The organism is Wolbachia endosymbiont (group A) of Rhinocyllus conicus, from assembly GCF_947250775.1.
In the GTDB taxonomy this organism is placed as follows: domain Bacteria; phylum Pseudomonadota; class Alphaproteobacteria; order Rickettsiales; family Anaplasmataceae; genus Wolbachia.
In genome coordinates, this window is record NZ_OX366349.1 from 57,672 (window position 1) to 115,342 (window position 57,671).

Consider the following 57,671-nt stretch of genomic DNA (forward strand, 5'->3'; position numbering starts at 1 on the left):
TGGTCATCCAGATAAAGTAGCAGATCAAATTTCAGATGCAATACTTGATGAATACCTTTTCACTGATCCTTTTGCGCGAGCTGCAATAGAGACTTTAGTCACCAAAGATAACGTTATTATAGCTGGGGAAGTATTCGGACCTAACATCAAAAATAGCAGGATTGAAAGTATTGTACGGAATACAATAAAAGATATTGGTTATGAGCATGATGGTTTCCACTGGAGAAAAGTGAAGGTAAATATACTGTTGCATGAGCAATCAAATGACATTGCAATAGGGTTGGATCAAGGTGCTGGCGATCAGGGCATAATGTATGGCTATGCAACAACAGAGACAGAAAACCTTATGCCAGCACCCATTTTTTATGCACACTCGATTCTGAAAAATATCATGAGCGCAGTTAAAGAAGCAAAGCTTGGTCCGGATGCAAAATCACAAATCACTTTGGCATATGAGAATAACCTCCCGGTACGTGCTGAAAGTATCATTGTCTCAATACAGCACCCTGAGGATTTGGATCAATCAAAAGTAAAAGAAATAATTTATCCTTACATAGTTTCATCTTTACCTAAAGGGTGGATATGTCCTGAGGAAAATCTCTTAGTCAATCCAACTGGTAGATTTGTTATTGGTGGACCGGTTAGTGATTGTGGATTAACCGGACGAAAAATTATGGTTGATACCTATGGAGGTTATATTCCACACGGTGGAGGGGCATTTTCCGGAAAAGATGCAACCAAAGTTGATAGATCTGCAGCTTATATGGCAAGATACCTTGCTAAAAATATTGTCTTTGCAGGTTTAGCTGAACGTTGTCTTGTGCAGCTTTCTTATGCAATTGGTGTATCAAAACCTACTTCATTCTATATTGATACATTTGGTACGAATGCGGTGGAGGAAAGAGTAATTAAAGAGTTTATCGAGAATAGTATAGATTTATCAACAAAAGGCATAATCAAGCATTTATCGCTTAATCGCCCTATATATAAACGTACAGCCTGTTATGGACATTTTGGTAAAGAGTCAGAAAATGACGGTGGATTTTCTTGGGAAAGCATGAACTTGTCTGCTGATCTTTGTAGAGAATTCAATATAGAAGATAATAGTAAAATTTCTTTAGATTGCTAAAATTTTTGATTTACAGCCTCATATTTATATACTAGCTTATTGTTGAAGTATAATTGCTTTTTCATAATAATTATACTATATTGGTGATAATTATTATATTCAGTTTTTATTGTGAGGCTCATAAAATGTATAACGAAATAGAAGAAGAATTCTGTAGCATAGCTATAAAAGAATCATCTGATCTTATTGATAGAATAGAAGAACATCCTTTTTATGTTGAATTGATGAATGGCAAATTAAGTTATAAGAAGTTCAAGTTCTACGTTCAACAGACTTTTTTATGCTTAGTGGATTGCACTCGTGCTTTTTTAATTATTGCAGCTAGAGCTAATGATATTGAAACAATGGATAAATTAACCTTTATAGCTCGTAAAATATTCAGTATGCGAAGTCTATGCGAGGAGCAGTTTACAGAATGTAACTCATCCGATAATCACAAAAGATCGAAATCTAGTTCTGCCTTTATTGATTTCTTCATGCGTGCTGCATACCATAATTTAGTAGCTGAAGGCTTAGCAGCTTCTTATCCATGTTTTGGTATGTGTCAGATCACCTTTCAACATACGGTAAAAGATAGCATTCCTTCAAGCAATAAGTATAAAAAATGGATTAATCTCTATAATACTAATATAGTGGATAACACAGCTGATGCTATAACTGAGATTGTGAATAAGCTGTATAGAGAATCTAGTAATAAGGAGAAGAAAAAGATGCTCGAGTTTTTTCGTAACGGATTAGAACTTGAGGTAATATTCTGGGATGAGATGTATTACTCTAATATATCTAGCAAAGAATATTAGCAGCGGATTATTTACGTTGACTTGATCTTTATCGGTAACTACAGTGTTCAGTGGCATAATTAGGAGCTGTTACGGGTCAAATCTTTTAAAGGATATAATTGAGCATCCTTTTAATGTTAAGTTGGCGAATAACACCCTAAATATAGAGAACTTCAAATTCTATGCTCAACAAAAGACGTTGCTCTTAGGTGATTATATTCGTACCACCTTAATTACTGCATCCAGAATGGAAGATTATAGTAGTATTATCTCGCTTACTGAAGTAGCCCAAAGAGCAGTGACTGTTAATAGAGTGCTATATGACTACTACTTTACTATGTACAGTATAAGTCGTGGAAAGAAATCTCTTGAGTGTTTTAATTTCACTAATTTTCTTTTATCCATCTCGTATAGTAATACCTATGAGGCTATGACGGTTTTGTATTCTTGCATGTTTATATACAAGACTGTCGTTGATAGCATGAAAAATAGATTCAAAAAAAATAATAGATATAGGGATTGGTTTTATTTTTGTTACAGTGATTCAGTAAAGTCTGGATGCATTATTTTGGAAAATATTATTGATGGATATTGCAGCAGAGCAAGAGAAAATGAAAAGAGCAAAATGCTTGAGTTGTTTAGAATAACTGCACAATTTGTGTTAGATTTTTTGAATGGTGCATATAATTTTTCAAGATTCAATCAATTTCCTAAGGAACATTGACAATTTTAAGCTAATTTGTATCCTTAGTAAGTATTTTTTAAAATGCTATGAAAAGTAAAGAACATGATTTTCATTTAGTGGACCCAAGTCCTTGGCCAATTGCTATATCAGCAGCAATTCTTATTCTTGCACTTGGATTAGTTGGCGCGCTTCATAAACAAATTTTCGGAATGTTTTGTTTAGTTCTGGGAATCTCCGCAGTATCAGGGGTGCTGTTCTATTGGTGGAGAGATGTAATAAGGGAGGCCATTTATGACAAATGTCACACTGCCATTGTAAAACATGGACTCAAATTTGCAATGTACTTATTTATTCTCTCGGAGGTCGTGTTTTTTATAGTGTTCTTTTGTTCATTCTTTAAAGCCTGGCTTGATCCAGTTTTTTTATTTGAGGCGTTTTCTCCTGCAAAAAAAGTTGAATGGCCCCCTGAGGGGATTTTGCCGCCTGATCCATGGTCATTACCATTCATGAATACATTAATATTATTGCTTTCTGGTACAACAATTACTTGGGCAAATCACTCTTTACTTGAAAATGATAAAAAGAGCATGATTAAAATGCTGTCCATAACTATATTGCTTGGGTTTTTTTTTATAATAGTGCAAGCAATAGAGTATCATGAAGCGAGTTTTTCTCTACAAGAAACAGGAGAAAAGCTTATTTATACATCCAATTTTTATATGATTACCGGTTTTCACTGCGCACATGTTATAATAGGAATAATATTTTTATCAGTGTGTTTATTTAGAGCGCGGAAAGGCCAGTTTACACCTCAGGACCATTTGTGCTTTGAGTTTGCCTCCTGGTATTGGCACTTTGTAGATGTAGTCTGGATGTTTTTATTTTTGTTTGTCTATTGGTTAAGCGTTTATTAAGTGGTTAAAATAATAGGTCTAGATCCAGGGATAAGCAAGACTGGTTGGGCCATTATCAGCCTGAACGAGAAAAATAATATTGAATTTTTGGGCGGCGGTACCATATCAACTGATGGTAAATTGGGTACAGGTGAACGCTTACATATAATTTTTGAACAATTAAAGAAAGTAATATTTCAATATTCTCCGAATGAAGCTGCAGTAGAAAAAATTTTTGTTAATAAAAATCCTAAATCTTCACTAACTTTAGGATATGCAAGAGGGGTTGTAATTTTAGCGTTAAAAATAACAAAGCTAACTATGAATGAATATGATGCAAACTATGTAAAAAAAAGCATTACCGGAAATGGCCATGCTGATAAGGATCAGATTATATTTATGGTGAAGCAAATAGTTAAAAATTTGAGTATAAAATGTCACCATGCTGCTGATGCTCTTGCTGTAGCAATTTGTCATGCTTATACGAAAGGTTCTTGTTTTGTTGAGTAACTTTTATATGAGATTCAGTTTGAAGATTTCCAGATCTGAAAAAACTATTTGATTGTATTTATCTTGTCTAACGTTCGTTGCAAAATAATACATGCGGAGATTTTATCATCTATTTTTTTCGATTTTGTGATTGATATTCCAGTGATTTTTAGTGTATGAGTTGCGATAGATGTTGAGAAGCTTTCGTCTTGTAAGTATATATGTACTTTATATTTTTTTATTATTTTATTTGCGAATTGGATTATGGTTTTACACCATTTAGTTTCTTGCTCGTCCATTTTTAATGGTAGTCCTATTACCATTGATCCAGCTTCATTTTCTTTGAATATTCTATGCAGATAACCTAAATCTTTGCTCATATTTTTCCTATAATATACACTATGAGCTGTGGCTATAAGCTGTGTTTTATCGCTAAATGCTATGCCTATTTGCTTTTCTCCCATGTCAAGGCACATTATGCGCTTATCTTTTGGAATAGACTTTAGAAACTCATCTGGATTTCTATGTAGCATCTATTAGACTTCCTTTAAAGTGACCTTACCCAGAAAAAGTAGAGAGAAAGTCAAGAAAATTTTTTACAAAAAGAATAATGAATCAAATTGCTCAGGAATGCAATAATTAATAGCAGAATGTCTACGCTGTTTAATACACAGCTTCTAATTAAAACTCAACTGTATATTCTCTTCTTTTTGTCATTACTACTCCTTTTGAAAAAACATTTTTATTATAAAAAAACGCCTTTTCTTTCTCTTCACTCTTTCTGGGTAAGGTCATATTTTAATTACTATAGGTTAAAAAGTTAAGACAAAAAATAAAAATGTGGGTTTTGTTTTGACTTTTTGTGTTAATTTTGCAGAATATTAAGATTATCATTTAAATAAAATACATGACGAAAGAGGATTGGGAAGCGGTAATTGGGCTTGAGGTGCACGCTCAAGTTTCTTCTAATACGAAGCTATTTTCTAGCTCATCAACGGAGTTTGGTGCTGAGCATAACACTCAAGTTTCTCTAGTTGATGCGGCAATGCCAGGTACGCTGCCAATACTAAATTATTACTGCATAGAGCAAGCAATACGCACCGGTCTTGCACTTTCTGCAGAAATTAATAAGTATTCTTACTTTGATCGGAAAAATTATTTTTATCCTGATTTACCGCAAGGTTACCAGATAACCCAGTTTTTTGAGCCAATAGTTAAAAATGGTAGAGTATTTATCAACGACAATGAAAAGGAAATAAGAATTGCGAGAATTCATTTAGAGCAAGATGCAGGAAAGAGCGTTCATGAGGAAAGCAAAACTTATGTGGATTTAAATCGTGCAGGGGTTGCTTTAATGGAAATTGTTTCAGAACCAGATCTCCGTTCATCTGCGGAAGCTGCAGAATGCATGAAAAAATTGAGGCAGATTTTGCGTTACATTGGTTCATGTGATGGTGATATGGAAAAGGGATCACTTCGTTGTGATGCAAATGTTTCTGTCCGCCTAAAAGGCAGTAGCACATTTGGCACTCGTTGTGAGATAAAAAATCTGAACTCGATACGTTATATTGTGCAAGCTATAGACTATGAAATACAAAGACAAATTGAAATTTTAGAAGGTGGGGAAGAAATAAGTCAAGATACCTTATTGTTTGACGTTGCTTCGGGAAAAACAAAAGTGATGCGAAACAAAGAAGATGCAAGCGACTATAGATACTTCCCTGAGCCTGATTTATTACCTGTTGAGGTAAGCCAGGAGAAAATTGATTTAATTCAATCATCTTTGCCTGAGTTGCCAGAGCAGAAAAAGCAGCGATACATTGAAAAATTAGGTATCAACGAATACGATGCAAACGTCATTACTTCCGATAAGGCGATTGCTGATTACTTTGAGGAATTGATAAAAAAACATGATTCAAAGCTCGCGGTCACCTGGCTAACTGTAGAGCTTTTCGGTCGTTTAAATAAAGCAAATATTGATATTGTGAGCTCCCCAATCAAAGCAAATGCCTTGTTGGAACTCTTAGATTTTATCGTTGATGGAACAATCTCTGCTAAACTTGGCAAACAAGTATTCGATAGTATGTTTGAAACTGGCAAACCTGCATCTCTCATCATAGAAGAGCAGGACCTAAAGCAAATAACCGATAAAGGTCAAATATCAGAAGTTATCGACACAATCATCAATAACAACCAAGATAAAGTTCAAGAATACAAAAGCGGTAAAACAAAATTATACGGATTCTTTGTCGGCGAAGTTATGAAATCCACCAAGGGAAAAGCCAGCCCTGATATCGTGAATTCAATTTTGAGTGAAAGATTAAGTAATTAGTCACATTTTTTTATTTACATAACAGCACATCTCGTAGATATTCTCAGATTTACGCTACGATATCTTTAATCTCATGACATATAATTTTATTATTTTTTTACCATTTGTCGGCACCATCTTTAAAATTATGTGAGGTTGAGGATGCCTGTAAGATTATCCTGCTCGGCGGTTAAGCGCACCTTTCATGGTATTATGTATCAAGCGAGATGGCTAATGCTGTTTCCTAAACATGCAGTAGATAGAGAGTATTCTTTCCGCCTATTCACAGAGAAAAAATCAGCTAAGGATTTTGATGATATTGTTCTTCGGTATGAACAAGATGGGAAAATAGTACATAGATTCATACAAGTCAAGCACAGGCAGGGTAGGCACAAAAAGATCAGCATAGGTGACTTATTAACACCGGGAAAGAATGGTGCGTTTGGCTTAATAAAATATCTCATTGCTTATTTAAAGATCAAAAGTAGTGGAGAGTTTGAGGGTGAAACAGAGGATTTTGTCATTATTACAAATGATGATTTTGATTCCGCGGATTGGCTTTGTTGCATCGCTAGCTATGATGGATTAAAGATAAAAAAGATGGAGAATATCAGTAGCTTATTATTCTGGTATTTATAACAAGAACGGTCAGTGAATACCTAAATTTGAGTAAAAGAAATTTCACTACCACTCACTAATCCGGCTAAAATTCAAGAATTTCAATGCTTTAGCTATTTTCAATAGAATTAAGTTTATTAATATAAATAATAAATTACTATTCTTAAATTTGATCAGATTGATTGCAAAAAAACAAGATTTTCAATAGGTTGCTTATAATCCTAGCTATAGTTAGCCTTTCATAAGTAGCGATGCAACAAAGCCCCGCGGATTCGACATCGCATCCAGTAAGAAAGCTGAGAATGATGCCGAGTGGGAAGAATAAAGGAAAGGAAATTTCAGTCATAAGAATAGACACACAAGATGAGTTTCTGGATGTAGGTGATGGTGTAAGATATAAATTTGATAATAGTATTATCTCATACTTGCAGGAAAATAAGGATTTTGTAAAGCGTGAGGTAGGTAGAGAAGTCAGCGATAAAGAAATAGAAGACTTTTTAAATAAATTAGTATTTGCAGTCAATTTGCCAAGCGGAACTGAACTTAGTGAAATTATTAAGAGTGAATTGGGCAAGGAATTCAGCAATACTGATGCAAAGCACTTTTACAGCCGTTACCAGGAAGAAGTGCTGATTTTGCTGGAGAAAGAAGAAGAGGAGTTTCTATCATATGAGAAAGCAAAAGCTCTTCTTGAAGAAATAAGAGAGGAAATTTTAGGAGCGGTTTGGTTTGATGTAATAGAGCCAGTGGCATCTTTTACTGGCAGAGGCAGAGTGTTAACAGCTCTGCATAATGTGCTACAAAGAAGTGCAAAAAAACAAGCGGTGATATCGCAGGTTGCCTCTATTAGTGGTCTTGGAGGGGTAGGTAAGAGTGAGTTAGCTAGGAAATATGCTTACAAATATGGAAAGGATTATTACGGTAATGTTATATGGATAAGTGCTGAAAACTCTAAGACTATGGAAAGTTCTTTTCTGGACTTAGCTAAAGATGATAAACTAGGCATTTCTCCCCAGGATAAGTACGGAAATGACAAGATGATAGAAACTATTGTTAAAGAAACATATGCTTTCTTTGCAAGAAGGGGAAGGAAAAGCCTATTCATTTTTGATAATGCTGAAGGGTATAAAGATATTAGTAAGTTTTTACCGCTCTCCTTGGATAATAAGCCCTATATTTTAATTACCTCTCGTAATAAGGGTTGGGGAATATCAGAAGATGAAGGAGAGATAAAAACAATACAGTTAGGTGTATTCAAAGAAACGGAGGCTTTGAAGTTTGTTAAGAGGGCTTTAAATATAAGAAATAATTTACAAGATGAAGAAATAAAAAACCTAACAGAGGAATTACAATATTTCCCGTTAGCTTTAAAACAAGCAGCTGCATATATTAATGAAAAAAATGTTGTACTAAGTTATAGGGGTAAAGAAAAAATTGGTGTTAGTGACTATCTGAAAAGATATGAAGAAGAGGCAAAAAAGCTGCTTGATTTTGAACTCAAAAATAAAAGTGACCGTTATACTAAAACAACATTCATAACTTGGAAAATTACAATTGACGCTATAGCACAAAAAGAATGTGGTTTTGAAGCTTTGAGTATTCTGGAAATAATGGCCTACCTTGCTCCTGACAAGATTCGTATAGAAGAAATCTTTTCAAAATTAATAGCAGATGATGAAGAAAAGCTGTGGAATGCTGTTAAGTTACTCGATAGATATTCAATGATTGACTTAAAAGAGGGAGTGGCAAACATTCACAGACTAGTGCAGAAAGTAACTGAGTTGAATTTACAAAAGGCAGTCCGGGAAGAAGAAGTTCTTAGAAAAGCTCTGGAATTGATAAATAGTGGTGATATAGCAATCAGTCACATTGTGTCTATTTGGGAATATGCAAGTAAATATGGTAAGTTGATTGATGATTTTTACTTTAACTCATCTTGTATACATAGGAAACCATTTTTTATAAAGAAAAGTACTCCTTTGCACTTGCTTGCTGCAAGTGGTGATTTTAAAGCAATTAAGGCTATACTCACACATATATCAACACATTTCCCAGGTAAATTGATAATGGCTGTTAATGTTGAAAATAATTCTGGTCATGCTCCATTACACTTTGCTGTTTATAATGGAAGATTAGATGTAGTAAAGTACCTTGTTAGTAAAGGTGCTGACATTAGTGCTAAGAGCAAAGACGGCAGTACTCTGTTGCACTATGCTGCTCAGGGTGGAAGCTTGAATGTAGTAGAATACTTGATAGATGAAAAGGGTACAGACATTAACATAAAAGATAATGACGGTACAACTCCTCTACACTCGGTTGCTTATCTAGGCTACTTAGCTGTAGTGAAAAAGTTTATAGAGAAAGGAGCTGATATTAATTCTAGGGATATTTATTATAAAACACCTCTGCATTTAGCTGCTAGTAATAGTGATTTAGATGTAGTAGAACATCTTGTAAACAAAGGCGCTAATGTCAATGCTATGGATAAAGATGGCTTGACTCCATTACACTGTGCTGTTTTTCGTGAAAATTTGGAAATAGTAGAATACCTTGCCGAAAAAGGTGTTAATACCAAGAACAAAGATGACGATACGCCACTACACTTTGCTGCCGTAATGGGAAAAGTTGCTGTGGCAAAAGTACTACTAAAACACAACGCCGATGTTAACGCTAAAAATAATGAAGGAAAAACAGCATTGTATTATGCAGCTAATAATAATCACCAAGAGCTTGTGGAATTGCTTTTAGCTCATGGTGCATCCTTATAACTATTGAAATTTTGCATTTAATTTATAGCTCCGCTTCTATCAAGGCATAGAATGACGGAAGTGGGCTTTAATAGCTGTAGTACTATAGCTGTTATACTCCAAAAGTAAGTATTAGATATAACAAATAGAAGAAATTAGATAGAATGATTAAAGGGGCAAGGATATAAAGGTTTAACTTGAAATAACCTGATAAAATTTGAATCACACTTCCAAGTGCTGGCACCCATGAAAGTAATAAAGTTGCAAAAATTAGCAAATTTTTTGTAACTTTTGGCATTGTATATTCGTTTTCTAATTTGTGGTATGATTTTCGTATAGAGATTGTTATTCTACCTAAGTACCAATTAACTATTCCACCAAGGCTTGATCCTAGTACTCCAAAAAATAACATAAGTAGTAGATTGTGATGTGATCTAAAGTACAGCATAGCTTCAAACATAAAGCCTTGGTGTATAGGCAAGATTAACGATGATAATAGGCTATCTTTAAACAGCAGAAAGTAATCTTCCATATAAGTTTACCAAGTTGTTGTACCATCTTCATTGTCAGAAATTGTAACCCCCATTTGTTTCAACTGATCCCTTATTTTGTCTGCAGTATCGTAATTTTTACTTTTTTTTGCAATTTTTCTTAAGTCTATCAACCTTTCTATTTCTTGATGATTTACATCCACAGCAAACCACTCTTGATAACTTGACTCAAGAAGACCAATAAATCTGGCACTCTTAACAAAACTCTCAGTTAATTTAAGCTTTTCACTTTCATTACTCATTTTGTTAATTTTTGCAGCCATTTCATGCAGTATAGCTAGAGCTTCAGGAATGTTTAAGTCGTTTTTTAAAGCGTCTATAAAATCTTTAGAAATCTCTGCGTTACTTTCATCAATATTCGTTGTATCTAAGCCACGTAATAACCGATAAAATTTATTTAAGGTTTCCTGTGCATCAGAAATAACGTTTTCTGTCCAATCAAGTGGTTTTCTGTAGTGAGTTTTGAGCAGTGCATAGCGTATTACTTCACCCTTTATTCCACTATCTAGCAAATCTCTTACTTTGACTATATTAAATAAGGACTTGCTCATTTTTTCTTCATTTACTGTAAGAAAGCCGTTATGTATCCAGTATTTTGCAAACATTGATCCAGCAAATGCAGACTTACTCTGTGCAATTTCATTTTCATGGTGAGGAAATTGTAAATCTATGCCGCCACCATGAATATCAAAATCTTTGCCAAGATAAGCATATGACATTGCTGAGCATTCTATATGCCATCCAGGCCTGCCCTCTCCCCATGGGCTATCCCAATAACTTGAAAGTTTGTAGTCAATATCACTTGCAGGCTTCCACAGTACAAAATCTCCAGGGTGCTTTTTATTTTCATTAACTTCAACTCTGCTACCTGGAACCAATTCATCAGTTTTTTTTCCTGATAAAGCACCATATTCATGGTAAGATTCTATATTAAAATACACGTGTTTGTCAGATTCGTAAGCGTGGCCTGATTGCAGTAAATGTTCAATTAATTCTATAATATAATCTACGTTTTCCGTTGCTTTTGGTTCGTGTGTTGGCTCTTTACAATTTATGCTTTCCATATCATCATGAAAAGCTTTAATGTAATATGTGGTTATACTTTCTATGTTGCTATTTTTCTCACTTGCTGCATTGATTATCTTATCATCAATGTCGGTTATGTTACGCACATAGGTAACTTTGCCATAACAAAACTTAAGTAGCTGAAATAACACATCATACACAACAACAGACCGTGCATTGCCTATATGTGCTGTGTCATATACTGTTGGTCCGCAAACATACATTTTCACATGATCTTTATCGATTGGTGTAAAAAGTTCCTTTTTTTTTGTTAAGGTGTTGTAAAGCCTAACCATATACGAAGCTTTTGAGAAAAGAAAATGCCCCAATGATAAGTTGTGGCCCTTTGACTACTACAACAAGAGTAAGCAATAGTCCGCACAATGATATTAAAACTCCCAATATGGATAGAAACCCATCTTTACTCATAATACCAAGTGAAATAAGAGTCGTACCAATTGCAGGAATAAAGTTGGTAAGAGGTAATGGAAGAGCTATTGATAATGCACAAAGCAACATTACAAAAGCTAAAATTTTTTCGCCAGGCCCATAGAAAATAAAAGACATTCTTGGTTTCATGAACTTTTCTATTTTTTTTAATGCTGGAGAAGTTTTCTCCACCACAAGAGCTAGTGTTGAACGCTGAAAAGATCTTCTTTCTAGCCAACTGGGCATCCAAGGAGAATCAAATCCAAATAGAAGCTGCAGTGAGAATAAGATTAAAGGTATAGAAAGAATAGTTGTATAACCAGGTGGAACCGGTATAGGCACCGATAGTGGCAAGGAGAAGATGATTATTAAAATACCAAAACCGCGCTCATGCAAAGCTGTTTTAATATCGAACAAAGTTACTTTATCGCTATCATTGCTATTGGTATCTGCAACCTCTTTTAGAATATCAGAAGCTAGTTTATCACTTTTAGTCAACTTATCATTTTGTGACACGAAAAACCCTTGATAAAAGTAATTCTTAACACAATTATTGTTTTATTTCAATATGCATTATTCATTTCGCGCTAGTACTTCATTCTTTTGTTAAAGTGTTGTAAAGCTTTTAAGAAGAGAAAGTGCTCCGGTTATAAGTTGTGGTCCTTTGACTATTACAACAAGAGTAAGCAACAACGCACACAATGACACTAAAACTCCCAATATGGATAGAAACCCGTCTTTACTCATAATACCAAGTGAAATAAGAGTTGTGCCAATTGCAGGAAGGAAGTGAGTAAAAGGTAATGGAAGAGCTATTATTATTGCACAAAGCAACATCATAAAAGCCAGAATCTTCTCACCAGGCCCATAGAAAATGAAAGATAGTCTTGGCTTCATGAATTTTTCTATTTTTTCTAATACAGGGGAAGTTTTCTCTACCACAAGAGCTAGTGTTGAACGCTGAAAAGACCTTCTTTCTAGCCAACTGGGCATCCAAGGAGAATCAAATCCAAATAGAAGCTGCAGTGAGAATAAGATTAAAGGTATAGAAAGAATAGTTGTATAACCAGGTGGAACCGGTATAGGCACCGATAGTGGCAAGGAGAAGATGATTATTAAAATACCAAAACCGCGCTCATGCAAAGCCGTTTTAATATCGAACAAAGTTACTTTATCGCTATCATTGTTATTGGTATCTGCAACCTCTTTTAGAATATCAGAAGCTAGTTTTTTATCTTTAGTTAGTTTCTCACTTTTTTGCACAATTATCCTTTAATCAAACTATTCCTTTTAAACTAACGTAATTATTGCTGTATTTCAATATACATTTATTATTGTTAATTGTTAGAGTTAAAGTACAATCGTAATTTTGTCATTATACTTGCAGTTGGTGCAAATGAAGTTGTTTGTTACAGCATCAATGCAATACAGTTTTCCCTTGCGTGTTTTTTGGGCTACACGCAAGGGTTAAACTACCTATAAAAAAAAGTTATAGTATATCATTAGTATCTGACTGTGAATAATGACTTTCGTCACTTAATGGATCAGAATACAATGAACTCTGTGATAATTCGGTAGATTCACTTTCTTCTTCTGTGCCCCATATCCATGATATAAAACTTCTAAAAATAGATGCAATAGATGAAAATACACCAGGTTCACTCGTTTGTGTAGATTGACTTTCTTCTGTGTTATCATCTAGCTTAGCGGTTTCTTTTTGCACTTCTCTTTTTTCTCTATAGAGTTCTTTGTTATTATATAGTGTATCTCCTTCTGTTTCCTCTTCCTCCACTATATTTGTTTTTTTATCATCTTCATTGCTTTCTCTAAGCTCTAATGCCTTGTTATGAGCTGGATTTTCATATTCTTCAGTTTTATATTCTTTTGTCTGTCCACTATCTATATCTTTTTTATTTTCTTCTTCTACTTGATTCCCGATTAAATTTCCAACTAATTCAGGGTCTAATGAATTCTTCATATTTGTTAATAGCTCATTTTGGAACACATGGCCCAGCTCATGACCTAAAACAAAGTCCATACCGGCAAATTTGTATACTACTATCGCTTTACCATCAGTTGCACCATAAGCATTATCTGCGTCAATGCCAGCTAATTCATTATATTTCTGGTAATCATTCTTGTTGTTAAAAACATTAACTTCTAAATTTAAAGTTGTTTCAGGTTTGTTTACATCAAACAATTTTTTAAAATTTTCATAAGCAACATGAATGTCCTTTTGAATTTGGAATTTCTCTTGTGATGACATGTCATCATACCTTATATTATATTTTATACCTTCATCTTGGAATGAAAATACTTTTGGTAATACTTCCTCTATAGTTTCTGGTGCTTTGTCAAAGATCTTTGACTCTGAAGGCTTATATATCTTATTAAAGAATTTTGGTATACATTGTTCTCTAATGTTATATATATGATTCCCATCCATATCACGAACTTCATAATTGTATACAGGATTTGAGTTATTTTTGATTAATTGAAACTTTTGTCCATTAGTGTTAATACCTATTTTACCATTATAATCTTCAGAATAGTTTTTGTATTGTTGATTGTTATTTTTACTCATTTTCGTACCTCACTATTTAAATAAATTTACTCTTACATTATCAGTATAGTATGTATAAAAATTTATTAATAATAATGATTGTATTTTTAAATTTTCACTACAAGACTTGTTTGTATGCTATATAAAGTGACCGCGAAAATTTCTATAAAGCATTTTAACAATATTAGAAAAATTATGAATTCAGAGGAAGGTGAAGCAGACGCAACAGCTTAAGCGGAAAGATTGAAAAATAATTGATGCTTTAAGTGAGTAACACGCACCTTAGTGCGTGTCACGAAGTATGAGGACGCTAACGATCTGGTTCATTAGACGATAATTTTTCTGAGTCCTTAAGCTCCTGTTTAAGGTTTTTGATGCCTTTTCCTAAATCACCCATAACTTGCGGTAATCTGCCTGCACCAAACAGAACTAAAATTATTATTAAGACTAGAAACAATTGCCATGGTCCTAAACTCATTTTCACCTCCATTTAAAATATTGACCTTTAAATATTAAAACTTGACTGAAGTCAAGTAACACATAGATTATATCACCTTTATTTAATTATAAATCAAGGTTTTTTAATTATTTTATAACAATTCCAAATTAGATTGTTTTCTTGCAGCGAATAAGTGGAAACTTTTCGCTTAACTATAGAGTAGAGGAGAGCTCACTAAAAAACTTTGCTAGCGTATCATCTTTAGGCCTATGGTATATATCGCTAGAAACTCCTGATTGAATAATTTTACCATTTTTCATTACGTAGATAAAATCTGCAACTTTCAATGCTTCTTGCGGGTCATGAGTTACCATTAGCACAGGGATATTTTTACTTCTAAAAAGGGACAATATATGTTGTCTTATTCGGCACTTGAGCAGTATATCCAAATTAGAAAATGGTTCATCTAACAACACAACATCAGGGTTTTGTGCCATCACTCTTGCTATTGCAACTAATTGTTGCTGTCCTCCAGATAAGGCGTTAGGGTACATATTTTCATATTTTTCTATATTGAGTAACTTCAAGATTTCCAATGCAATTAGGTGCTTTTCTCTCTTGGAAGAGCTGCGGATAGCAAAGGTTATATTTTCTACTACTGTTTTGTGAGGAAATAATGCAGAATGCTGAAAAATCAATCCGATATTTCTATGCTCTATAGCGACTGATGCCTTATTGCTTGCAACTAACCTATCATTTATAAAAATAGTTCCAGATTTTGGATTTTCTATCCCTGCAATTAATTTCAAAATTGTTGACTTGCCACAGCCAGAATGCCCCAATAAACATGCAACACTTCCTTTTTTTACTTTAATGTTTATATTGCTTAAAGCAAAGTCGTCTTGATTGTTATAGAAATAACCAATGTTGTTAACTAGCATTAATCTTACTTAAACCATGTTATTAAATATAATAGCATTATACTCAAGAAGTACAGAAATGTTTCTTGTCGTCATAAATTGGTTATGCAAGAAATCTAGAAAAGAGAAGGATTTTTTGCTATAACTTTACATAAATGGTAGGAAACACGGGACTATAGCTCAGCAGGATAGAGCGTTGGACTCCTAATCCGAAGGTCGTGCGTTCGAATCGCACTAGTCCCACCACATTGCTTCACAAATTTCATGGAGATTTTTTTTCACAAATACACACACCTATTCCAGTGTCAAGCACTGGAATGACAAGTTCTTGGCAACCCCTACGTCATACCGCCGCGGTATCTCTTAGCATAGATCCCGCTAACAAGCAGCGGGATGACGAGGTTATCGTCATGCCACCGCGAACCGTCATACCGCCACGAACCGTCATACCGCGATTCATTCGCGGTATCTCTTAGCCGCTAACACGTAGCGGGATACTTGACCTTTACAGGGATGACGGTTGTCGTTTAGTTATAAATATTTAAGAAATTTACCAAATAAAAAAAAAGGCAAAAGAAGCCCCGAGTAGCGAGTTTTGACTCTATATTACTGTAAGTGGCGCTGTAATAATGTGCTAACGCTTAAAATAAGCGCGATTTGGCTGAATGTAGAAAAAATAAAAAAGACATGCAGCCGCTATAATTTTATGTAATCCGCCAAAAAATACCCTAAGTTTTTTACTGAATTTTGTCATTGAGCCTGCAGGTCAAAAACAAGTTTTGAGTCATGAATACCCTTGCTATCATAATAAGGGGGCTGGCGGAGTTTGTCAAGGAAGTTTTTTGTTTCTACTGAATGACAGTTGTGGCTTGGGAGGTAGTGCAAGAAGTCTACTGATGGCTTTCAAAGCAGTTGAGCTTAATTATTAGAGTAGTAATTTTTATTTTTATATTGACTATTGAGGTTTATTATTTTATAACTAAAGACTTAGTTATTTTAATGAGCTTGAGTTTATAACATATGCCTACGATAAATCAATTAATACGTAAGGGTAGATTAGGATTGACCCATAAGAAAAAGGTACCAGCTTTGGGAGAAAGCAACCCTCAAAGGAGGGGTGTTTGCACTAAGGTGTATACTACAACTCCTAGGAAGCCTAACTCAGCACTCCGTAAAGTAGCCAGAGTAAAAATTAGTGGGTATGGTGAAGTGACAGCTTATATACCTGGTGAAGGTCATAATTTACAAGAGCATTCTGTTGTTTTGATACGTGGTGGGCGGGTTAAAGATTTGCCAGGTGTGCGTTATCACATAATAAGAGGTGCCCTTGATCTGCGTGGCGTGCAAAATCGAAAGAAAGCTCGTTCAAAATATGGTGTAAAGAAATCTGGTTAAAATTTATGGCTCGTCGGAATAAAGCAAAAAAAAGAGAAATAAGTCCTGATTCGCGTTATGGCAGTGTTTTGCTGATGCGTTTCATTAATACAATCATGAAATGTGGTAAAAAATCTACTGCAGAAAAGATTATCTATGACGCTTTGTCTTTAGCTGAAAAGAAAATAGGCGAAGGTGGGTTATCAATTTTTGAAACAGCGGTAGGAAATGTTACTCCTTCTATAGAAGTGCGTTCTCGACGCATTGGTGGTGCAACTTATCAAGTGCCTGTTGAAGTTCGACAAGATAGAGCGATTTCTTTAGCGTTAAGGTGGATTGCTAAAGCAACTTCTGCTGCTCGAAAAAAGAGTGGAAAAACCACTGTTGATTGTTTGCAATCTGAAATACTGGATGCTTATAATAAACGCGGTGGTGCGTTTAAGATGTGCGAAGAAAAATATAAAATGGCTGAGGCTAATAAGGCATTTTCTCATCTTCGTTTTTAATGTTAGCTAATTAATTGTGATATGGAAATTGGGATATCTAAATACAGAAATATAGGAATAATGGCTCACATAGATGCTGGTAAGACTACCACAACAGAGCGTATTTTATTTTATACTGGTAAGCAAAATAGAATTGGTGAAGTGCACGATGGGGCAGCTTCTATGGATTGGATGGAGCAGGAAAAAGAGCGTGGTATTACAATCACATCTGCTGCAACAACATGTTTTTGGAATGATCATAGGGTCAATATAATAGACACTCCAGGTCACGTTGATTTCACTATTGAAGTTGAGAGATCTTTAAGGGTTTTGGATGGTGCAGTTGCTGTATTTGATGGAGTTGCTGGAGTTGAACCTCAATCTGAAACAGTTTGGCGTCAAGCTGATAAATATAGCGTTCCTCGTATCTGCTTTGTTAATAAGATGGATAGAATAGGGGCAAATTTTTATCGATGTGTTGATATGATAAAGACGAAGCTTGGTGCAGCACCTTTAGTCATTCAGTTGCCAATAGGAAGTGAGAAAGATTTCAAAGGTATAATTGACCTTATTTCTATGAAAGCCATTATATGGCAAGAAGAAACGTTGGGTGCTAAATTTTCTTATGAAGATATTCCTTCTGATTTGCTTGACAAGGCTCAAGAATATCGAAATCTTTTATTAGATGCTGCAGCTGAGATGGATGATGAAGCGATGAATACTTACTTTGAGTCTAATGATCTGCCAGTAGATTTACTGAAAAAATGCGTGAGAAATGGAACCATCAAAGGAAAATTTGTTCCTGTATTATGTGGATCAGCTTTTAAAAATAAAGGCGTACAACCACTTTTAGATGGTGTGGTTGACTTTTTACCTTCTCCTATTGATGTTGATGTAATTGTTGGAACTGATCCTAAAGATTCAGAAAAGAAAATTGAGATCAAACCTTCAGAAAAAGAGAAATTCGTTGCTCTTGCGTTTAAAGTGATGACGGATAAGTTTGTAGGCAGCTTGACGTTTATTCGTATTTATTCCGGTAAGTTAAAATCCAAATCCGCTGTGTTAAATGCGGGAAAAAATGAGACTGAAGGAATTGGCAGAATGCTGCTTATGCATGCAAATAACAGAGAAGATATAAACGAAGCTAAAGTTGGCGATATAGTTGCCTTAGTTGGATTAAAGAGAACAATTACTGGTGACACTTTATGTTCACCTGATTTTCCTATATTATTAGAGCGTATGGAATTTCCTGAGCCTGTTATTGAAATTGCTGTGGAACCTAAAACTACTTCAGATCAGGAAAAATTAGGTGTTGCTTTAAATAGATTGGTTGCAGAAGATCCTTCTTTAAGAATGTCAGTAAATGCGGAGAGTGGGCAGACTATATTGAAAGGCATGGGTGAGCTGCATCTTGAGATTATTGTTGATAGAATGAAGCGCGAGTTTAACGTTGAAGCTAACGTCGGTGCGCCTCAAGTTGCATATCGTGAAACTATCACTAAATCTGTTGAAATTGATTATACTCATAAAAAACAGTCCGGCGGTGCTGGCCAATTTGCAAAAGTAAAGATTATATTTGAACCTCTTGAGCCTGGTTCTGGGTTTCAATTTGAAAGTAAAATTGTAGGTGGTGCAATTCCAAAAGAATATATTCCTGGTGTACAAAATGGTTTAGAGTTGATAAAAGAAGGAGGCATGATCTCTGGTTTTCCGGTTATTGATTTTAAGGCTACCCTTATTGATGGTGCTTTCCATGAAGTTGATTCTAGTCCTTTAGCTTTTGAACTTGCTGCTAAAGGTGCTTTTAAAGAGATGGCAAACAAAGCTGGTCCAAAAATGTTAGAACCTATAATGAAAGTTGAAATCATTACGCCTGAAGAGTATATGGGCGATATCATGGGCGATGTAAATAGCAGAAGGGGGCAAGTTTCAAGTATGGAAACGCATAATAGTAGCACTATAATTCTTGCTTTCGTACCTCTTGCGAATATGTTTGGTTATATAAATGTTTTGCGTTCTATATCTCAGGGAAGAGCTCAGTATAGTATGCATTTTTCTTATTATGAACAAGTACCACAATATGTGGTTGATGAGTTAAAGTTAAAGTATAATTAAGGGTAATAATTATGACAGCAGTAGTGGAAGCATTTGGAAAGCCGCATGTAAATGTGGGAACAATAGGACATGTGGATCATGGGAAGACAACGTTAACAGCGGCGATAACAAAGCATTATGGAAATTTTGTAGCGTACGATCAGATAGATAAGGCGCCAGAAGAAAGGAAAAGGGGGATAACGATAGCAACAGCGCATGTTGAGTATCAGACGGAAAAAAGGCATTATGCACACGTTGATTGTCCTGGACATGCTGACTATGTAAAGAACATGATAGTAGGTGCAGCACAGATGGATGCGGCGATATTGGTAGTGTCGGGGGTTGATGGGCCAATGCCACAAACGAGAGAGCATATATTGCTAGCGAAGCAGGTAGGTGTTGGATATATCGTGGTGTATATAAATAAAGCTGATGTTGCTGATGCTGATATGATAGATTTGGTAGAAATGGAAGTGAGGGAATTGCTGAATAAATACGGATTTCCAGGGGATGAAGTGCCTGTGGTAGTGGGGTCTGCATTGAAAGCGCTGGAGGATGACAGTAGCGAATATGGAAAGAAATCAATAGATAAATTGATGGAAAAGTTAGATGAGTATGTGGCAGTTCCACCAAGGCCTGTGGATTTACCATTTTTATTGCCAATCGAGGATGTATTTTCGATATCGGGGCGAGGAACGGTGGTAACAGGAAGGATAGAGAAGGGAGAGATAAAGACGGGAGAAGAGATAGAGATAATAGGTCTGAAAGCGACGCAAAAGACGATATGCACAGGTGTAGAAATGTTTAAGAAGTTGCTGGATAAGGGAAGTGCAGGACTCAATGTAGGAATATTGTTAAGAGGAACAAAAAGAGAAGAAGTGGAGAGAGGGCAAGTATTAGCAAAACCGGGGACGATAACGCCGCATAGAAAGTTTAGGGCGGAGGTTTATATATTAAAGAAAGAGGAAGGAGGAAGGCATACACCATTTTTTGCGAATTACCAGCCACAGTTTTATTTAAGGACAACGGATGTAACCGGGAGCATAAAATTGCTAGATGGGAAGGAGATGGTAATGCCAGGAGATAATGTGAGTGTAGAAGTAGAATTGCAAGTACCGATAGCAATGGATAAGGGATTGCGTTTTGCGATAAGAGAAGGCGGTAGAACTGTTGGTTCTGGTGTTGTTTCTGAAATTTTGGAGTGAGAGTTTGAGTTATAGGAGTGTAGCTCAATTGGTAGAGCGCTGGTCTCCAAAACCAGAGGTTGTAGGTTCAATTCCTATCGCTCCTGCATTAATGTTGTGGTGAAAATGTTAAAAAGTTTGTGTGTTTTTTTCTATGATATAAAGCAAGAAATACGAAGAATTGCTTGGGTAAAGAAACAGGAGGTGTTGTCATCTCTATTTGTTGTGATGATTGTTATATTATGCTTTTCGATTTTCTTCTGTTTTGTGGATTTTATGTCTCTTTACGTAATTAAGGCTTTATTTGGAATTATTTATGGAATGTGAATATAAATGGTATATCATTAGAGTTGATTATGGATATGAGCAAAATATACGCGAATTGGTAAGTAATGCTGTTTATTTTAAGGAAGTGTTTATTCCTTATCAAACGGTATGTAATTCAAAGTCTGATATAAAAGAGTTATGTGAAGTGTATGTATATATGCATCTATGTGATGAAAGCAAAGATATTTTGAATCAAACGCCTGGATTCTGCAGTGGCGAATCTGGTGATTTTGAGATGATTTCAGATGATGAGATAAGTTTAAAGTGTAAAGAATTTAATAGATATAAATGGTATATCTTGAGAGTTGCTTCCAATTGTGAAGAGAAAGTGCGCCAACATATATTGGAAAATTCTATGAGATTGGGTGTTAATGATTACTTTAAGGAAGTTTTTATTCCATATGAAGAGCTAAGTGAAGTAGAGTTGAAATCTAAGAAAATTGCTACACGAAGGAAATGCTTTCCTGGTTATGTCTTTTTATACGTGAATTTATGCGATGAAGTATTGAATTTTATCAATAATATACCAAAATCTCTTAAGGTTTATGGATTTTTGAAAAATGGTAATATTCCAAAGGTGATTTTGGATGATGAGATTCACTCAATGTGTAATGCACTTTATAATGCTCAAGAGACAAAGAAGTTAGGTTATGGTTATGAAAAAGGTGAAAAAGTGAAAATTAATGATGGTCTTTTTCAAAATTTTACTGGTGAGGTAAATATGGTAAACGATGAGAAAAAAATTATTAATGTGGAAGTATCAATTTTAGGTAAGCCGACAATAATAGAGCTTGATCTGGCTCAAGTAGAGAAAATAGAGGATTAATTATGAGTGTTATAGTTGCTAAGATTAACTTACTTATGGAAGCTGGGAAAGCAATTCCAGGACCGAAAATTGCTTCAGTACTTGGTCCACGTGGTATACCTGTTCCTAAGTTTTGTGAAGCTTTTAATAAAGTTACTAGCGCTGCTAACGCTAATTATAAAGTAGGCGATTTAGTAACAGTGCGAATTTCCATAAAGGATGATCGCTCTCATGATTTTACTGTCAGCGGTCCACCTGTGGCTTATTTACTTAAGCAGGAGGCTAAGTTAAGTAAAAGTTCTGGTAATCCTGGTAAAGAATTAGTGGCTAAATTACCTATGTCTGCTATAATTAAAGTGGCAAAGTGCAAGATGGTTGATATGAAAGTGGATAATGAAGATTCAGCAGTGAAAATGGTTGTAGGCACTGCAAAATCTATGGGTATAGAAGTTGTGGAAGGTTAGGTAAATGAATACATATAATGATAATCCTAAGCAGTGTTTGAAGAAGATTATTGAGTCTGCTTCAGCAAAATTTAATGAATCAGTTGATATTGCAGTCAATTTAGGCGTAGATTCACGTAAATCTGAAGAGCAGGTGCGTGGTACAGTAGTTTTGCCTAAAGGTATCGGGAAGAATATTAAAGTAGCTGTTTTCGCTCAAGATAAACATTTATTAGAAGCTGAAAAGGCTGGTGCTGATATCGCAGGAGGAGAGGATTTAGTTGAAGAAATAAAAAAGGGTAGAAAATTAGATGTTGATTGGTGCATTACTACTCCTGATTTTATGGCAAAAATCACTCCTATTGCAAAAGTATTGGGTGCTAAAGGGCTGATGCCTAACCCTAAATTTGGTACTGTGACTTCTAACATTGCAGAAGCTATTAAAACCATTAAGTCTGGTCAGATAAAATTTAGAACAGATAAAAATGGTGTTATTCATGGTAAATTAGGAAATATTAAATTTGATATTGATGACTTGCTAGAAAATTTAAAAGCCTTTCTTAAAGTAATTAAAGATAATAAACCTATTTCTGCGAAAGGAATTTACTTTAAGGGTGTTTTTTTAAATTCAACTATGGGTGAAGCTTATAAGATAAGCAAAGTGGAAGATATAATTTAAGGGAGTGATACCGTGAAGCGTAAAAATAAGGATGAATTTATACAGAGCACAATAAACGTATTTGTAAATAATGATTTCTTGATATTAGTAAATTTTAAATCTATAAATGCTAATGATTCATTAACTCTGAGGAATAGCCTGAAGTCTATAGCAGGTGGGGTATTAGTAGTTAAAAACACTCTAGCGCGCTTGGCTTTGGAAAGGACTGGTAAATTTTCTTATTTATCAGGCAAATTTTCTGGTTCTGTTGCTATTATATACTCTAGTGGCATAGTAGAAGCTGCAAAGTTAATAGTTGATTTTATTAATGCTAACAAAGAAAAAATGTCTGTGATTTGCGCGGCTCATATAAATGAATTGTTAACAGTGGAAGATGTTAATAAACTGGCTAAGTTGCCTTCTTTGGATGAGTTGCGTGTTAAAATTATGCGTTTAATATCTTATGATATTCCTGCTCGATTGGCGTTGTCTATTAATTCATCTTCTATGAGGCTTATGAGAGTTTTGGATTATTATAGTTCTAAAAAATAAATTTGTTGTTAAGTAAGGTGGTAATTATGAGTAATGTAACAAGTGATTTGGTTGATAAAATATTATCTTTAAACCTATTAGAGGCTTCTGAACTTGTAAAAGTTCTAGAAGAGAAAATAGGGTTGCCTGCTGGTTCTTTTCTTGGTGGGGCTGTTGGTGCTGGGGCGCCTATTAGTGATAATGCTGCTGCTCCTGCTGCTCAAGAAAAAGCTGAGTATAAAGTTGTGATTAAAGAAATTGATGCGAGTAAAAAAATAGGAGTTATTAAAGCTGTGAGAGAAGTTAATTCTACATTGGGTTTAAAAGAAGCAAAAGAGTTGGTTGAATCTTTACCTAAAGATTTAACTGCTAATGTTCCTAAAGACAAAGCAGAAAAAATCAAGCAAAAACTTATTGAAGCAGGAGCAACTAAAGTGGAGCTTGAATAATATTTAATGTATTAATTTTATATTGATATAGCTCTTTTAATTAGTTTGGGGTATTTTAATGGTTGATTCTTCTTATATGTACGCTTCTGGTGCTTTTGTCCCTAGAGTTTCTTATTCTAGGTCGATTGATTTAAAAGGTTCTTTATTGGATTTGGTTAAGGTTCAAAAAGAATCGTATGATTCATTTGCTCCTAAGAATAAGGGTAATGAAAGACTTGAAGTTATCTTTCATACAATCTTTCCAATAAATGATCCTTTGCGTAGGGCTACTATTGAGTTTATAAGTTGTAGGGTAGATGATCCTAAGTATGATGAATCTGAGTGTATAAAGCGTGGTGTAACTTTTTCTGCTCAGGTTATTGCTTCTATACGTCTTGTTGTTATGCAGGATGGTATTTCTCTTGATGAATATAAATCGATTAAAGAGAGTGGAGATCATTCTAAACTTGCAACCGTTGTAAAATCTATAGAAGAGCAGGAAGTCCACTTTTGTGGGTTGCCTATGATGACTGATAAGGGCACTTTCATCATTAATGGTGTAGAAAAAGTTATTGTCTCACAAATGCATAGGTCTCCTGGTGTATTTTTTGATAGCGATAAGGGAAAAACTTACAATTCTGGTAAATTGATCTATTCTGCTAGAATTATTCCTTATAGGGGTTCTTGGCTTGATATTGAATTTGATGTTAAAGACCATTTGTATTTTCGTGTTGATAGAAAAAGAAAATTGCCAATCTCAGTTTTGTTAAAGGCGTTAGGTCTATCAAATAATGATATACTCGATAGATTTTATGAGAAAATAAAGTATGTAAAACATAAAGATGGTTGGAAAGTGCCTTTTGTTCCTGATAAATTTAAAGGAGTGAGGTTGCCTTTCGACTTAATGGATATTGAAGGTAATGTGCTGCTTAAAGCTAACGTTCGTATCACCTCAAGACTAGCTAAAAAGCTATATGATAATGAATTGAAAGAGTATCTGGTTCCTTTTAATTCTATATGTGGTTTATTCCTCGCAGAAGATTTAATGGATAGTGCTAGCTCTACGAAAATTTTATCTGCTGGTGAATCTATAAAGCTGGAAGACATAAAGAAGCTTGAGTTATTGTCTGTGGATGAAATATCAGTATTGAACATAGATAATGTATCTGTTGGACCTTATATATTAAATACGCTTTTCTTAGACGAAAACATGTCTTATCAGGATGCGCTATATGAAATATATAGAGTTTTGCGTCCTGGTGAAGTTCCTGTTTTAGAGATAGTAGAGGAGTTTTTCCGTAATCTTTTCTTCAGTCCGGAATATTATGATTTGTCTAACATTGGTAGGTTGAAGCTTAACTCTTACCTTGGGTTAAATTATGATGAGGATTTAACTGTTTTAACGTATGAAGATATTATTGAAATTGTAAAAAAAATAGTATTGTTACGTGACGGTCAAGGATCTGTAGATGATATTGATCATTTAGGAAACAGAAGAGTAAGATCAGTTGGAGAGTTTATAGAAAATCAATTTAGAACTGGGTTGTTGAAATTGGAACGCGCAATAGTTGATTCTATGTCCACTTCTAGTTTAGATAAAGTTTCTCCATCTGATTTTATTAATCCAAAAGTGTTAACTAATGTCTTAAGAGATTTCTTCAATTCTTCTCAATTATCTCAATTTATGGATCAGACTAATCCGTTATCTGAAATAACACATAAAAGAAGGTTGTCCGCGTTAGGTCCTGGCGGTTTAACAAGAGAACGGGCAGGATTTGAAGTGCGTGATGTTCATCCAACTCATTATGGAAGAATTTGCCCTATTGAGACTCCTGAAGGGCAAAATATAGGGTTAATCAACAGTTTAGCTATATACGCGCGTATTAATAAATATGGTTTCATTGAAAGTCCTTATAGAAAAGTAGTTAATAGGGTTGTTACTGATCAAATTGAGTATCTGTCTGCCATAGATGAAGGTTTATATTATATAGCTGATACCAGCGCAAAGCTCGATGAAAATAATTGCTTTGTTGATGATATGCTATACTGTAGATATGCTAGTAGTTTCATTATGGTAAGTAGTGATCAGGTGAGTTACATTGACGTATCTCCTAAGCAGGTAATATCAGTTGCGGCTTCCTTGATTCCATTTTTAGAAAATGATGATGCTAATAGAGCATTAATGGGCTCAAATATGCAACGTCAGGCCGTACCTTTATTGAAGCCTACCGCTCCTCTGGTTGCTACTGGTATGGAGTCTTTTGTAGCTTCTGGCTCTGGTGCTGTAGTTTTAGCAAAACGCGATGGCATAGTTGATAGTTCTGATAGTAACTCTATAGTTATACGTGCTTTTGATAAAGAAAGGGTTAACTACTTGGACGTAGATATTTATCATCTAAGGAAATTTCAGCGTTCTAACCATAATACTTGTATTAATCAAAGACCGCTAGTGTGCGTAGGTGATTATGTTAAAAAGGGTGATGTAATAGCTGATGGTCCTGCAATTAACAGTGGTGAGTTGGCGCTTGGTAAAAATTTGCTAGTCGCTTTTATGTCTTGGCAAGGTTATAATTTTGAAGACTCTATTATTATTTCTAGTGAAGTTGTTAAAAAAGATCTCTTTACTTCTATTCATATAGAAGAATTTGACTGTGTTGTACATGATACCCCTTTAGGATCAGAAAAAATAACTCGTGCTATACCTGGTGTTAATGAAGAAAATCTATATCACTTAGATGATAGTGGTATAGTGAAAATTGGTACAAGAGTTGGTCCAGGCTATATTCTGGTAGGTAAAGTTACACCTAAACCTTCTCTTTCATTGCCTCCTGAAACGAAGTTATTAATGACAATTTTTGGTGAAAAGTCATTCGATTGTGCGGATTCCTCTTTATATACATCTCCAGATGTTGAAGGGACAGTAATTGATGTACAAGTCTTTACACGCAGAGGGGTTGAAGAAAATGAAAGGGCATTACTCATCAAACAAAAAGAGGTAAATGACTTTGAGGAAGAGCGAGATTATATAATCAATGTTACTAGTGAATATTTCTATGATGAACTGAAGAAACTTCTTATTAATTCTGGTTCTCAAGATCGAGAAAAATTTGACTCTATTGAACGTGAGCAATGGTGGGGTATAGGATTAAAAAACCAATCCATTTCTGAGCAAGTTAAGAGCTTAAAAAAAGATTTTGATGAAAAAGTATCACATGCAATAGCGCAGTTTAAGCGAAAAGTAGAAAAATTACATGAAGGTTATGACCTGCCTCAAGGTGTGTCGATGTCAGTAAAAGTTTTCATTGCTGTGAAACATAGTCTGCAACCAGGGGATAAAATGGCTGGTAGACATGGGAATAAAGGTGTGATCTCTCGAGTTGTGCCAGTGGAAGATATGCCTTATTTGGAAGATGGTACTCCTGTTGATATTATTCTTAACCCTCTTGGTGTTCCTTCACGAATGAATGTAGGGCAAATACTGGAAACGCATGTAGGTTGGGCTTGTAGAAAATTAGGGGAAAGGGTAAGTAATATTCTCGATGAGATCAATAAAATCAAAAGTGCTTTTTGCAAGGGAATTAGGTCCCTTAACGATGATAATTTTACACAATTTGCAGTAGCATACCTTGACAATAAAAAAATTGAAAATATTGATGATGATGAAATAATGGCTTCTGTTTTAAATACACCTAATAAAAATGCACTAAATGACGAGTTGAATGCGTTAGTAGAGAACTATTTGAACTCTTGTAAAAGTTCATACAGCAATTTACGTAATTTCCTGATTGAGGTTTATAGCTATGGTAGTAACGTATCTATCTGTAATGATATTCGTAATATTAGTGATAATAATCTCATTGAATTTGCACGTAAATTACGTGATGGCGTTCCTGTTGCTGCACCTGTATTTGAGGGTCCAAAAGATGAACAAATAGCAAAATTATTTGAACTTGCTGGTTTGGATAACTCTGGACAAGCTGTATTATATGACGGTTGCAGTGGTGAAAAATTCGACCGCAAGGTTACAGTTGGTTACATGTACATGCTTAAGTTGCACCACTTGGTTGATGGTAAAATTCATGCGCGTTCAGTAGGGCCTTATAGTTTGGTTACTCAACAACCTCTAGGAGGAAAATCTCATTTTGGTGGTCAGCGTTTTGGTGAAATGGAATGTTGGGCATTACAAGCCTATGGTGCTGCTTATACTTTGCAGGAAATGTTAACTGTGAAGTCTGATGATATTAATGGTAGAGTTAAGATTTACGAATCGATAATAAAAGGTGACAGTAATTTTGAATGTGGAATTCCTGAATCCTTTAATGTGATGATAAAAGAACTACGTTCTTTATGTTTAAATGTAGATTTAAAGCAAAATGATGTAGTGATTGAAGATATATCTCACACTAACATTGCACAACCTTTTAATGAGGTTAGCATATCGATTGCTAGCCCTGAAAGTATTAAGCGTATATCTTGTGGTGAGATAGAAGATGTTTCAACTGCAAATTATCGTACGTTCAAAGTTGAGAAAGGTGGATTATTTTGCCCTAAGGTTTTTGGCCCTGTCAATGACGATGAATGTTTATGTGGAAAATACAAAAAAAGAAGACACAGAGGTCGCATATGTGAAAAATGCGGAGTAGAAGTTACATCTTCTAAAGTAAGAAGAGAAAGGATGGGTCATATAGAGCTTGCATCTCCTGTTGCTCATATATGGTTTTTGAAATCGCTTCCTTCAAGAATTGGAGCATTATTGGATATGTCTCTCAGAGATATTGAGAATATTTTATATAGCGATAATTATATCGTGATAGATCCTCTTGTTTCGCCTTTTGAAAAAGGTGAGATTATTAGTGAAAAAGCTTATAATGAAGCTAAAGATAGCTATGGGATCGATAGTTTTGTAGCTATGCAAGGTGTTGAAGCTATAAGAGAGTTGCTAACGCGCCTTGATTTACATGAAATTAGGAAGGATTTAAGACTAGAATTAGAGTCTGTTGCTTCTGAGATAAGAAGAAAGAAAATTATAAAGAGATTGCGTATTATTGAAAACTTCATTAAATCTGGAAATAGGCCTGAGTGGATGATACTTACAACTATACCTATTTTACCACCTGATTTGCGTCCTTTGGTATCGCTTGAAAGTGGTCGTCCTGCAGTTTCTGATCTGAATCATCATTATAGGACTATTATTAATAGAAATAACAGGTTGAGGAAATTGTTGAGCTTAAATCCTCCTGAGATTATGATTCGTAATGAAAAAAGGATGTTACAAGAAGCAGTTGATTCTCTTTTTGATAATAGTCGTCGTAATACTTTGGTAAACAAAGCTGGTGCTGTTGGATATAAAAAGTCCATTAGTGATATGTTAAAAGGAAAACAGGGTCGTTTTCGCCAGAACCTCTTAGGAAAAAGGGTAGACTACTCTGGACGTTCTGTAATAGTTGTTGGTCCAACTTTGAAACTAAATCAGTGTGGATTACCAAAAAGAATGGCTCTTGAACTATTCAAACCTTTTGTTTACTCAAAGCTTAAGATGTATGGTATGGCTCCAACTATTAAGTTTGCTAGTAAGTTGATAAGAGCAGAAAAACCAGAAGTTTGGGATATGCTTGAAGAGGTAATAAAAGAGCATCCTGTTTTGTTGAATAGAGCGCCTACGCTACATAGACTTGGTATTCAGGCTTTTGAGCCAATCCTTATTGAAGGCAAAGCAATACAGCTTCATCCGCTTGTCTGTACGGCGTTTAATGCTGATTTTGATGGTGACCAAATGGCAGTGCATGTGCCAATTTCATTGGAAGCTCAGCTTGAAGCTAGGGTGTTGATGATGTCCACTAATAACGTTTTAAGTCCTTCTAATGGCAGACCGATTATAGTTCCTAGTAAAGATATAGTACTTGGTATATATTATCTGACTTTACAAGAACCTAAGGAAGATAATTTACCATCTTTTGGTGCTTTTTGTGAAGTTGAGCATTCTTTGAGTGATGGTACTTTACATATTCATTCTAGTATAAAGTATAGGATGGAGTATATTAATAGCAGCGGTGAAACTCACTATAAAACTGTTTGTACAACTCCTGGCCGTTTAATATTATGGCAAATTTTTCCTAAGCATGAGAATCTAGGCTTCGATCTAATAAATCAGATATTAACAGTCAAGGAAATAACTGGTATAGTTGATTTAGTATATCGTAACTGTGGTCAAAGTGCTACAGTGGCATTTTCTGATAAATTAATGGTACTTGGCTTTGAGTATGCCACATTTTCTGGTGTTTCTTTTGGTCGTTGTGATCTGGTTATACCTGAAACTAAAGCTACACATGTTGATCACGCGAGGGGTGAAATTAAGAAATTCTCTATGCAATATCAAGATGGGCTAATAACTAGAAGTGAGAGGTATAACAAGGTTATAGATGAATGGTCTAAGTGTACGGATATGATAGCTAATGATATGTTAAAAGCAATATCTATATATGATGGAAATAGTAAGTACAACTCAGTGTATATGATGGTTAACTCTGGTGCAAGGGGTTCTACTTCACAGATGAAACAGCTAGCAGGAATGCGAGGGCTCATGACCAAACCTTCTGGTGAGATTATAGAAACACCTATAATTTCTAATTTCCGTGAAGGATTGAACGTATTTGAATACTTTAATTCTACTCACGGTGCGCGTAAAGGTTTAGCTGACACTGCGCTTAAAACTGCAAACTCTGGATACTTAACTCGTCGTTTAGTTGATGTGTCTCAAAATTGCATAGTTACAAAGCATGACTGTAAAACAAAAAATGGTCTTGTTGTGAGAGCTACAGTTGAAGGAAGTACTATAGTTGCATCTCTAGAGAGTGTTGTGCTGGGTAGAACATCTGCAAATGGTATATATAACCCAGTGACAAAAGAATTATTAGTAAAAGCAGGGGAATTAATTGATGAGGATAAAGTAAAGCAAATCAGCATTGCAGGTCTTGATGCTGTAAAAATTAGATCGCCTTTAACTTGTGAAATAAGTCCTGGTGTGTGTTCTTTGTGTTATGGAAGAGACCTTGCAACTGGTAAAATTGTTTCAATAGGTGAAGCAGTTGGTGTTATAGCTGCTCAATCTGTTGGAGAGCCAGGTACTCAGTTAACGATGCGTACTTTCCATATAGGTGGGGTAATGACTAGAGGCGTTGAATCCTCAAATATTATAGCTTCTATTAGTGCTAAAATAAAGTTAAACAATAGTAATATAATTATAGATAGAAACGGAAATAAAATTGTGATAAGCCGTTCCTGTGAAGTCGTGTTGGTTGATAGCCTTGGTAGTGAGAAGTTGAAGCATAGTGTACCTTACGGTGCTAAACTTTATGTGGATGAGAGTGGGTCAGTAAAAATTGGCGATAAAGTTGCGGAATGGGATCCTTATACATTGCCTATTATCACGGAGAAGACTGGTACAGTGTCTTATCAGGACTTAAAAGATGGAATTTCGATCACTGAAGTGATGGATGAATCTACAGGAATATCAAGCAAAGTAGTAAAAGACTGGAAATTGCATTCTGGTGGAGCTAGTTTACGTCCTCGTATTGTGCTGCTTGACGATAATGGTGAAGTAATGACACTCGCAAGTGGCGTTGAAGCATGTTATTTTATACCAATTGGTGCAGTGCTCAATGTACAAAATGGCCAGAAGGTTCATGCAGGTGATGTTATTACAAGAACACCAAGAGAGTCAGTTAAAACTCGTGATATTACTGGTGGTTTACCGAGGGTTATAGAGTTATTTGAAGCACGTCGTCCTAAAGAGCATGCTATTGTTAGTGAGATAGATGGCTATGTAGCGTTTTCTGAAAAAGACCGTAGAGGAAAACGCAGTATATTAATTAAACCTGTAGATGAACAAATTTCTCCGGTTGAATATTTGGTATCAAGAAGTAAGCATGTAATAGTCAATGAAGGTGATTTTGTACGTAAAGGTGATCTATTGATGGATGGTGACCCTGATCTCCATGATATTTTACGTGTGCTTGGGTTAGAAGCTTTAGCGCACTATATGATTTCTGAAATACAGCAAGTTTATAGATTGCAGGGTGTTCGTATAGACAACAAGCATTTAGAGGTGATCTCAAAACAAATGCTACAAAAAGTGGAAATTACTGATCCTGGTGATACTATGTACTTGGTTGGCGAAAGCATTGACAAGCTGGAAGTTGATAGGGAAAATGATGCTATGAGTAACTCTGGCAAACGGCCTGCTCATTATCTTCCTATTCTGCAGGGGATTACTAGGGCAAGTCTTGAAACTAGCTCCTTTATTTCTGCTGCTTCTTTCCAAGAGACAACAAAAGTACTTACAGAAGCAGCATTCTGCGGGAAGAGTGATCCTTTAAGTGGATTAAAAGAAAATGTTATAGTAGGAAGATTAATTCCTGCTGGTACAGGTTTGATTATGAATAAGATCAGAGCACTTTCACTTTGTGATAATATAGATAAATATGAAAAATACTTTGATATTGAAACTTATGACGAGAAATGGTTTATGGATAATAATTGTCATTTACACTCTGGTGAGGAAGAGAGCGTAGTGGCATATGATCAGTCGAATTGAGTACAGCTAGTGTGTCTCTTGACCAAAAAAGCCAATAATATTTTCTTTCACTTCTGTGCTATCTGTCATGTTATTTACTCTCATGCGAAATTCAGATGAGCTTTGAAGCCCGCTACTGTACCAACCTATGTGTTTGCGGGCCATCTTTATTCCTGTGTTATTTCCATAGTACTCAAGAATATTGTCGTAATGCTCGAGTATGATGCTTAATCTCTCTGAAGCTGTTGGCTCAGAAGTTTCACTTCCACTGAGAAAGTTCATTGCTTGATTAATCAGCCAAGGTTTACCGTAGGCACCACGACCTATCATCACTCCGTCTGCTCCAGATTCTTTGAGAGCATTCTGAATATCATTTAAATTTTTAATATCGCCATTTACTATAACTGGAATTTTCACTTGCTCCTTAACATTTCTAACGAATTTCCAATCTGCTTGGCCGTTATAGAGCTGTGCCCTCGTTCTTCCATGCACAGTGATCATTTTTGCTCCTAAGTCTTCGGCAATTTTCGCAAGCCTCGGTGCATTGCGATTTTCATCGTTCCATCCAGTGCGCATTTTCACCGTAACTGGCACATTCACTGCTTTGACCACGGCCTCAATTATCTCAGCGGCTTTTTTCTCATCACGCATTAGCGCTGATCCTGCATAACCGTTTACAACTTTTTTAACAGGACAACCGAAATTTATATCTATTATTTTTGCACCCATATCCTCGTTGAGCTTTGCAGCCTCTGCCATTACATCCGGCTCGCATCCAGCAAGCTGCACAGCAGTTAATTCATCGACTTTTGCTTTTTGCAGACTCTGACGAGTTTGCATAATCATAGCTCTGCTTGCAATCATCTCTGAAACTAACAAACTTGCACCTAGCTTCTTTACAATACTTCTAAACGGATAATCAGTTACCCCTGACATTGGAGCTAAAATAACTGAAGAATCAATCGTCAAACTTCCTATTTGGAGGGGCATAAGGTTAATGGTAATCCTTCATTGTAAACTATATAGCAAACTGAGCTGTATTCTGCACCCTTGAGGTAAGAGAGGTGTCCGTTCCTGGTGGAAGATCGCATAAAAGCCCGTTTTCTAGATCTTCCTTCCATTTTTCATCTTCCATAAGCGCTTTTGTAAACTCTCTTCTTTTCTTTTGCAATTGTTCTGGATTAGGCTTGTATTCCGATAACTCTGCGTCAATTTCATCAAATGATTTACCTTCGTTGAGCATTTGCGTAATCCTATGAGCGTTTTCCAATGCAAATATTCCACAATTATGTCCATCGCTTTGTTGTTTGGCTCCGGAGCTTCTTATATTACAGTTCTCTATTTCCAAAACTGCTTCCAGTGCGCTCACTATATTATCAGTATTTATTGGGACATTAATTAATTCATTTTTCTTGTTCCGACACGTTTGTGCTGTCTCTTTGACATCTTTACTCATTTCTTTTTTTCCTTGCGCATTCAACTCACTAGCTTGATCAGTAAGAGGTGTAACCAATTCTTTAATTGCATTTGCAAGTTCTATTTTCTTACGTTGACTACCAGGACTTGGTAAATCAGCACTAAAAGAATCACAATAATAAGCTCTAAATTGTTTATTATCCGAGTTGTATGCAACAACTAGCGTTACCCAATGATTACCACCCAAATTAATAACTGAAGTAAATATCCTTTTCGAACTCTCTCGTCCTGCTTTATTTTTATATTCTCCCAACCTTTCACTCAAGGTTTCAAGATTACCAGGAATACAGAAGAATACACCATCCGTAAAACCTTCTGAATACTTATATTTAATTCTTGCAATATTAGCAATATCATGTTGCTGCAACCAGTAAGCGTAATTCTTTCTATTTGTTTGATGCACAAGAGTGTCCAAATTTTCATGAAACTCTTTACCACCCAAACCACTACCCAAAGAGCTTCTACGACTACTGTTCCTTGAATCGGGTTCACTGCCTGGTACAATACCATTATCTCCATCTTGAGTTTTTTGCTCACCTTGACCTGCTCCTTTTCCATTAATATAGTTCTTTGCTAAGTAAAATAAAGGTTCAACAACCATTTTGTATGCTACTGTAAGAATTATTCCCATTAAAACCCAAACTATGGGGTTAGAGATGAGCATAGCAAGTGGAAAGGTCAATAGAGGGAATCCTATTATCAACCCCAAATAGCCAACAGCAAATGTGGCTGCTAGGCATACACAAGTAGCGTAGATAACGAATTTTCCACCAGCAAAGTAAGTGCTCTCTTTAAATTGATTATATTTTTTTATGATGCCCGACATACTATATCCTATGAACGCTAAGTTAATTAAATTTTAACAAATTCTAACAAAAAAATCAACCATAATAATTTTAGTAGTATGAGAAAATATTGAATATTAAGAGCTTTTGAAGTACAGTAATAATGTTAGTAATAGCACAATATATGCACGATATAGAATATATACGCAAAAACCCTGAAGGATTTGAAAAGGCAATGAAAAGCAGGGGGATAAGAGAGTTTACTGCAAAAGAGGTATTAGAAATTGATCACGAGAAAAGGTCATTAACCACTAAATTGCAAGATTTAAATAGGCAGCGCAATGAAATCACAGAGGAAATAAAGAAGCTTAAAATGAGCAAGAGCCCTTGTGAAGAGCAAATAGAGTTGTCAAAAGACATCACGAATGAGATAGAGGCAATTAGCTTAAAGGAACAAGCAGAAAAGGATAAGTTAGTGAATGTTTTATCTAACTTGCCGAATATTCCTGCGCAAGATGTGCCAATAGGCGCAGATGAGAACTCTAATTTAGAGGTGAGAAGATATGGAGGAAAAAGACAGTTTGATTTTGTACCAGAATCTCATTATGAACTCGGAGAAAAATTAGGTTTAATGGACTTCGAACAAGCGGCGAAAATTTCCGGATCAAGATTTGCGATATTAAAAGGACAGTTAGCTAAGCTTGGACGAGCGCTAATAAATTTTATGCTTGAAATGCATGTTAATGAATTTGGCTATACTGAGGTGTACCACCCAGCTTTGGTGAAAAACGAAGCTATGTACAATGTTGGTCAGCTACCGAAATTTTCTGACGATTCGTATTTAACTACCGACGAATTGAGGTTGATTCCCACAAGTGAAGTGTTTTTAACAAATTTGGTTGCTGATAAAATAGTAGAGGAAAAAGAACTGCCTATTCGTTTTACTGCGTATTCAGAGTGTTTTCGTAAAGAAGCAGGCAGCGCAGGGCGAGACACGAGAGGCATGATAAGGCAACACCAATTTGGTAAAGTGGAGTTGGTGAGTATTACAACTGAAGACCAATCAAATGATGAACTTGAGCGCATGACGAATGTTGTTGAAGAGATATTAAAAAAACTAGAATTACCGTATAGAGTAATGCTACTGTGTAGTGGTGATATGGGTTTTGCTGCACAAAGGACTTATGACATAGAGGTATGGTTACCTGAGCAAAATAAATATAGAGAAATATCAAGCTGCTCAAATTGTGGTGCATTTCAAGCAAGAAGGATGAACGCTAAATACTCTTCAGAAACTGATAAAAAGATAAAAAAATATGTTCACACTTTAAACGGCTCAGCTTTAGCTATAGGAAGAACGATTGTTGCCATAATGGAGAATCATCAAAATTCTGACGGGTCGATTGCAATACCAAACGTGTTGCAAAAATACATGAGTAATGATACTGTTATAAGCAAATAATAATTTTGACATATAGAAAAGCGAGGAAATAAAGATGAAGGTTCTGGTTATAGGTTCTGGTGGACGTGAGCACGCTCTACTTTGGGCTCTAAAAAAATCTCCTATCTTGACTGAGTTATATGTAACTCCTGGTCGCCAAGCTATGAAAGATCTTGGGACTCTTGTGGATGTAAATATTCAAAATTCAGTGGATGTTACACAATTTTGCAAGAGAGAAAATATAGAGTTGGTTGTTATTGGTCCAGAACAACCAATAATTGATGGGCTTGCTGATGATTTAGTTGCAGAGGGAATAAATGTTTTTGCTCCGAGTCAAGCAACTGCAAAACTTGAGGGATCAAAGTCTTTCACCAAAGGACTATGCAAGCGATATGGCATACCAACTGCCAAGTACGAGTGTTTTGTTGATGAAGGATTAGCTAAAGATTTTGTACGTAGCAATAAAATAAAGTTTCCACTTGTAGTGAAAGCAAATGGAATTGCGGCAGGGAAAGGCGTGATGATATGTTGCGCAGAAAACGAAGCTTTTTCAGCAATAGATTCAATGCTAGTGGAGAAAGAATTTGGTGAATCAGGTGAAGAAATAATCATAGAAGAATTTTTAATTGGAGAAGAAGTAAGCTTTTTTGCTCTTGTTGATGGGTTGAAAGTAGTAACTCTTGGGTGCGCAAAAGATTATAAGAGAGTGAATGAAAATAATGAAGGCCAAAATACTGGGGGTATGGGATCGTACTCATCACCTTCAATTATAAGTAAGGACATGGAGCAAAAAATCATCCAAAAAATAATATACCCTACAGCTCAAGCATTGGTTAACATGGGTACGCCTTATAAGGGAGTACTCTTTGCTGGTTTAATGATTTGCAGAGATGGCCCAAAACTTCTCGAGTATAACGTTAGATTCGGTGATCCAGAAACGCAATCTATATTACCTAGATTTGATTCAAATTGCGATTTGTTAAAATTGATGTTGTCAGTTGCAGAAGGAAAGTTAAATGTCAAAATGGTGGAACTTAACAACAAATCTACAGTTTGTGTAGTTGTTGCAAGTAAAGGCTATCCGGGTGATTATCAAAAGGGAGAAGTAATTAAGGGATTAGATAAAATTGAAAGCATTCCTGGTATATTGGTATTTCACGCTGGTACTAAATTAGATGAGAGTGGTAATTGGGTTTCAGATGGCGGAAGAGTGCTAAATATAGTAGCAGAAGGGAGCACTATAGAGGAAGCCAAAAGTAAGGTGTACTCAGCATTAAATTTTTTAGAATGGCCAGGGGGCTTCTTCAGATACGATATTGGTAGTTAATGTTAGCTGTCGGTTAGCAGGTAGCTCACAGAAATGCAAAACTTACTTGACAAACTCCGCCAGCCCCCTTATCATGAAACTGAAGGTATTCAGTTATCTTCATCTGTGCAGATTAAACAGCAAAAAAACAACGTAGTTGGCGTCTTATTTTTAATTTTTTGCACTATGTGCACCTTATGTCTTCACAACATTTCTGGGTTTTTACCCACACAAGCTGAAACGCGCTTATAAGTCGTTTAAGACAGTATAGTACGCCAATTTGCAGGATTAGAGAGTGAACACTAATTACCACGGGGTTTCTTTTGCCTTTTTTTCTGCTTAGTAAATTTCTTAAACATTTGAACTAAGGTGAGTTGCACTTAAAAGCAGCTAAATTGCAGTGTTTAAGACTTAAAAAAACGCCAATACAGAAAATAGACAATGACCAGGGCTTCTTTTGCCTTTTTTTTCGTTTAGTAAATTTCTTAACGTTTGTAGCTAAACGACAATCGTCATCCCGCTGCTTGTTAGCGGGATCTAGAGATACCGTGACGGTATGACGAGGGAGAACAGTTAGCGGCTGAGATACCGCGAATGAATCGCGGTATGACGTAGGACTGCTGTCATTCCAGTACTCCTTTTTTTGTCATCCCAGTGCGTGACACTGGGATGGCTTTGTTGCATAGCACCTTAAGCAGTGATGGTTTACGACAAATTTATGTAATGATTTCAAATTTAGCCATACCAATATCAGTGAATTTGTTGAGCAAATAGCACTTAATTAGTAATTCTTTTTCACGATTTACTTCAGATTTATTCCTAAAGCTAAATCCAAATACTTGCTTCAACCTTGAGAAAAATCCTTCTATGTAAGATCTCTTTCCATAAATTGCTTCCTTTTTCCACTCTTTTACACCATCTTGTCCATATAATTTTATTAACCTAATAGCAGCATTCCTGTCAGACATATAATCTATTTTTGAATGTTCTGCTGCATCCTTTTTTGGTAGAACTTTTGTCTTTATATCGTATTTCTTACACAATTTATAAAGTTTGTGCCTATCGTATGCCCTATCTGCATATAATGCTTTTATTTTGTGCTGAAAATTAACTTCTTCAAGCAAATCGCAAGCTCCATAGTGGTCAGAGTAGACGCCATTACTGTATCTTGCAGCTATAGCTTTTTTACTATTCACACTTAACATAACATGTAACTTTCTTACTTGCTCGTAGCTTCGGTACTTTCTATCTGCACTGTTTTCCTTACTGTGGCCAGGAGTGTTACTGTAAATGCTGATACTTGTGCTATCTATGATAATTTCAATATTTTCCATGTTGCTTTTATCAACCCTGCAATCATTTATCTTAATATTAAGTTTTTTAAACCTTCTTGATGCTTGTGAATAGCTGATAACTGCCAAATTTTTTCCTATTTGTTGCAGATATCCTTTTATAAACCCCACCGTTTGTCTTAACCCAATTCTAAAAAGATTGACAATTATATGCACCAAAATTACGACTTTATCACTGTAAATATAGTTGCCGCCCTGCATTTTTGGACTATTTTCATACCAATTTTCGATAGCTTCATCGATGTAACGAAAAATATTTCCCCTTTTTTCAAGGAATTTGTTATATTCGTTTTGGTTACTGACTTTCATTTTCTGTGGCATATTTTTTCTTCAACAGTTAAATGGTTATTTATAATGAATTTTGTCAGTAGCCACCAGATTTTTTCGGTTGCTATGCAACAAAGCCATCCCAGTGTCACGCACTGGGATGACAGGAGAAGGTACTAGCCTGACAACCGTCATCCCGCTGCTTGTTAGCGGGATCTATGTGAGATACCGTGAATAAATCACGGTATGACGTAGAAGCTATACTTTTATGCTTACCAACCCAATCAAAATCCTGGATCCCGCTACATGTTAGTGGGATCTATGCTAAGAGATACCGCGGCGGTATGACGGTTCATGGTGGAATGACGTAGAATTTTATACTCACCAACTCAGTGTCCAATCTGGATTGTATCTTATCGGTAAAAAAGAAGAGCTATTTTAGGAAGTTTTTATAGGGCTAAAACTAAAGAAAACTTGCATATAAGTTCATCAAGTGTAAAATTAGAGTTGTTTTAAAAGAATAGGTTAATTATGAATCTTGTAACAAAATCTGCTATCGATTTTACTGCTTCAGCTGTTCTCTCCGGCGGAGAAATTGTTGATGATTTCTGTCTGAGTAAGCACATAAAAAATAAGTATGCTGTCCTTTTTTTCTATCCACTTGATTTTACTTTTGTTTGCCCAACTGAATTGATATCGCTCAATAATAGAATAAATGAGTTTGCAAAGCGTGGTATTGAAGTGATAGGAATAAGTGTAGATTCAAAATTTTCACATTATAAATGGCGAAACACTCCAGTTAATGATGGTGGTATTGGAGAGGTTAGCTACACTTTAGTGTCTGATATCAAAAAGTCTATATCAAGAGACTATGGGGTCTTATATGATGACTCAATTGCGCTGAGAGCAACTTTCGTTATTGATGATAAATTTATTGTACGTCATCAATCGATAAATGATTTCCCTTTAGGGCGTAATATCGATGAATTCGTTAGAATCATTGATGCAATTAAACATAATGAGGAGCATGGTGAAGTATGTCCAGCAGGGTGGAAAAAAGGTAAGCCAGCAATGCAGGCAAGCGATGAAGGAGTAGCTGATTATCTAAACTCATACAGTGAAGAATTATAGATTTAGTACAAAAGTTCTTATTATTGGATCTGGAGCAGCGGGTTATGCTGCTGCTATATATGCAGCACGTGCAAACTTAGAGCCAATTGTAGTAACGGGAATGCAGCCTGGTGGTCAGCTTACAATTACTACAGATGTTGAAAACTATCCTGGTTTTGTTTCAATACAGGGTCCAGAACTAATGGAGCAAATGAGGTTGCATGCAGAACAGGTTGGAGCAAAAATAATAGATGATGAGATAAAAAGCGTTGAACAACTTGAGGATTCTAATGAGTATAGGTTTAGATCTTCTGGTAATACTAATGACTACTATTCAGATGCAATTATAATTGCATCTGGTGCGCAAGCGAAGTGGCTTGGTCTCAAGAGTGAAAAGGAATTTCAAGGTTACGGAGTTTCGGCTTGTGCAACTTGTGATGGTGCATTTTTTAGGAATAAAGTTGTAGCCGTGATTGGTGGTGGAAATACCGCTGTTGAAGAAGCAATATTTTTAACTCGATTTGCCAAAGAAGTGATATTAATACACAGGCGTGATAAATTGAGAGCGGAAAAGGTAATGCAAGATAGGCTCTTTAAAAATGATAAAATAAAAGTAATGTGGAACCATACCGTAGAGCAGATTCTTGGAGAAGAAAATCCGAAAAAAGTTACTGGTATTATAGTTAAATCAACAGAATTGAAAGTCGATGGAGTGTTTATTGCAATTGGGCATGCACCAAATACGGGTATTTTTAAAGGCTTTGTTGAAATGGATGAGCAGGGTTATATAATTACAAAACCTGGAACAACTTTAACTAGTAAAGCAGGAGTATTTGCTGCAGGTGATGTACAAGATAAGGTATATCGCCAGGCAGTAGTTGCAGCAGGAACAGGGTGCATGGCTGCACTTGATGCAGAGAAGTTTTTAGAGTCGTAGTTAATTAACTCAGAATTAGGATTTTACAGCTAAAGTGACTTAAGTTCATCGATAATTTTAAAAACAAAAATTCGTCATTCCGCTACTTGTTAGCGGAATCTATGCTGAGATACCGCGGCGGTATGACGTAGGAAAACCTTTCTTGGGTTAGCTATAGATAAATCGCTTGCAATTTTCCTTTTTTTTTACATAATTATATTAGTAAATCATTAATAAAGAGGGTTTAGTATGCCTTATAGAAACGGTGTAACATATTATGGAGCTTATGGAGGTGGTGATAACACGGCATCGCAAGCTCGAAATCCGACAACTTCAAGACAGCTAAGTGAATCAACACAAAAGTTATTTAAGGCTATTGATAATGGAAATCTAGAAGCTTTTAAACAAGCTCTGACAGAAGATGCGAATGTTAATGCGTTTGATAAAGAAGGCATGACACCTTTGGTGTCCATAGTTACTAATTTGTCTGCAGGCTCTGAAGCAGAAAAAGAATATCAGAATATGATTAGGTTACTTCTACTGCACCAGAGAATAGATGTTAATATTTGTGAAAAAGGTAATGACAATACAGCTTTACATCTAGCAATGTGCTTTCAACAAAGGGAAGCTTTACAACTCTTGCTCAGTCACCCAGACATAAAAACTTATCTAGTCAATAAAGAACAGCAAAATCCTAATGGATGTGCTAAACAAAATCGTGCTGAGTATTTGATAACAGAACTACAAAAAGCACGAAAAGGAAAAGAATTATTAGATGCTCTTTCTATCGGAAACATTTACCAAGCGAAAAGACTATTAAATCAAGAGCTTAATCCTAATTGCTGGAAAAGAACCCAAGATGGAAGAATCAAAACACCACTTAGCTTAATTATCAAATCATGTTTACAAGGAATAACACAAGAAAACGAAGAAGTATTGACTAAACTTTTAAAACATAAAGACCTAGATTTTAGTCAAATAAAGCCAATACGAGCTATAGAGCAAAATTCACGGTTGAAGAAAATAATTGAACAAGCTATTACAGAGCGATTAACTGATGCTATTAATAGAAAAGATTTAGGTGATGTAAAAGAATTGGTAGAGGATAATTGTTTCATAAATCGTGCAATTGTTACTGCTGCATTTGAAAGTATTGAACGTATCAGAAATTATCTAAATGAAAAATTCCCTACAAGTGCAGAGCAACCTGTAGCAAATACGAATAATATACCAGCAGGTTTTGAGGAGTTTGCACAAAAACTTGTAGATGAACTTGAAAAGATAAAAGCTCAACTTGCAGAAACAGAGCAAAAGCTGGATAAGGTTGTGCGTGAAAAAACGAGCGAAACTAGCAAAATTTCACAATTAGAAAGAGATTTGAAACAAGTAAGGGAAGAAAGAGATAGGCTTTCATCAGAAAATAGACGGCTCCGTACTAAAAGTCTGAGTAATAAAAACGAAAAATCCTCACAAGCAATTTCTCCTGGTAAAAAACAAAGCAACTATGCTTATGCATTTTTTATATTATCTGGAGCATTGACTGGTTGTGTAGGTTTAGCAATTTTATACGATTATCTAGTAATAGGTGCTTGTCTTACAGCAGTTGCACTGGTCCTTTTTTTAGTAGGATATTATTTATGTAAAGCGGATGAACGAGATATAGGACCTGGTGGTACCACCGACAATCCTCAAGTTACAAGGGTTTTGATTTCTTCTCCAGGCCCTGCTGAAAATTTTTGTACATGTTAAAAACATCTTGATAATTGAGGTGAGTGTAAACTTGAGTGGTCTCAAGACTCGAATGACCAAGCAGTTGTTGTATTGATCTTATGTCAATATCTTCCTGAAGCAAATGAGTAGCAAAACTATGACGAAATGCATGTGGAGATAAAATTTCTGGTAAATTTAACATTCTCCTTATTTTCTGCAAACGATTGGCCACATAAGTTCTTCCCAATTTTTTTCCTCTTACTCCCAAAAAAAGATATTGTGTTTCATCATTAATGCCAAGATAAGGACAGGCTTTTACATATTCCTGTATACATTTTTTTACTACCGGAAGAATGAATACCTGCCTTTGTTTATCTCCCTTACCTGTTACTATTAAACTTTCATTGTTAATATCACTAACCCTAAGGTTCAACGCTTCACTGATTCTTAAGCCTGTACCATATAGCAGGACGATAATTGCAATTTCTCTTTTTACCACCCAAGGTTCGCTCAAGTCAGATAATTTCATTTCTTTCACCAAAGTTTTTATATCAGGTATTGATAATGCTTTGGGCAGAGTTCTTCTCTGAATTGGCCTTGATAAGGAAAATACAGCTTCATTGTCTATATTGTAGTTGTTTTTTATGTACTTGAAGAAATTTCTGATTACTGAGAGTGCTCGAGCGTTAGATCTTGCATTCACACCTCTTGCATAACGAGAGGTAAGCCAACTTCTTAACTCAGGTATACTTAAATTTTTCAGAGTACCAACATTTACTTCTCCACCAATGTGAGTATTTAGGAAACTTATAAGATCCTTCAAGTCCCTCATGTATGACTCTAAAGTGTTTGGTGAATAAGATCTGTTGCACCTCAGCCACTCATACCATTTTTCAATGATTGAACCGAGGTCCACAATTATTTTTTAAAGAAAGCATCGATGCACGCATCTCGAAAGGCTTCATTTATATCAGGATGAGAGTGACAAATTCTGTATATATCCTCTGCTGCTGCGCCATATGCCATTGCAACCGCTGCTTCGTTGATTAGCGTATCAGCGTATGCTCCTATGATATGCACACCTAGTATTGTATCTGCTCTGCTACAAGTCAACACTTTCACGAATCCTTCAGCATCATCAGTGATTTTTGCTCTGCCGTTTGCAGCAAATTGACATTTACCAACTTTGTACTTATAGCCAGCATTTTTGAGTTCCTCTTCGGCTTTACCGATCGAAGAAACCGCAGGGTGAGTGTAAATGACAGATGGTATAATTTCATAATCAACGTGAGGTGACTGTCCTGCTATTATCTCTGCAACTGCCACTCCTTCTTCCTCTGCTTTATGAGCAAGCATTGCTCCACCAATCACATCACCAATAGCAAATATTCCTTTCACATTAGTTTCATATCTGTTGTTAACTTGAACGAAACCGCGATTATCTTTTTCTATTTTTTCATCAATACCAAGACCATCAGTACATGGTTTGCGTCCTGCTGCCACCAATACCTTATCCGCCTCTATAGTGTTTGTTTGATTATCTTTTACAGAGCAAACTTTCACACTCAAAGAGTTACTACTTTGTTTTATTCCCTCAACTTTAGTGCTAAGTAAAAATTTTATTCCTTGTTTTTGTAGACTAGAAAGTAGAGACTTACTTAATTCTCCATCCATTGCTGCAGCGATTCTGTCAAAAAATTCTACTACAGTGACTTCAGACCCTAGCCTCCTCCATACAGAAGACATTTCAAGCCCTATTGCCCCGGCTCCGATTACGACAAGTTTTTTTGGTACTTCAGTTAAAGACAATGCACCAGTTGATGAAATAATACTTTTCTCATCGATATTAATTCCTGGCAAAGAAATAACGTCAGAACCGGTTGCAATTACTATATTTTTTGTCTTCAGCACCTTATCTTCAACTGAAACTTCAAGATTACCTTGGTCAAAAGAAGTAATTTTCCCAAGTCCATTGATTTTAGTGATTTTGTGAAGGTTAAACAGATATTCTATACCTTTTCCAAGTTCCTGAACTCTGGCGTCCTTATAGCCTAGCATTTCTTTTAAATCGAAACTTGCATCCTTAATTTTTATGCCAAGCTTCGACAGATCATTTTTCGTGTGAGCATACTGATAGGAAGAATGAAGTAGTGCTTTGGAAGGTATGCACCCAACTCGCAAGCATGTACCACCAAAAATGCTATTTTTATCTATGCAGGCAACTTTCAATCCAAGTTTTGCAGCAGCGATAGCACACTTATAACCGCCTGGACCACCACCTATAACAATCAGGTCATAATCAATCATAAAGAACAAACCTATTTTCTAAAGAATAAACACCATTTCCCTCAGTTGTTACATATATTTTATCGTGAGTAAACACTGGAGTGTGAAACACATTACCAGGTACTTTGATTACCTTTCCTGCACTTTCAGATCCAGGAAAAGCAAGCATTGAACCTTTATTGCTTGTCACCCACAGTGTATGGGCATGCACAATTGGAGCAAACAATTGCGTATTTTCTATTAAATCAGATGCCCAGACTGTTTCTCCATTTTTTATATCCAGGCCGATTATTTTATTATCTTCAGTTACTATAAAAATTCTTCCGCCTTCTTTTTGTTTCTCTGCAGGAATAAGAGGACTATAATACGACTCAATGTCTGATACACTTTTTACTTGCAGTGACTTTGACCACAAAATATTTCCTGATTTCACGTCAATACCATAAATATAAGAATTGTTTGTAGCTATTAAAGTATCGCCAAGCACTCTCGGTGTAGTAGTTACATCTGTGAGCTGTGTATCCAAAAGGTTTGTAGCCAATTTTTGGCTCCACAATTTTTTACCGTCTTCATTAAAAGCTATTAACTCACCATTTGAAAATGGTGCTATTATTTTATCGTTAGAAATTGTTGGCGATATGGAATACAAACCTCGAACCTCATTGATACCGTTTTGATAAGCCCAAACGGAGCTGCCATCTTTTATATCAAACACGTACAGATAATTATCAATAGTCAATACTACCAATTTATTATTTATTACTGCTGCTTTCCCTCTTACTGGAGCTCTCAATTCTTTTTCCCACTCAATCTTGCCAGTTTTTGCATCTATTGCGTGTAAAGTGTTATCCACTATAAAGAAAACATTTTTTTCATAATGCGATAGGCTCATGTTACCAATTTTTTTCCTACGTGAGAGGTGTAATTTCCAATTCATAGCCTTTGAGTTATCAATATCAAAGGAATATAAAGCGCCGTGCTTGTCTGATAAAATAACGCTATCTTCTGTAAGCACTGGAGCTACATATCCTTGAGATAGTTTTTTATCCACTAGACTTATTCGCTCGCTTGCCATTGTGTAACTGCTACACAATAACATTATTATAACAATTATTACTTTCATTACTTAGTTGAGAACAAGATTTATTAATATACATACTAGAAATCTTAATCACAATGAAAATGTTCTTGTTGTACGTTGAAACATTGATTTATGAACAGAATATTATATTATTATGTAAAAATCATACTCTTAGAGGTAATACACCTCATCCACTATGCGGCAACGTGCATAGCTGTATGAACATTGAGATATAAAAGTAATTTATACCAGGAAGAAAGATGTCATCCAAGTAGCTTGACTACTTGGATCCAGATTGGATACTGAGTTGGAGTATAAAAGTATAGCTAACGCGAGCTCTGCGTCATACCGTGATTAATTCGCGGTATCTCAGCCGCTAACACATAGCGGGATGACAGCAATCCTACGTCATGCCGCCGCGAACCGTCATACTGCCGCAGACCGTCATACCGCGATTCATTCGCGGTATCTCTTAGCATAGATCCCGCTAACAAGCAGCGGGATGACAGCAATCCTACGTCATGCCGCCGCGAACCGTCATACTGCCGCAGATCGTCATACCGCGATTCATTCGCGGTATCTCTTAGCATAGATCCCGCTAACACGTAGCGGGATGACGATTCTTCAAATCGTCAAGGTGTCATCCGAGTAGCTTGACTACTTGGATCCAGAAAACTTAACTTTAAATAAGTGGCTGCATAATAAAGACTAGATTCCAGCGTCACGCGCTGGAATGACACCATTTTCGGTCTCTTAAATTGCTTTAGCTACAAACATTAAGAAATTTACCAAACGAAAAAAAGGCAAAAGAAGCCCCGTGGTGCGAGTTTTGACTCTATATTACTGTAAGTGGCGCTGTAATAATGTGCTAACGCTTAAAATAAGCGCGATTTGGCTGAATGTAGAAAAAATAAAAAAGACATGCAGCCGCTATAATTTTATGTAATCCGCCAATAAATACCCTGAGTTTTTTACTGAATTTTGTCATTGAGCCTGCAGGTCAAAAACAAGTTTTGAGTCATAAATACCCTTATTGTCGTAATAAGGAGGCTGGCGAAGTTTGTCAAGTAAGTTTTTTCGTTTCTGCGGGCTACTTGAATAACGGCTACAATGTTTGTACAATTGTTCGTCATGCGCTGGAACCCGTTTTAGCCCTTATCTATATCTCAGTTCCACCAACAGTTATTGCGTCGACTTTGAGTGTTGGTTGACCAACTCCAATGGGCACATTTTGTCCATCTTTTGAGCATGTGCCAACACCGGGGTCCAACTTTAAGTCGTTGCCAACCATGGATACTTTTTTTAGCACTGTTGGCCCATCACCAATTAGTGTTGCTCCTTTGACTGGCTGTGTAATTTTACCATTTTCTATTAAGTAAGCTTCTGAAGATGAAAAAACAAATTTCCCTGACGTTATATCAACTTGCCCACCACCGAAATTTACTGCATACAGACCTTTCTTTACGCTAGATATTATTTCTTCCGGCGTATGTTTCCCTGGTAACATATAGGTGTTTGTCATGCGCGGCATAGTAACTTCTTTATAACTTTCTCTTCTACCATTACCAGTTGGATTCACACCCATGAGTTTAGCATTCATATGATCCTGCATGTAGCCTTTGAGAATTCCATCCTCTATCAACACATTATAACTGGGTGGAGTACCTTCATCATCTATGCTAATAGAACCACGCAAATTAGGCAGAGTTCCATCATCAACTACTGTGATGCCACTAGCTGCTACTTGTTTACCAATAGAATTTGAAAATGCTGAGACTCCTTTACGATTAAAATCGCCTTCGAGTCCATGACCCACAGCTTCATGCAACAATACTCCCGGCCAGCCCGGACCTAGAATAACTGTCATTTCTCCGGCTGGAGTTGGAATTGCTTCAAGATTTACCAGTGCTTGTTCCAAAGCCTGGTTTGCAACTTCTTTCCACTTTTTCTCAGAAATAAACTTACTATAAGAATCCCTTCCACCGTGTCCTGCGGAGCCTCTCTCGGTACGGCCATCCTTTTCTACAATGACTAGCACATTAAAACGTACCAGAGGCCTGATATCGCTTAATCTGTGATCACCCTTTATTATTTGTACGACTTGCCATTCTCCACTTAGAGTTATTTTTACTTGCTTCACGCAGTTATTTTTGGACCTTACATACTCATTAACCTCATTGAGTAGTTTAATCTTTGAATTCAGATCCATTTCATTTGTAGGGTTAATCCTCGAATATAGGCTTTTTGTCTCTTCGTTTAAATTTATTGAATTTGTCTTGTTTAAAGACACTGAGCTTTTTACCATAGAAGCAGCATTACTAATTTCTTTTTCGCTAATCTCAGAAGAACAAACGAAAGATGTACTATCCTCACAAAAAGACCTTAAACCAAATCCCCTTCTGGTATTCAAATCCACGTGTTTTAATATATTGTCATCAAAAACTAGGGACTCCGACTGGCAAAATTCTAGAAACAGCTCACCACCATCGCTATTGCTCAAAGCGTTATTGACTATTTTATATACGTTATTAATATTAACATTGTTTTGAGCGAAAAATATTTGATCTAGATTTGGCATTACCTTTGAACTAAAAATTGTTTAAGTATATTATTTAACTTTAACATAGTAAACTATAAAAAGCCCGGGTGGCGGAATTGGTAGACGCGCTAGCTTCAGGTGCTAGTAACTTTTTAAGTTGTGGAAGTTCAAGTCTTCTCTCGGGCACTCTTAGCTTCCATATTGCTTGTTGAATTAGTTAATGCTACAATATAACGTATTAGGTAATATTTATGCTATGTATGGTGAAAAAGATAAGTTAGCCTACAGAAAGAAGGTACGAACTTACTCGAAACGCTTAGTTACTACACTATCTACTGCTTCTTTTATTGGATATATAGCAGCATTAGCCTTTAGTATTCCTGTCTTAAGTCTGTATTTTAGTATTGCCGGCACTATATTAAGTGTACTTTCGTTTGCTTTAAATATATGGTCATTAAAGGATCATTTCCTACAGAAGCAACTTGGTGTAGCAGGACAAAAAAAACTAACAAAGATCTGTCTTGATATTACATCTAACGTTTCGTTTTTAATAGGAGGAATTGCATCTATATTGCCTCTCGAATCTCCTATCATTCCTTTTGTTTCTACTGCCTTTTTTATTCTAGGCTGTACCTTTATGGCAGTTAATATCGTTCGGACTTTGATCAGCAAACCACAGGCAGAAAAACCTACTGATACCCTCTCTCCATCTGTAAAAGCAGTTTAAGTGTCAACAAGTTAACTTATTTGACTTGTATAGGAATATTAGCTATAATATTAATAGTTTAATAATAAAAGAGGTTAGTATATGGATTTTTTAAACAGTCACCCAGATTTTTTTGAGGATAATGCTTATTATGTAATATCTGAATATAATACGGATAATCGAGATCTTACAGATCTTAGTACATATGTAGTAGAACGTGATGCATATGAGAATTTGGTATTCAAAAACTTATATACATATATACGTTCCGATGGAAACGTACATAAAGATATAATGCTTAATCCAAAATCTTTACAAATAGAAGAGAGGATAGAAGATAGCAGAATCGAACAGTGTTATACAAATAACTATAAGATAGATAATGGAACTTTATCTTTAGATGAGAGAGAATTAGTATTCAATATAACTCCAGGTAAATGGAATGATTCAACAGAGTTCAATGTAATTAGCATTAGAAAAGTATAAGTGAATTTAAAGCTTAGTGGTAAATAGGGGACTGAGTATCCTTATTTCAACATCAATTACTTGAATAGTTGCTCAAGCCATCAAAATAAAAATTTTTATTCAGTAATTTGTGTATAAAGGGTACTATTTTACTAGTAGTGAAATAAATCAGAATGAAGTCTATTTTATTAACGAGGCCTTTATTGGATTCGTTCAATACAAGAAATATATTGAGAAAGTATGGATACAAAGTTTTTATAGAACCAGTATTCACAATAAAGTACTTAAATCCTGATATATCTGCGTACGAATTTGACGTTGTGATATCTACAAGTAAAAACAGTGTAAAGGCTTTTAGTCAAATATGCAAAGAGGATGACTTTCCGATTATTACAGTTGGTAATTCAACCATGCAGGCTGCAAAAAATTTGGGATTTTCTGATATAATCTCAGCAGACAGCAACGTTGATGGTCTGATATCATTCATAAAAGCTCATTATTCAAACGCAATAAAGTTCTTGTATATAAGGGGACAAGAAGTATCATGTGACCTAAAAAAGAGATTATCTGAAGAAGATTTTAATGTAAGAGAAGTTGTACTCTATAAAACAATTATAAAAAGGAGTCTAACTAATAGGTGTAAAAATTTACTGTTGGATGGTAAAATTGATAGTGTTGCTTTTTTTTCCTCACAGACAGCAAGGGTATTTTGTTCATTAGTTCTAAAAAGTGGGCTATCTCATGTGATGAATAATACAGTTGCATATACCATGAGTAAAAACATTGCTGATAGTTTAAGGTTAATCAAATGGAAAAAAATTATAACATCGAGGTTGCCTACTGGGGAGAGTTTAATTGATATAATTAATAAGGATTGTTGATGCTAAAGATTGCAACTTGGAATGTAAACTCCATACGTAAAAGAGTTAACCAACTTTGTAGTTTTATAGTTGACAGTCAGATAGATATAGTTTTGCTGCAAGAGATAAAATGTACGGAAGAGCAATTTCCTTATGTAGAGATAGAAAAGTTAGGATATGAATATGCTATCTATGGACAAGTTGCAAGAAATGGCGTTTGTGTTTTATCTAAATATCCGATACTGGAAAAATTAAAAATTGATGTTGTAGAGAGTCATCAAGAAGCACGTTATATAGAATGTGTGATAAAACACACCAATCATAAGGTAAGGGTAGGAAGTGTATACGTTCCAAATGGTCAAAGCCCAGACTCTCATATGTTTGAGTATAAACTCAAGTTTTTTGATAACCTATATGAAAGGATGAGCACTTTGTTGAAAAATGAAGAGTTAACTATTATAGCTGGCGATTATAATGTTGCACTGGATGAAATTGATGTTTTTGATTCAAATTTATTGAATGGCCAAGTGTGCTTTCATATAAAAGAACGTGAGAAGTTAAGAGCAATCTTGAATCTTGGGTTTAAAGACACGTTTAGAATATCCCACCCCAATTTGCAACAATTCACTTGGTGGCATTATCAAGGCAATTCACTCAGAAACAATCAAGGAATGCGAATAGATTATATGCTACTATCGCCACAAGCTGTAGATAAATTGGAAACATGCTACATAGATGATAGATTGCGTAAGCTAGAAAACCCGTCTGATCATACTCCTGTTGTATGCGTTATAGAATAATAGTAGACCTCTTACACAACTCACTTTATTGGCAAACTCAGGTAGTCTTACTTGGTTGCTGCCCTGTGGTTTTTTGCTGATCTAAAGTAACTTGTTCAAGCACAGTAGACTGCTCACTCTTTTGAGTAAGTTGCTCCTCAGTTGTTACAGCAGGTTGATTACCCTGCCCAGTTTCATTAACTTTGGATCCTAAAATTTTACTAATACCATCAAGAATTTTCCCATCCCATCCTTCTTTTTTCTTTTCATCTCGTGAATGAGGGTTATATAAAGTACCTTTTTTGTCATTTGAAAAAAGAACCTCCACTCCCCCTTTTATGGCGAATATTGTACCAATAACGGCAGCAACTATCGCGAGTGTAATAGGACCAAAAATTAATATTGAAGCAATGGAAAAAGAAATAGGAAGAAAAATCTTACGTAAGAATGCTGTTGCCATCTCTTCATCACTGAGTGGTGGTTCATCCTCTTCTTTTTTATCTTTACCTAAGAATGGTATTTTTTCTTTCACCCCATTCATAAAAGAGCTGGAAATATTTTTTGGGTCTATCTTTATTCCAAACGGCCACCCAGCAAGCTTTATGAATGAATCTTTAGCTTCTGTACCACGTATATCAGCTACACATTCAGCTACTTCTTGCTTTATTTTGTCATTCTTTAAATTCTCTTCACTAGCTAAATTTTTTTCTCTAATTTTTTCAAATACGGAAAGTAAAAGCTGACAAAAGTTTTCTTCACTTAGTAACTTTATATCTTCTTGATTAATATTATTGAATATACCTTCATGATTTTTTGATATAAAAGTAAAAATTTTCTTTTCATTTCCATTCTGTAATCGCTCTAATCGTTCATCTAATGACTTCAGATCATCCTGTAATTCTTGTTTTTCTCGATCTGGAAGTTCTTCTTTCAATTTCTGTTCCTTCTTTTCTATTTCCTGTTTCGTTTGCTTTTTTAGATTTTCTAGAGTTTCTGGATTTTCTAAAGTATCTAGGAAAGCACGATAGATTAACTGGTGCTCCTCGTTTTTAAATTTAAAAACTTTCTCATCTTTGTTAGTTACCTGATTTGAAGGCTCCAAATTCTTTGTTTGTGGAGTTAATATTTTTGTCATAACTGAGTTACTCACATTTACTATACTTTAATTGTAGCATATTTTTCATATTAATTCAAATAATCTATACTCTTAGAATCCGCCATGTTTAAGTCATAATTAAGAGCCCAGTTGTCGCCAATTTTTATTTCTACTTCAAGTGGTATAGAAATTTCTATTGCATTTTCCATTACGTCTTTCATAAGTTTTGCTGTTTCTTGCACCTTTTCGTCCTCTACTTCAACCAGTAGTTCATCGTGAACCTGGAGGATTATTTTACCTATCTTCAGCTGATCAAAAAGCTGAATCGTCGCACGTTTTATTATATCAGCAGCGGTTCCTTGCAGTGGTGCATTTATTGCTGCCCTTTCTGCAAATTGTCTTACATAAGGAATTGTATTGTTTATGTCTCTTACAAAGCATCTCCTGCCAAACAAAGTTTCTACATAACCATGCAATCTTGCGATAGACACTGCTTTTTCCATATAGACCTTTATTTCTGGGTAACAGGAAAAATAGTAATTAATGTATTCAGCAGCTTCCGCAATGGTAATTCCAAGCCGTTTTGCAAGGCCAAACGGGCTGATTCCATATATAATTCCAAAATTAATGGATTTTGCTTTGCGTCTTAATTGCTCATCTATTTCTTGCACTCCAAAAACTTGCCTAGCGGTGATATCGTGAATATCTTGTCCGTTTGCAAAAGCTTCTTTAAATGCTGCAACGTTTGCAACGTGTGCCAGGAGCCTCAATTCTATTTGCGAATAGTCAGCAGAGATTATCTTGTATCTTGAAAAAAGCATCTGGTGTTTTAAGCTTAAGCATTAGGTGGAGAAGGGAATAACTTTGAAGATTATCTTAGATATAAAATCTGTTAGCAAGACAAGAGTTCCCTTCTCAAAAGTACAGGCTGGACGGTATCATAGAAAGACCTAAATGGTTCTAATTCTGTATTCACAAGGTAAGCCTTACTTTTCATTTTTAATAGTAGTATATGGAGTTACATATGATCAACAACTTTTTAGGTATAGATGTTTCAAAAGAACACTTTGATGTTTCTCTCTCATTTATAAGTAAAAAAGGAAAACGTGAAACTAGAAAACGGAAGTTTAAAAACGATGATACAGGGTTTCAAGGTTTGCTGAACTTTCTACAAAAACATAATGTAGAAGAAGTAAAAGCTTGCATGGAATTCACGGGTTGTTATAGCGAGGCTTTAGCTGAATTTCTATACAATGCTGGACATTTTGTTAGTGTTGTAAACCCAGCTTGCATAAGATTTTATGCAAAAAGTAAGCTTACACGACAAAAAAATGATCAGATTGATGCAGAGATTATTGCAGATTATTGTCAAAAACAGGAACCTTCCCGTTGGATGCCACCATCTCCTAAAAAGAAAAAATTAAAACATCTTTATCGTTGCTCAGATGCGTTAAAAAATGAGTTAACATTAGTAAATAATCATTTAGAAAAAAAAGAGAGACTATCTGAAGAAGTTGTAAATGCTTGGGAAAGCCTTGCAATGCACATAGAACAATCAATAGAAACAATAAAAAACTCCATACGTGAACTATTAAAACAACACAAAGATTTGTTGGAGGACTTTCAACTCCTATTAACTATTCCAGGAATAGGAGAAGAATCAGCAATAGCTATTTTAGCTGAAATTCCTGATATAAAAGCCTTTATAAATGCCAGGCAATTGGCAGCATACGCTGGAACTATACCACGAAATATAACATCAGGCTCATCTGTACATGCCAAGCCCAGATTAAGTAAAACCGGTTTACAAACATTACGTAAGGCAATGTATTTTCCTGCTATAGTAGCTAAGAATCACAATCCTATTGTTATGACTTTTTGCGAAAAATTAAAAGAAAAAGGCAAGCATGCTATGTCTATAGTTGGTGCTGCAATGCGTAAGTTACTTCATATAGTCTTTGGTGTTTTAAGTTCAAGAAAGGCTTTTGACCCAGATCATATCAAGAACTACAGAGCTAGAAGGTTGAATAAAGGTTTAGTACTTTAAAATTAAAAAATGCTTCCAATCTATATTAATTACAAAAGACTTTAGAATTTTATTTTTTAGGAGTGTAAACTTATGCAAACAATAATACTCAATAATCCAATAACAGTTGATGGGGTTTCTGTTGCAGAGCTAACTATTAGGCGTCCAAAAGTTAGGGATTATTTGGCAATTGAACGCTTAAATGGTAGTGACTTGAGTAAGGAAATCACCCTAACTGCAAATTTAACATCGGTTACGAAGGAAACTGTAGAAGAGTTGGATATTGCAGACTATGCTAAAGTACAAGAAGTGCTAAAGGATTTTTTTTCACCGATTATACAAAAAACTTGAGATCGAAAGTACTTGCACTCAGCTCTGTCACGGGTGGTGGAATTGAGCAAATACTCAATATGGAGATGGATGAGTTTATTCTATGGTGTAAAGCAACAAAGGAAGTTAAATGTTAATCTTGAATTTTCTTGCTGATTAACAAAATGGTATCTGAAGTTTAAAATCAAAAAATGCTCTTATCGCATCTTATGTGGAATAGTACCTTACACAAATTTATTAAATGTTGTTGGTTAGTGTATAACGCTATACAGGATGTGGGTTGGAAGTATTTTTTGATTACGGTACAGTTTGAATAATTTTTTTATTGACTCACAAGACGGTATCTTGCACCCTTTTGGCACAATAAATGCTTGTCTGATAAGATTTCCCTCTTCGCTTCTGATAGGAATATTCTGTAAATTAGGATTGCTGGAGCTCAGCCTTCCAGTTGCAGTTGCAGTTATTGAAAAGCTTGTGTGTATTCTATCATCGAGCGGATCAACCTGTTTTATTAATGCATCAGTGTAGGTACTCTTCAATTTACTTAAATGTCGCCAACTTAAAATTTTACCTGCAATTTCTACCCCTTCTTCTTCGAGTGCCTCTAGAACTTCATAATTGGTGCTATACGATCCAGATTTTGACTTTTTCTTTTTATTAAGCCCCATTTTATTAAATAAAACATCACTTAATTGTTTTGGTGACGCAATATTAAATCTTTCCTCTGCTAAGTTATATATCTCATCTTCAAGCGCGGCAATTACCTGCTGAAATTTATCGGACAGCTCCTGTAGTTTTTGAATATTTAGCAATATTCCATTTTTCTCCATATTAAATATCACTTTCATAAGTGGCTTATCGAAGCGCTCGTAAATTGTGAACAATTTTTCCTGAAATAACCTTTGCTTTAGCTTTTCATGAATTGCTATTAAAGTTTTTGCCGAGAAAATTTCTGCATTTTCACTCAAATTATGCGCAACTATGTTTGGAATACTGTGATCATGTTTTCCTGTATCCAAGCTATACGACATTATCATCAAATCATCAACTGAATCTAGCATCTTCTCCACTGCAGGGAAGATTTTCCTCATCTCTTTAATGTTATGTATTATTTTAAGCACCCCATTTGAGAGTAAAGTTGAGTTGATTGTAATGAGTGCATTTTGTATGCTATCTTGCTCTATACAAAAAATATTACTTTCGCTATAAGATAGACTTAATACATTGTTTTCAAGGTGGTAATGAATTGCAATTTTGCCTTCATATCTACAATGCTCCAAAAATTTCTCTAACTCTTCACTACTATATTCTATTTTCTCTTTTGTGCTAGATCCATTATAGGAAAAAAGCTTTTCTATTTTACCTATTAAGGAATTGAATTCATACTTCTTTAAAAAGGATAATAGTTTTTCCATATTTGGAGGGCGAACTTCACATTTTGCAATATCATGTTGAAGGTCTACTTTTTCGCATAGTGATAAAAGTTCTCTTGAAATTAGCGCTTTTTCCTTATGTTCAGCAAGAATATTACGAATCCTCGTTTGCTCGATGTTATCAATGTTCTCTATAATATTATTCAATGAATCAAATTCATCTAGTAATTTAGCTGCAGTCTTCGGACCTATTCCCGGAACGCCTGGAATGTTGTCAGATGCATCACCAGTTAGAGAAAATAAATCAAGAAGCTTGTGTGAGTTTACACCAAATTTTTCTATTACTTGTTTTTCATCTATATATATATTTTTAATGGGGTCGAATATTAAAATATTGTGGTTCAAGAGTTGAAATAAATCTTTATCTGATGAAACGACTACCACTTTAAAGTCTTGGTGGTTGGCGTATTTTGCAGCTAGTGTTGCGATTATGTCATCTGCTTCATAACCTTCAATTTCTTCATAGCTGAGGTTAAAAGCTTCTACCGCTTCCCTCAGTATGGTGAACTGTGGAATTAGATCCTCAGGAGGCGTTACTCTGTTTGCTTTGTATTCAGGATATAAATTGTGCCTAAAATTCTTTTTTCCTGCATCAAGTGCTATAGTTAAGTAGTCCGAATGGGCAATGTACTTAAGAACCATATTCAGAAAGCCATATACACCACCTATTGGCATTCCTGTTGTGGTAATTAAGTGAGGTAGTACATAGTAAGCTCTGAAAAGAAAACCATAGCCATCGATGATTGTGAAAGTTTTTTCTTTCATTGTAGATATTTATGCGTGCTTTTGATGGTCCACTATTTAGCTGCGAAAATCAAGTTTTTGTTTTTCTGCTTTTGAGCATTGTAAGAGATTCTGCCGAAAATAGCATTCATGCATGGTTATACCAATTAGACTTCTTGCATAACCATATAACATTGGGAATAGAAACGAAAAAGCTACTTGACAAACTCCGCCAGCCCCCTTATCATGAAACTGAAGGTATTCAGTTGTCTTCATCTGTGTAGATTAAACAGCAAGAAAACAACGTAGTTGGCGTCTTATTTTTAATTTTTTGCACTATGTGCACCTTATGTCTTCACAACATTTCTAGGTTTTTGCCTATATAAGCTGAAACGCGCTTATAAGTCGTTTAAGACAGTATAGTACGCCAATTTGCAGGATTAGAGAGTGACAACTAGCTAACAC

General features: G+C 35.4%; 49 protein-coding genes, 3 tRNA genes and 2 pseudogenes (1 of these 54 only partly in view). 35 read left to right on the forward strand and 19 right to left on the reverse strand.

Annotated features, from left to right (window positions below; genetic code table 11):
* From metK to ruvC, 5 genes are all read left to right on the forward strand, one after another.
* On the forward strand, nucleotides 1-1,129 hold the 3' portion of the coding sequence (metK, locus tag OOK92_RS00280) for a methionine adenosyltransferase (RefSeq protein ID WP_264735890.1). The gene continues 44 nt to the left of window position 1, outside the view; only the last 1,129 of its 1,173 coding nucleotides appear in the window; the start codon falls outside the window, past its left edge; it ends in the stop codon at nucleotides 1,127-1,129.
* Nucleotides 1,130-1,254: 125 nt separating this feature from the next.
* The gene (locus OOK92_RS00285) at nucleotides 1,255-1,929 is read left to right on the forward strand and encodes a TenA family protein (RefSeq protein WP_264735891.1); all 675 of its coding nucleotides are present in this window, start codon (nucleotides 1,255-1,257) and stop codon (nucleotides 1,927-1,929) included.
* A 43-nt stretch (nucleotides 1,930-1,972) separates the two neighbouring features.
* On the forward strand, nucleotides 1,973-2,632 hold the full coding sequence (locus OOK92_RS00290) for a TenA family protein (protein ID WP_264731414.1): 660 nt from the start codon (nucleotides 1,973-1,975) through the stop codon (nucleotides 2,630-2,632).
* A 47-nt stretch (nucleotides 2,633-2,679) separates the two neighbouring features.
* A complete protein-coding gene (locus OOK92_RS00295; RefSeq protein ID WP_264731416.1) occupies nucleotides 2,680-3,507 on the forward strand; it encodes a cytochrome c oxidase subunit 3 in 828 nt (275 codons plus the stop codon).
* Nucleotides 3,508-3,996, forward strand: a complete 489-nt coding sequence (gene ruvC / locus OOK92_RS00300; RefSeq protein WP_253309367.1) for a crossover junction endodeoxyribonuclease RuvC — start codon at nucleotides 3,508-3,510, stop codon at nucleotides 3,994-3,996.
* Nucleotides 3,997-4,040: 44 nt separating this feature from the next.
* On the opposite strand, the gene ruvX is transcribed toward ruvC, so the two are convergent.
* Nucleotides 4,041-4,508, reverse strand: a complete 468-nt coding sequence (gene ruvX, locus OOK92_RS00305; protein ID WP_253309368.1) for a Holliday junction resolvase RuvX — start codon at nucleotides 4,506-4,508, stop codon at nucleotides 4,041-4,043.
* Between the two features lie 374 nt (nucleotides 4,509-4,882).
* On the opposite strand from ruvX, the gene gatB reads away from it, so the two are divergent.
* The 3 genes from gatB to OOK92_RS00320 all read left to right on the forward strand — a co-directional run bounded on the left by gatB (nucleotide 4,883) and on the right by OOK92_RS00320 (nucleotide 9,672).
* The gene (gene gatB, locus OOK92_RS00310; protein WP_264735892.1) at nucleotides 4,883-6,307 is read left to right on the forward strand and encodes an Asp-tRNA(Asn)/Glu-tRNA(Gln) amidotransferase subunit GatB; all 1,425 of its coding nucleotides are present in this window, start codon (nucleotides 4,883-4,885) and stop codon (nucleotides 6,305-6,307) included.
* 213 nt (nucleotides 6,308-6,520) lie between these two features.
* Entirely contained in the window at nucleotides 6,521-6,925 is a 405-nt protein-coding gene (locus tag OOK92_RS00315) for a hypothetical protein (RefSeq protein ID WP_264735893.1), read from the forward strand.
* A gap of 230 nt (nucleotides 6,926-7,155) precedes the next feature.
* Nucleotides 7,156-9,672: an ankyrin repeat domain-containing protein gene (locus OOK92_RS00320; protein WP_264735894.1), complete on the forward strand. Its 2,517-nt coding sequence runs from the start codon at nucleotides 7,156-7,158 to the stop codon at nucleotides 9,670-9,672.
* Nucleotides 9,673-9,763: 91 nt separating this feature from the next.
* Here the strand turns inward: OOK92_RS00320 and OOK92_RS00325 are convergent, their stop codons facing one another.
* The 7 genes from OOK92_RS00325 to OOK92_RS00355 all read right to left on the reverse strand — a co-directional run bounded on the left by OOK92_RS00325 (nucleotide 9,764) and on the right by OOK92_RS00355 (nucleotide 15,639).
* Nucleotides 9,764-10,183, reverse strand: a complete 420-nt coding sequence (locus OOK92_RS00325) for a YqaA family protein (RefSeq protein WP_096560637.1) — start codon at nucleotides 10,181-10,183, stop codon at nucleotides 9,764-9,766.
* A 6-nt stretch (nucleotides 10,184-10,189) separates the two neighbouring features.
* On the reverse strand, nucleotides 10,190-11,563 hold the full coding sequence (cysS, locus tag OOK92_RS00330) for a cysteine--tRNA ligase (protein WP_264735895.1): 1,374 nt from the start codon (nucleotides 11,561-11,563) through the stop codon (nucleotides 10,190-10,192).
* Nucleotides 11,556-12,212, reverse strand: a complete 657-nt coding sequence (locus tag OOK92_RS00335; RefSeq protein ID WP_264735897.1) for an exopolysaccharide biosynthesis protein — start codon at nucleotides 12,210-12,212, stop codon at nucleotides 11,556-11,558. Before OOK92_RS00335 ends, cysS begins: the two co-directional genes overlap by 8 nt.
* A gap of 90 nt (nucleotides 12,213-12,302) precedes the next feature.
* Nucleotides 12,303-12,959 (reverse strand): exopolysaccharide biosynthesis protein, encoded by a 657-nt coding sequence (locus tag OOK92_RS00340; RefSeq protein WP_264735898.1) that lies wholly within the window; start codon nucleotides 12,957-12,959, stop codon nucleotides 12,303-12,305.
* Between the two features lie 226 nt (nucleotides 12,960-13,185).
* The gene (locus tag OOK92_RS00345) at nucleotides 13,186-14,280 is read right to left on the reverse strand and encodes a hypothetical protein (RefSeq protein WP_264735899.1); all 1,095 of its coding nucleotides are present in this window, start codon (nucleotides 14,278-14,280) and stop codon (nucleotides 13,186-13,188) included.
* A gap of 289 nt (nucleotides 14,281-14,569) precedes the next feature.
* Nucleotides 14,570-14,737, reverse strand: a complete 168-nt coding sequence (gene tatA, locus OOK92_RS00350) for a twin-arginine translocase TatA (RefSeq protein ID WP_006013840.1) — start codon at nucleotides 14,735-14,737, stop codon at nucleotides 14,570-14,572.
* A 173-nt stretch (nucleotides 14,738-14,910) separates the two neighbouring features.
* Nucleotides 14,911-15,639 carry an ABC transporter ATP-binding protein gene (locus OOK92_RS00355; protein ID WP_253309408.1) on the reverse strand — a complete coding sequence of 243 codons (729 nt, stop codon included), beginning with the start codon at nucleotides 15,637-15,639 and terminating at the stop codon, nucleotides 14,911-14,913.
* A 148-nt stretch (nucleotides 15,640-15,787) separates the two neighbouring features.
* Here OOK92_RS00355 and OOK92_RS00360 point away from each other — a divergent pair.
* The 13 genes from OOK92_RS00360 (at nucleotide 15,788) to OOK92_RS00420 (ending at nucleotide 32,540) form a co-directional block, all read left to right on the forward strand.
* A tRNA-Arg gene (locus OOK92_RS00360) sits at nucleotides 15,788-15,864 on the forward strand.
* A gap of 774 nt (nucleotides 15,865-16,638) precedes the next feature.
* On the forward strand, nucleotides 16,639-17,013 hold the full coding sequence (gene rpsL / locus OOK92_RS00365; RefSeq protein WP_006279787.1) for a 30S ribosomal protein S12: 375 nt from the start codon (nucleotides 16,639-16,641) through the stop codon (nucleotides 17,011-17,013).
* Nucleotides 17,014-17,018: 5 nt separating this feature from the next.
* Entirely contained in the window at nucleotides 17,019-17,498 is a 480-nt protein-coding gene (rpsG, locus tag OOK92_RS00370) for a 30S ribosomal protein S7 (protein WP_253307294.1), read from the forward strand.
* A 21-nt stretch (nucleotides 17,499-17,519) separates the two neighbouring features.
* Nucleotides 17,520-19,592 carry an elongation factor G gene (fusA, locus tag OOK92_RS00375; protein WP_253307295.1) on the forward strand — a complete coding sequence of 691 codons (2,073 nt, stop codon included), beginning with the start codon at nucleotides 17,520-17,522 and terminating at the stop codon, nucleotides 19,590-19,592.
* An 11-nt stretch (nucleotides 19,593-19,603) separates the two neighbouring features.
* A complete protein-coding gene (gene tuf, locus OOK92_RS00380) occupies nucleotides 19,604-20,776 on the forward strand; it encodes an elongation factor Tu (protein ID WP_264329094.1) in 1,173 nt (390 codons plus the stop codon).
* Between the two features lie 13 nt (nucleotides 20,777-20,789).
* Nucleotides 20,790-20,862: transfer RNA gene (locus tag OOK92_RS00385), tRNA-Trp, on the forward strand.
* A 10-nt stretch (nucleotides 20,863-20,872) separates the two neighbouring features.
* Nucleotides 20,873-21,082, forward strand: coding sequence for a preprotein translocase subunit SecE (secE, locus tag OOK92_RS00390; RefSeq protein WP_064125120.1), 210 nt, complete (start codon nucleotides 20,873-20,875; stop codon nucleotides 21,080-21,082).
* Nucleotides 21,072-21,908 (forward strand): transcription termination/antitermination protein NusG, encoded by an 837-nt coding sequence (nusG, locus tag OOK92_RS00395; RefSeq protein WP_319803929.1) that lies wholly within the window; start codon nucleotides 21,072-21,074, stop codon nucleotides 21,906-21,908. Before secE ends, nusG begins: the two co-directional genes overlap by 11 nt.
* A gap of 2 nt (nucleotides 21,909-21,910) precedes the next feature.
* A complete protein-coding gene (locus OOK92_RS00400; protein WP_253307298.1) occupies nucleotides 21,911-22,351 on the forward strand; it encodes a 50S ribosomal protein L11 in 441 nt (146 codons plus the stop codon).
* Nucleotides 22,352-22,355: 4 nt separating this feature from the next.
* The gene (gene rplA / locus OOK92_RS00405; protein WP_182183217.1) at nucleotides 22,356-23,009 is read left to right on the forward strand and encodes a 50S ribosomal protein L1; all 654 of its coding nucleotides are present in this window, start codon (nucleotides 22,356-22,358) and stop codon (nucleotides 23,007-23,009) included.
* 12 nt (nucleotides 23,010-23,021) lie between these two features.
* Nucleotides 23,022-23,540 carry a 50S ribosomal protein L10 gene (rplJ, locus tag OOK92_RS00410; RefSeq protein ID WP_253307300.1) on the forward strand — a complete coding sequence of 173 codons (519 nt, stop codon included), beginning with the start codon at nucleotides 23,022-23,024 and terminating at the stop codon, nucleotides 23,538-23,540.
* 26 nt (nucleotides 23,541-23,566) lie between these two features.
* Nucleotides 23,567-23,968, forward strand: a complete 402-nt coding sequence (gene rplL / locus OOK92_RS00415) for a 50S ribosomal protein L7/L12 (RefSeq protein WP_264735901.1) — start codon at nucleotides 23,567-23,569, stop codon at nucleotides 23,966-23,968.
* 58 nt (nucleotides 23,969-24,026) lie between these two features.
* Entirely contained in the window at nucleotides 24,027-32,540 is an 8,514-nt protein-coding gene (locus OOK92_RS00420) for a DNA-directed RNA polymerase subunit beta/beta' (protein WP_264735903.1), read from the forward strand.
* A gap of 6 nt (nucleotides 32,541-32,546) precedes the next feature.
* Here the strand turns inward: OOK92_RS00420 and dusB are convergent, their stop codons facing one another.
* A complete protein-coding gene (gene dusB / locus OOK92_RS00425; protein ID WP_264735904.1) occupies nucleotides 32,547-33,509 on the reverse strand; it encodes a tRNA dihydrouridine synthase DusB in 963 nt (320 codons plus the stop codon).
* Between the two features lie 28 nt (nucleotides 33,510-33,537).
* On the reverse strand, nucleotides 33,538-34,821 hold the full coding sequence (locus OOK92_RS00430; RefSeq protein WP_264735905.1) for a hypothetical protein: 1,284 nt from the start codon (nucleotides 34,819-34,821) through the stop codon (nucleotides 33,538-33,540).
* Nucleotides 34,822-34,964: 143 nt separating this feature from the next.
* On the opposite strand from OOK92_RS00430, the gene serS reads away from it, so the two are divergent.
* The 3 genes from serS (at nucleotide 34,965) to OOK92_RS00445 (ending at nucleotide 38,087) form a co-directional block, all read left to right on the forward strand.
* Nucleotides 34,965-36,242, forward strand: coding sequence for a serine--tRNA ligase (gene serS, locus OOK92_RS00435; RefSeq protein ID WP_264736420.1), 1,278 nt, complete (start codon nucleotides 34,965-34,967; stop codon nucleotides 36,240-36,242).
* Nucleotides 36,243-36,276: 34 nt separating this feature from the next.
* Nucleotides 36,277-37,548, forward strand: coding sequence for a phosphoribosylamine--glycine ligase (gene purD, locus OOK92_RS00440; RefSeq protein ID WP_253307305.1), 1,272 nt, complete (start codon nucleotides 36,277-36,279; stop codon nucleotides 37,546-37,548).
* 374 nt (nucleotides 37,549-37,922) lie between these two features.
* The gene (locus OOK92_RS00445) at nucleotides 37,923-38,087 is read left to right on the forward strand and encodes a hypothetical protein (protein WP_264735906.1); all 165 of its coding nucleotides are present in this window, start codon (nucleotides 37,923-37,925) and stop codon (nucleotides 38,085-38,087) included.
* A gap of 156 nt (nucleotides 38,088-38,243) precedes the next feature.
* Here the strand turns inward: OOK92_RS00445 and OOK92_RS00450 are convergent, their stop codons facing one another.
* On the reverse strand, nucleotides 38,244-39,200 hold the full coding sequence (locus tag OOK92_RS00450) for an IS5 family transposase (RefSeq protein ID WP_264735368.1): 957 nt from the start codon (nucleotides 39,198-39,200) through the stop codon (nucleotides 38,244-38,246).
* Nucleotides 39,201-39,376: 176 nt separating this feature from the next.
* Between OOK92_RS00450 and OOK92_RS00455 the strand changes: the two genes are divergently transcribed.
* From OOK92_RS00455 to OOK92_RS00470, 4 genes are all read left to right on the forward strand, one after another.
* On the forward strand, nucleotides 39,377-39,517 hold the full coding sequence (locus OOK92_RS00455) for a hypothetical protein (RefSeq protein ID WP_264735907.1): 141 nt from the start codon (nucleotides 39,377-39,379) through the stop codon (nucleotides 39,515-39,517).
* A 160-nt stretch (nucleotides 39,518-39,677) separates the two neighbouring features.
* On the forward strand, nucleotides 39,678-40,277 hold the full coding sequence (locus OOK92_RS00460) for a peroxiredoxin (RefSeq protein WP_264735908.1): 600 nt from the start codon (nucleotides 39,678-39,680) through the stop codon (nucleotides 40,275-40,277).
* Nucleotides 40,264-41,193, forward strand: a complete 930-nt coding sequence (trxB, locus tag OOK92_RS00465; RefSeq protein WP_264735909.1) for a thioredoxin-disulfide reductase — start codon at nucleotides 40,264-40,266, stop codon at nucleotides 41,191-41,193. The genes OOK92_RS00460 and trxB overlap by 14 nt, the downstream gene beginning before the upstream one ends.
* 228 nt (nucleotides 41,194-41,421) lie before the next feature.
* Complete coding sequence (locus tag OOK92_RS00470; protein WP_264735910.1) at nucleotides 41,422-42,921, forward strand: ankyrin repeat domain-containing protein; 1,500 nt, start codon at nucleotides 41,422-41,424, stop codon at nucleotides 42,919-42,921.
* Here OOK92_RS00470 and OOK92_RS00475 read toward each other — a convergent pair.
* The 5 genes from OOK92_RS00475 to tldD all read right to left on the reverse strand — a co-directional run bounded on the left by OOK92_RS00475 (nucleotide 42,866) and on the right by tldD (nucleotide 48,827).
* Complete coding sequence (locus OOK92_RS00475; RefSeq protein ID WP_264735911.1) at nucleotides 42,866-43,798, reverse strand: tyrosine recombinase XerC; 933 nt, start codon at nucleotides 43,796-43,798, stop codon at nucleotides 42,866-42,868. The two genes, OOK92_RS00470 and OOK92_RS00475, sit on opposite strands and share 56 nt — an antisense overlap.
* A gap of 2 nt (nucleotides 43,799-43,800) precedes the next feature.
* Nucleotides 43,801-45,189 (reverse strand): dihydrolipoyl dehydrogenase, encoded by a 1,389-nt coding sequence (gene lpdA, locus OOK92_RS00480; protein ID WP_264735912.1) that lies wholly within the window; start codon nucleotides 45,187-45,189, stop codon nucleotides 43,801-43,803.
* Complete coding sequence (locus OOK92_RS00485; protein WP_253309341.1) at nucleotides 45,182-46,291, reverse strand: outer membrane protein assembly factor BamB family protein; 1,110 nt, start codon at nucleotides 46,289-46,291, stop codon at nucleotides 45,182-45,184. The genes lpdA and OOK92_RS00485 overlap by 8 nt, the downstream gene beginning before the upstream one ends.
* A gap of 284 nt (nucleotides 46,292-46,575) precedes the next feature.
* Nucleotides 46,576-46,839 (reverse strand): hypothetical protein, encoded by a 264-nt coding sequence (locus tag OOK92_RS00490; protein ID WP_264735914.1) that lies wholly within the window; start codon nucleotides 46,837-46,839, stop codon nucleotides 46,576-46,578.
* A 569-nt stretch (nucleotides 46,840-47,408) separates the two neighbouring features.
* A complete protein-coding gene (gene tldD / locus OOK92_RS00495; RefSeq protein ID WP_264735915.1) occupies nucleotides 47,409-48,827 on the reverse strand; it encodes a metalloprotease TldD in 1,419 nt (472 codons plus the stop codon).
* 62 nt (nucleotides 48,828-48,889) lie between these two features.
* Here tldD and OOK92_RS00500 point away from each other — a divergent pair.
* From OOK92_RS00500 to OOK92_RS00520, 5 genes are all read left to right on the forward strand, one after another.
* Nucleotides 48,890-48,974, forward strand: a tRNA-Leu gene (locus tag OOK92_RS00500).
* 70 nt (nucleotides 48,975-49,044) lie between these two features.
* On the forward strand, nucleotides 49,045-49,515 hold the full coding sequence (locus OOK92_RS00505; RefSeq protein ID WP_264736421.1) for a hypothetical protein: 471 nt from the start codon (nucleotides 49,045-49,047) through the stop codon (nucleotides 49,513-49,515).
* Nucleotides 49,516-49,596: 81 nt separating this feature from the next.
* Entirely contained in the window at nucleotides 49,597-49,980 is a 384-nt protein-coding gene (locus tag OOK92_RS00510) for a hypothetical protein (RefSeq protein ID WP_253309343.1), read from the forward strand.
* A 152-nt stretch (nucleotides 49,981-50,132) separates the two neighbouring features.
* Nucleotides 50,133-50,840, forward strand: a complete 708-nt coding sequence (locus OOK92_RS00515) for a uroporphyrinogen-III synthase (RefSeq protein ID WP_264687969.1) — start codon at nucleotides 50,133-50,135, stop codon at nucleotides 50,838-50,840.
* On the forward strand, nucleotides 50,840-51,619 hold the full coding sequence (locus tag OOK92_RS00520; RefSeq protein WP_264328846.1) for an exodeoxyribonuclease III: 780 nt from the start codon (nucleotides 50,840-50,842) through the stop codon (nucleotides 51,617-51,619). Before OOK92_RS00515 ends, OOK92_RS00520 begins: the two co-directional genes overlap by 1 nt.
* A gap of 37 nt (nucleotides 51,620-51,656) precedes the next feature.
* On the opposite strand, the gene OOK92_RS00525 is transcribed toward OOK92_RS00520, so the two are convergent.
* Together OOK92_RS00525 and OOK92_RS00530 are read right to left on the reverse strand one after the other, a co-directional pair.
* The gene (locus tag OOK92_RS00525) at nucleotides 51,657-52,724 is read right to left on the reverse strand and encodes a hypothetical protein (RefSeq protein ID WP_406722715.1); all 1,068 of its coding nucleotides are present in this window, start codon (nucleotides 52,722-52,724) and stop codon (nucleotides 51,657-51,659) included.
* A 59-nt stretch (nucleotides 52,725-52,783) separates the two neighbouring features.
* Nucleotides 52,784-53,497 (reverse strand): annotated as a pseudogene (locus OOK92_RS00530) (DNA polymerase); the annotation flags it as partial.
* A 221-nt stretch (nucleotides 53,498-53,718) separates the two neighbouring features.
* On the opposite strand from OOK92_RS00530, the gene OOK92_RS00535 reads away from it, so the two are divergent.
* On the forward strand, nucleotides 53,719-54,741 hold the full coding sequence (locus OOK92_RS00535; RefSeq protein WP_264735356.1) for an IS110 family RNA-guided transposase: 1,023 nt from the start codon (nucleotides 53,719-53,721) through the stop codon (nucleotides 54,739-54,741).
* Nucleotides 54,742-54,813: 72 nt separating this feature from the next.
* Nucleotides 54,814-55,071 (forward strand): phage tail assembly protein, encoded by a 258-nt coding sequence (locus tag OOK92_RS00540; protein WP_264735355.1) that lies wholly within the window; start codon nucleotides 54,814-54,816, stop codon nucleotides 55,069-55,071.
* A gap of 308 nt (nucleotides 55,072-55,379) precedes the next feature.
* On the opposite strand, the pseudogene OOK92_RS00545 reads toward OOK92_RS00540, so the two are convergent.
* Nucleotides 55,380-57,248, reverse strand: a pseudogene (locus OOK92_RS00545) (DNA polymerase); the annotation flags it as partial.
* Nucleotides 57,249-57,671 lie beyond the last annotated feature (423 nt).

What these genes read in the sequence shown, in the direction of transcription:
- OOK92_RS00520 (WP_264328846.1), top strand. Translation starts at nt 50,840, where the DNA reads ATGCTAAAGATTGCAACTTGGAATGTAAACTCCATACGTAAAAGAGTT.
- rpsG (WP_253307294.1), top strand. Translation starts at nt 17,019, where the DNA reads ATGGCTCGTCGGAATAAAGCAAAAAAAAGAGAAATAAGTCCTGATTCG.
- OOK92_RS00460 (WP_264735908.1), top strand. Translation starts at nt 39,678, where the DNA reads ATGAATCTTGTAACAAAATCTGCTATCGATTTTACTGCTTCAGCTGTT.
- rplL (WP_264735901.1), top strand. Translation starts at nt 23,567, where the DNA reads ATGAGTAATGTAACAAGTGATTTGGTTGATAAAATATTATCTTTAAAC.
- OOK92_RS00535 (WP_264735356.1), top strand. Translation starts at nt 53,719, where the DNA reads ATGATCAACAACTTTTTAGGTATAGATGTTTCAAAAGAACACTTTGAT.
- OOK92_RS00345 (WP_264735899.1), bottom strand. Translation starts at nt 14,280, where the DNA reads ATGAGTAAAAATAACAATCAACAATACAAAAACTATTCTGAAGATTAT.
- tatA (WP_006013840.1), bottom strand. Translation starts at nt 14,737, where the DNA reads ATGAGTTTAGGACCATGGCAATTGTTTCTAGTCTTAATAATAATTTTA.
- OOK92_RS00420 (WP_264735903.1), top strand. Translation starts at nt 24,027, where the DNA reads ATGGTTGATTCTTCTTATATGTACGCTTCTGGTGCTTTTGTCCCTAGA.
- OOK92_RS00490 (WP_264735914.1), bottom strand. Translation starts at nt 46,839, where the DNA reads ATGCTAAGAGATACCGCGAATGAATCGCGGTATGACGATCTGCGGCAG.
- OOK92_RS00485 (WP_253309341.1), bottom strand. Translation starts at nt 46,291, where the DNA reads ATGAAAGTAATAATTGTTATAATAATGTTATTGTGTAGCAGTTACACA.
- OOK92_RS00295 (WP_264731416.1), top strand. Translation starts at nt 2,680, where the DNA reads ATGAAAAGTAAAGAACATGATTTTCATTTAGTGGACCCAAGTCCTTGG.
- OOK92_RS00450 (WP_264735368.1), bottom strand. Translation starts at nt 39,200, where the DNA reads ATGCCACAGAAAATGAAAGTCAGTAACCAAAACGAATATAACAAATTC.
- OOK92_RS00505 (WP_264736421.1), top strand. Translation starts at nt 49,045, where the DNA reads ATGTATGGTGAAAAAGATAAGTTAGCCTACAGAAAGAAGGTACGAACT.
- OOK92_RS00320 (WP_264735894.1), top strand. Translation starts at nt 7,156, where the DNA reads ATGCAACAAAGCCCCGCGGATTCGACATCGCATCCAGTAAGAAAGCTG.
- tldD (WP_264735915.1), bottom strand. Translation starts at nt 48,827, where the DNA reads ATGCCAAATCTAGATCAAATATTTTTCGCTCAAAACAATGTTAATATT.
- rpsL (WP_006279787.1), top strand. Translation starts at nt 16,639, where the DNA reads ATGCCTACGATAAATCAATTAATACGTAAGGGTAGATTAGGATTGACC.
- OOK92_RS00285 (WP_264735891.1), top strand. Translation starts at nt 1,255, where the DNA reads ATGTATAACGAAATAGAAGAAGAATTCTGTAGCATAGCTATAAAAGAA.
- OOK92_RS00325 (WP_096560637.1), bottom strand. Translation starts at nt 10,183, where the DNA reads ATGGAAGATTACTTTCTGCTGTTTAAAGATAGCCTATTATCATCGTTA.
- OOK92_RS00430 (WP_264735905.1), bottom strand. Translation starts at nt 34,821, where the DNA reads ATGTCGGGCATCATAAAAAAATATAATCAATTTAAAGAGAGCACTTAC.
- nusG (WP_319803929.1), top strand. Translation starts at nt 21,072, where the DNA reads ATGGAATGTGAATATAAATGGTATATCATTAGAGTTGATTATGGATAT.
- OOK92_RS00510 (WP_253309343.1), top strand. Translation starts at nt 49,597, where the DNA reads ATGGATTTTTTAAACAGTCACCCAGATTTTTTTGAGGATAATGCTTAT.
- OOK92_RS00515 (WP_264687969.1), top strand. Translation starts at nt 50,133, where the DNA reads ATGAAGTCTATTTTATTAACGAGGCCTTTATTGGATTCGTTCAATACA.
- OOK92_RS00470 (WP_264735910.1), top strand. Translation starts at nt 41,422, where the DNA reads ATGCCTTATAGAAACGGTGTAACATATTATGGAGCTTATGGAGGTGGT.
- serS (WP_264736420.1), top strand. Translation starts at nt 34,965, where the DNA reads ATGCACGATATAGAATATATACGCAAAAACCCTGAAGGATTTGAAAAG.
- lpdA (WP_264735912.1), bottom strand. Translation starts at nt 45,189, where the DNA reads ATGATTGATTATGACCTGATTGTTATAGGTGGTGGTCCAGGCGGTTAT.
- gatB (WP_264735892.1), top strand. Translation starts at nt 4,883, where the DNA reads ATGACGAAAGAGGATTGGGAAGCGGTAATTGGGCTTGAGGTGCACGCT.
- OOK92_RS00355 (WP_253309408.1), bottom strand. Translation starts at nt 15,639, where the DNA reads ATGCTAGTTAACAACATTGGTTATTTCTATAACAATCAAGACGACTTT.
- tuf (WP_264329094.1), top strand. Translation starts at nt 19,604, where the DNA reads ATGACAGCAGTAGTGGAAGCATTTGGAAAGCCGCATGTAAATGTGGGA.
- fusA (WP_253307295.1), top strand. Translation starts at nt 17,520, where the DNA reads ATGGAAATTGGGATATCTAAATACAGAAATATAGGAATAATGGCTCAC.
- purD (WP_253307305.1), top strand. Translation starts at nt 36,277, where the DNA reads ATGAAGGTTCTGGTTATAGGTTCTGGTGGACGTGAGCACGCTCTACTT.
- dusB (WP_264735904.1), bottom strand. Translation starts at nt 33,509, where the DNA reads ATGCCCCTCCAAATAGGAAGTTTGACGATTGATTCTTCAGTTATTTTA.
- cysS (WP_264735895.1), bottom strand. Translation starts at nt 11,563, where the DNA reads ATGGTTAGGCTTTACAACACCTTAACAAAAAAAAAGGAACTTTTTACA.
- OOK92_RS00400 (WP_253307298.1), top strand. Translation starts at nt 21,911, where the DNA reads ATGAGTGTTATAGTTGCTAAGATTAACTTACTTATGGAAGCTGGGAAA.
- OOK92_RS00315 (WP_264735893.1), top strand. Translation starts at nt 6,521, where the DNA reads ATGCTGTTTCCTAAACATGCAGTAGATAGAGAGTATTCTTTCCGCCTA.
- OOK92_RS00540 (WP_264735355.1), top strand. Translation starts at nt 54,814, where the DNA reads ATGCAAACAATAATACTCAATAATCCAATAACAGTTGATGGGGTTTCT.
- rplA (WP_182183217.1), top strand. Translation starts at nt 22,356, where the DNA reads ATGAATACATATAATGATAATCCTAAGCAGTGTTTGAAGAAGATTATT.
- ruvX (WP_253309368.1), bottom strand. Translation starts at nt 4,508, where the DNA reads ATGCTACATAGAAATCCAGATGAGTTTCTAAAGTCTATTCCAAAAGAT.